The following is a 55,646-nucleotide window of genomic DNA, read 5'->3' as shown; positions in this document are numbered from 1 at the left end:
GGATGTTTGGTCTCGATGAAGATCTTCACCGGACGGTTCCAGTCCAGCACCAGCGTCACGAGGTCGTCCAACGTCAGCAGACCGGTATCGCCGCCCCGCCGTCCGCCTGCGTGCCACGAGCCGTAGTCCAGCTCCCGTAATTGGGCCAGCGACATGTCGCTGACCAGTCCCGACCCCGACGACGTCCGGTCCACCCGACGATCGTGGACGCACACCAAATGCCCATCGCGCGTCAGCCTGACATCGCATTCGACGCCGTCGGCGCCCTCTTCGAGCGCCAACTCGTACGCGGCCAGCGTGTGCTCAGGCCGGTCGGCCGATGCGCCCCGGTGCGCCACCACAAACGGGTGACCGCCGGACGTGCCGTCGTCCGTTGCCATGCACCTATGCTGCCGGGTTCTGGCCCTGGGGCTCAACTGGAATGGGATTTTCCCGCTCGGTCGCCGGTACGCGGACGGTCTCGTCGGCGTCCCGGCCCGGCGCGGGCGCGTCCACGGGCGCTTTCACGGACTCGGTGGGCTCGGTGGGCATGTCGCCGGCGATGATCACGTACCGCTTGGCGGTCCGCTGCAGCGGCGCGCGCTCGAACCCGAGAAATACGCTGGTCACCAGCGCCAGCGCGGCAAGGGCGAGCAGATACGCGAACGTCGTCGTCACCGTGTTGTCCGCAATACCCTGCGCGTCCGATGTGAAGCTGGTCGCAATCGAGAACACCGACACCACGGTGCTGATCACCCATGCGATCCACCACAGCACAATGGGGCGGCGCAGCGCGTCGAGCCGGCCTTCGACCGCGGCCAATTCGATGGCGAAGATCGGCGCCCAGAACAGGTTCAGGAACGGAACGAGGCAACCCACCCGCTGCATCCACACCGGACGGGGATCATCGATGCCGCGGCGGGCGAACGCCGCCGCGCGACGGGCGATGAGCCAGTTCGTCAACGTCACCGCGCTTGCCACCACGGTGAACATCGCCAGGACGCTGGCCGCGACTCCCAGCCAGGTCGCAATCCCGGCGATCAGCGGATGCAGCAGTACCGTCCGGTTGATCAGCAACAGCACGTACCGGACGACGTGGACGAGCGCAGCGAAGGCGAGCACCACCATCGTCGTGATGAGCGTGGCCCGCAGCACCGCGGCGGACGGTCCGGTGCGGGGCGGTGCGTGCTGCTCGACGGGATCGAACCGCTCGACCAACCCCCACCGGGGAATCTCGGTGTAGTGCGGAGTCGGACCAAGCGATCTGCGGCGCCTGGGAACCGACGGCGGCTGGCCGGGCCGCACCGCGATCCAGCGGTATCCGCGCGGCAGCCGCGGCCCTGCGTGCGGGGCCCGCGGAGCGACGGCCCCGCCGCTCCACTGGGGATCCGGCGCGGCCGCCGACGGGGCCAAGAGGGCGCCGTGGCATTTCGGGCACCAGACCCGCTGGCGATCGCGAACGTTCCACCGCGTACCGCACTGGCCGCACACCTGGATCATCCGACCAGCTTAGCGACGGTTTCCGACCGGTCGATCAGACGTGGCCCGCGGAACCGTCGTCGGTGACGGTCGGGCGCCCGGCACCCGCCCACGCCAGCATCCCGCCGGTGACGTTGATCGGGGCGTAGCCGTTACGCACCAGATACTGCGATACCCGTTGCGACCGGCCGCCGGCGTGGCACACCACGTAGAGCGTGGCATCGGGGTCGATCTCGCCGATTCGCGCGGGCACCTCCCCCATGGGGATGTGCTGGGCGCCTGCGACGTGACCGCGTTGCCATTCGTCGTCCTCACGCACGTCAAGCAGCACCACCGACTCGTCGAACGCCGCGGGCAGGCCTGCGATGTCCGTCTGGGCGACCTCATACTCGTCCATCACTCCATGCTGACATGTCCGTGCGGCCCGCGCACCGACCCGGTCACACTTGGACCGCGCCAGCAATCGGACGGCTATCCACAGTTTCCACAGGTTCATCCACAGGTCTTCAGCTGCCGCGATGCGGTGTGAGCCGGTGGATCTGTCAGCGGGCTGGAGATCACTGTGGATAACCTGGGGGCCGAATCGCACTCCGATCAACAGGCGCAGGCGGGCCGAGCGAAAAAATGGGTTGGCTCGCTGGGGGCTGCGCGCCGGCCCGTCCTCCGAATGGATGACCTCAGCGTCATCCCGCGGATCGTCTGTTCGCGCGCTGCCCGAAACGCGGCGCGCGCAGCAGTGTCTATCTCATGAACGAGCCACCTTCCACCGGCTACGGCCGGCCCACCGCATTCGTATTTCCCGGGCAGGGATCGCAGTGGCCGGGAATGGCAGCGGAACTCCTCGACACCAGCCCGGTGTTCGCCGCACGGCTGCGTGATTGTTCGGCCGCGATCGGCGCCCACGTCGACTGGTCCGTCGAGGACGTGCTGCGCCGACGCGCGGGCGCGCCCGCGCTCGATCGCGTCGAGGTGGTCCAGCCGGCGCTGTTCGCCGTACACGTCGCGCTCGCCGAGCTGTGGTTCGACAGTGGACAGCAGGCGGTCACCGTCGTCGGACAGTCACAGGGTGAGATCGCCGCCGCCTGCGTGGCGGGCGCGCTTACCCTTGCCGACGCCGCGCGGGTGATCGTCACGCGGTCGCGGCTGTTCGCCGAGGAACTCGCCGGCCGCGGCGGCATCGCGTCGATAGCACTACCCAGTGGACAGGTCCGTGCCCTGCTGACCGGCTACGGCGGGGCGCTCGAGCTGGCCGGGCTGATCGGGCCGAACGCCGTGACGGTGGCCGGCGAGTGCCGGGCGCTCACCGATCTGGTCGACCGGCTCAACGGGCAAAACGTCACGGCCAGGATCGTCCCGGCGTCGATCCCATCGCACTGCGCCTACGTGGAACCGCTTCGGGACCGGCTGATCGCACAGCTGCGCGGGCTGCGACCGCAGCGGTCGCGAATCCCGTTCCGTTCCACGGTGACCGGGGGCCGGATGGACGGCAGGGAACTCACCGCGGACTACTGGTACGCCAATGCCAGGCGCCCGGTGGTTTTCGCACCGGTGATCCGGCGGTTGCACACCGAGGGCTGCGACGTGTTCGTCGAATGCAGCGCGCACCCGGTGCTGACGGCGGCGATCACGGCGATCACGGCGACCGGGAGGCGCGGGTCCGACGTGGTGACCGGCACCCTCCGCAGGGGGATGGGTGGGCTGGAGCCGTTCCGGGCCGCGCTGGCGGAGGTGTCGGCCGGGCAACTCCGCCCTTCGGCGGCGTGACACCGGCGCGCTCCCCTGCTCGACTGGCACACCGTCATAAGCTGCACCTATACACTCCCGGGTGTGCGCCACGACGGCACCGCGGCGACCACGTCCTCGCCCACCGCATCACCGGGCAAACGTCTGCGCCGGCCGGAGCCCGCACTGCCTACGGTGGTGCAGCGGGCGGGTGCAAGCGAGGCGGTCCGGGAGATCTTCCTGCAGTTCGAGCGGCAGGCACAACGGCTGCGCGCCATCCTGAGAGTGGCCCTGGTCGCGGTGATGGTGCTCGCGGTGGTGAGCGGTACACCCCGCGAGCAGTGGCCGGCGCAGTTCGTCCTGGTCGGCGCCTACGGTGTGCTGGCGGCGGGGGCCGCGTGGCTGTGGATTCGCACGCCGACCAAGGCCCGCCGACTGCGGGAGGTGGCGCCCATGGCGCCCGTCGACATCGCCGCGATCTGTGCGCTGCAATTCCTTTCCACCGGTGGCTATCTCATGCTCGGCCTGCTGGCGTTCCTGCCGTTTTTCACCGCGACGCAGCGCGGAAGGCGCGCGGCGGTGATGGCGATGGCGGCCATCGCCGGCGGCGGCGTCGCGGTGGTGTCCGACCCGGTGTACCGCGAACAACTGTCCGCCCAGGCGATGGTGACAATCCTCACCATGCTCGCGCTGTTGTGCCTGTGCTCGTACGGGGTGTCGCGCACCCAGGAGCGCCGGTTGGTCAGCATCGCCGAACTGACACAGAGCCGGTCGCTGTTGTTGGCCGACGTGATGACGGCCGAGGAGCGCGCGCGCAGACGGATCGCCGAGGCGCTGCACGACGGGCCGCTGCAGACGGTCCTGGCGGCGCGCCAGGATCTACGGGATGCATTGCGGCACAACGAAATAGCTCCGCAGATGCGCGATGTGACGCGCGCAAGCGAGTTGCTGGGGACGGTCTCCAAAGAGTTGCGGCAGGTCACCCGCGAGCTGCACCCGTCGGTGCTCGACGAGGCGGGCCTGGCGGCCGCCGTCGAAACACTGGTCCACTCCTTCGCTGAACGCACCCACATCCGGGTGGACTGCGATATCGACTACCCGCGGCGCCATCCCGACGACGCGATCCTGTACGGACTGGCCCGCGAGCTGCTGAGCAACGTGGCCCGCCACGCCGAGGCAGGCACCGTGAGCCTGCGCCTCAGCGACGACGGCGACGACGTGACGATGGACCTGCGCGACGACGGTGTCGGCCTCGATCCCGAGCAGCTGTCGCGGCGCCTCCGCGAGGGGCACATCGGGCTGGCATCGCACCGGGCGCGGGTGGAGACGCTGCGCGGCGCCGTGGAGTTCCGGCCCGTCGAGCGCGGCACCTGGGTGCACGTCATGCTGCCGGTGCGCGCCTCAGACGGCGTGGTGGCGGCCGAACCACAGGAGGCATCGTGAGTAGGTCGGGGACGACGCCGGAGCGCCACGTGTCGGTGGTGGTCGGCGACGACCACCCCGTCTATCGCGACGGTGTCGTGCGCGCCCTCGCCAATAGCGGCCGGACCGAGGTGCTCGCTGCCGTCGGAGACGGGCGCGCGGCGCTGGACGCCATTCACGAGCATCACCCCGACGTGGCGCTGCTCGACTATCACATGCCCGGGATCGACGGCATCGCGATCGCCCATGCGGTGAACCGCGACCACCTCGCCACCCGAGTCCTGTTGCTCTCGGCGAGTACCGAGGGCTCGGTCGTGTACCGGGCCATCCGTGAAGGCGCTGCGGGATACCTGTCCAAGGAATCCGACCGCGACGAGATCGTCGCGGCGGTCGTGGCCTGCGCGCGCGGTGAGAAGGTGCTGCCGCCGGAGTTGGTCACCTCGCTGGCCACGCAGGTGCACCAGCACGCACGGTCACAGGTGCCGCTGCTCAGCGAACGGGAACAGCAGATCCTGCGTCTGATCGCCAAGGGCCGCACCGTCCCGGAGATGGCCGAGGAACTGTTCCTGGCGCCGACGACGGTCAAGACCCACATCCGCCGCCTCTACGAGAAACTCGGCGTCTCCGATCGAGGCGCCGCGGTTGCCGTGGCGATGCGCGGCCACCTCCTGGAGTGAGGCGACACCCGCCAACTCCGTTGGAGTGAGCCAGCTCCCGTCAATTTTTGTGGCCTCCGCATCCGGGTTATGATCGGCGCCACGCAATTGGTGGTGGGACTACACGGGGGTTGTGGGCATTGATGGTGCAGGTCAGGAGCGTGTGATGGCGTCGTATCCGATCGGTTCAGGGTCCGCCGTGCCACCCGAATGGCACCCCACCGCGCCCGCCGATCCCCGCAGTCAGCTGATGGCCTGCCTGCGGGCCAGCCTGATCGCACTGGCCCTGCTGGCAGGTCTTGCCCTGATCGTCTGGCTCTAAAACCCCGGCTCTAAAGCGGGAGGGCCTCAGGCGGGTGGGTAGACGCCCATCCCCTTGGCCTTCTCGGTCTGCCAGAAGATGTCGGCAATCTCATCGATCGTCGCGAGGAGCTTCTCGGCGACCGCCACGTCAGTCGACTTCTTCACATCGCCGGCGCCATGGACCCCGTCCCAGAACAGCTGGTGCAGGTTGGGGAACTGCTCGAAATGCTCCTTGGTGAAGAAGTCCGCCCACAGCACCATCAGGTGATGCTTGACCTCCTCGGCGCGCTGCTCCTTGATCAGGATCGCGCGGGTGCGGAAATGCTCGTCGTCGGAGTCGTTGTACTTCTGGAGCGTCTTGAGGCATGACAGCGCCTCGATCTTGGCCTGAGCGGGGTCGTACACGCCGCAATACAGGTCGCAGTGAGCGTGGGCGGAGGTGGCGTTGGCGAACAGTCGATGCAGCATGGTCCTAACTTACCCTTAGGCCGTGAACCGAAACCATCGGTGGCGGAGCTTTTCCCGCTGGCCACTGCGCCGGTTCAGCGTGGTCGAGGACTCGATGCGCCCGGCTCTGATCCCAGGGGACGGGCTGCTCGCGCTCCGCTGCGGTGCGCCGAGGAGCGGCCAGCTCCGGGTCTTCCCGGACCCGACGCTGCCCTCCCGCTGGCTGGTCAAACGCGTTGGGGAGGTGCGCGGCCCGATGTTCGAGGCCCGCTCGGACAACCCCCGCGCCGCTGGCGTCGTCGACTCGCGACAGTTCGGGTGGGTGCCCTCGACCGGCTCCTACCGGGTGGTGTTCACGGTCCGGGAACGGCGCCGACGGGCCGGCTGACGCGGCCGTTGGCACTCGTGTCCTCTTGCGTGCCAGCAGGGACCTGCCTCATGCTGGGCAAATCGACCCACCGAAGTGTCAGGCCATGGTTGATGCCGGCGCGGGCCGGTACGTCTGAACACCGATGTCCCGGAGGCGATATGGATACGGGGTCCGGCAGGGCGATCGAGATCGCCCCCTTCCACTCACGCGGCGCGCTCAAAGGTTTTGTGGTGTCGGGTCGCTGGCCCGACTCGACCAAGGAGTGGGCCCAACTTCTGATGGTCACGGTCCGCGTGGCGTCTCTGCCCGGATTGCTGGCCACCACAACCATTTTCGGCGTGCGTGAGGAACTGCCCGACGAGCCCGAGCCCGGGACCGTCGGGCTCGTGTTGGCCGAAGGCACCGTGGTCGGCGAATCAGCAGTTCCACCAGGATATTTCGCGGATCGCCAGCCACCTGCCCTGCTGATGCTGCACCCTCCGTCGGAGACGACGCCCTCGCTGCCGGAATGCTCGGGCGCCGCGTCCGGTTGCGTGCTGCTCCCCGGCCTGCCCCATCTCGGCCTCGAGCACCGCGCGGCGTGGGTCGAGGCAGAGTCGGACGGCACGGTCACGTCGATGGTCAGCCGTGTGGGCGTCGACCCGATCAGCCACCCCGACACCGCCATCTTGGCGATGCTGCTCGCCGCATAGACACCGCCGGCGTCTGCCGGCCACATCAGCGCAGTGCGGCGGCCACGCGGTGACGCACACCCTCGCGCGGCGGGTCGCGTCGAACCGTGAGCGTCCTGCCGGGGGAGACCTGCCGCGGTCGTGACGCCATCCCGTCGGCAGCCCATCGTGATCTCGCCGTGATCTCGCAAAAGTTTGCGACGGTGCGACAGCGGGGCGCACCCGGCCGCCGCGGAACCGCTCGACTCGTCGTGAGAATCGACGCGTATTCGCACGGCAACCGCGAAGAGGGTGACTGACGCGGTTTCGGCGCTCCCGAGGCTGACCCTCGCCACGAGGCAGGCTGTCGGACAGCCGGAAGCGATTTGGCCTAACTGCACCATCAGCCAGCAAACCCCGGAACCTGATGGCCCCCGCACAACGACCGTTGCCCGTAGTGAACATCGAGATTGCGATGCGGACCTGACGGCGGTCCACGCGGCGGCGATCGCGTGTCGCCCCGTGCATTTGCTTAGCACCATCGAGGAATGGCAGCCTCACCACACGAAATGCAGGCACTATCCACAGGCTCGGCTGGTAGAAGTGAACACGCGGGTTAACAATTCGGCGGTTTGCACTTGGTTGTGGAGACAACTCTCGCTACGATAGTCAGCAAATCCGCCGCCTACTTAGTCCGCTCGTTTCGCCCGTGGAGGTCCATCGATGAGTACGACATTCGCCGCCCGCCTAAACCGCCTGTTCGACACCGTTTATCCACCCGGTAGGGGCCCGCACACGTCCGCAGAAGTGATCGCCGCACTCAAGGCGGAGGGTGTCACCATGTCCGCTCCGTACCTGTCTCAGCTGCGATCAGGCAACCGTACGAACCCGTCGGCCACGACCATGGCGGCACTTGCCAACTTCTTCCGTATTAAGCCGGCTTACTTCACCGACGACGAGTACTACGAGAAGCTCGACAAGGAGCTGACGTGGCTTGCGAGCATGCGCGACGAGGGTGTTCGGCGTATTGCGGCGCGGACGGTCGGCCTGTCCCCTGAGGCCCAGCACGACCTCGCCCAGAAGGTTGACGAGCTGCGGCGCAGGGAGCGTCTGGACGTTTAGCCTGCCGGGGCACCCACGCTCACCTACTTGGGTTCCCGGCGAAGTGATACCGCTGTCGCTACACCTGAGCGGCGGCGATCAGTTTTGCTCCAGTGCGCGGTACTCGGTGGCGATGGCCAGTATCCATTCGCGGTCGGAGTACGAATCGGGTTTCCTCAGCCAGTTCAGTCCCGGGAATGCCGCACGTGTTTCGTCGCGGGGTAGCGCGCGCCCCGCGTAGATCCACTCCGCGATTGCTCGCGCTTGCTCTCGCGGCGCAACCGGCGGCGCCTCCAACGCATCGATCTCCACCTCCGCACCGAGGTTGGGTATCGGCAGGGACGACCCGGGATCGCGCTGAGTGGCTTCGACGCGTTCACGCCTGGTCACCTCGGTCGCCTCGAGGAACAACGCGTCGGAGATCAGCGACATGCGCTCGGCCACCCGGAATGCCAGCGGGCCGCGTGGCCGTATGCCGATGCCGATATCGGCGTGCCTGCGGCCGAGTTCAGCGAGCAGCGGCCGAACAACCCTGAGTTCGTAGCGGGCGCCGAACCAATCCTCGATGCTGGGCAGCAGGGATCCGGCGGCGACGACGACCATGGCCGAGCCGAGCAGGGTGGCTGCGGCGCCCACCCCGACGAACCGGGTCGTGCCGATCGCCTGCAGGAGGAAGAACGCGCTCGCGAGGACGATGAGCACGATTCCGATGGTGAAGACGAACAACGCCCGCCCGCGACGGGTGCGGTTGGAGTGCCGCATGCCTGCCCAGGAGACCAGGGTCATCGCCAGCATGATGTAGAGCAGCGGCAGCAGCCACGACCAGCCCAGGCTGTGTATGAGGTACTCCTGCGGTGCCATCTCGGACTGCTTGCCCTTGGCGAAGAAGCTCACCAGGCTGGCCGCCGCGATGACGGCGGCGATGGCGTACTGGGCGAATGCGATGCGGCGCGTGATGACCGGGCGGTGGTCGGAGGCAACCGTGGTGATCATCACGCAGCTGCCCGCGGCAGAGGCGATCAACGCGACCTGGCTGAGCCCCATCGCGATGTTGGGCCAGTGCAGGGCGGTGTCGATCAACAGGGTCAGCGGCTGCCAGTTGAGCGCCGCGACGAGTCCGAGACAGCCAAGCGCCAGGATCATTGCGGTGCTCACCAGCGATTGCTTGTTGACAAGTGCCCACCCGATGCGCAGTCCGGTCGCCAGACCGAGCAGCGCTGCGATCACCCAGACGATCAACCAAACGCCTCCCCGAGACGGACCTGGACGATCGACGAGCGGTCGGAGGGCAGCCGGCCAAGCCGGAAGATCAGCAGGGCGGCGAAATCCTCGGCCTCCTGCTCGATATCCTCCCCGCCGGGTCCCATACACCCGGTGCGCTGGTTGAGCATGTAGCGAATGAGGTCGGAGCTGGCCAGCTCGACGTTCTCGCGCGCGGCCTCGAGCACTGGGATCCCGTCGTGTCCAAGTACGAGATGGCCCAGCTCATGGGCCAACGTCCGGTCCCATGCCGGCAGGCCTTGTTGGATCAGGAACACGTCCCGGTCGGCGTATTGGCGCCATTGCCCGCACACGCCGGGTGGCAGATCGGCCATCTTGATCTCGATCGGCCGTCCGCGATCTTGGCTGACTGCCTGCACAAGGCGTGTGAGCGACACTTCGCCGTGCCTCGGTGCGAGGTCGAGCACCGCGCCGACCGCGCGTGTCACCTGACGACTCGCGGGCAACTGCATCCCCTCTCGACGTATCCACTATGGACCAGCCTCTCGGCCCCGGGCTGGACGTTGTCGTTAGTTCATGTATGTCGTTAGTTCATGTATGTCGCTAGTTCATGTACCTTGCCAGCTCGCTCATCCGCACCGCGCGGCCGGCCTTTGCCTGGCGGTATCCGAGGAGACCACCGAGACCGGTGAGCGCGAGGATTCCCGCCGCGCCGGGCAGGGCCAGCGCGGCCACCTGCGTCATGGTGGCGGTGCGCAGGTACTCGGCATAGCCCATCCGGAATGTGGGCGGCAGAAGAGGTCCGCCCATCGCCGCGGGTTCGTCCTGCCGACCGGCGCTGGGTTCGGAGAGGATCGACTTGGGCCCGGCCGACAGCGGCACCTGCGGCGGCGCTGCGGGGGCACCCCCTCCCGCACCCTCACCACCCGCCGATAGCCCGACCACGAGGGGCGGCGGGACAGGGGCGGCACCGATCGGCCCCACCGCGGCGGGCGGCTCGACGACGACAGGCGCTTCGTTGGGCTCGAACGGGGTCTGCCCGGCGGCGGTTGCGATCCGCGGCGGGACGGCACCGGGTTGTACCGGGAACTGCACGCCTGACAACGAGAACGGGATGCCGGGCGCTCCAGCGCCACTACCGCCGCCGCCACCACTACCACTGCCGCCCCCCGGAACCGTCACGGTCGTGGTGGTCGTCGGCCGGTCAGTTGTTGTGGTGGTTTTCGTCGTGGTGGTTGTGGTGGATGTGGTTGTCGTGGATGTGGGTGTCGTCGATGTGGTTGTCGATGTCGGTTCGGACGGCCCAGTGGTTTCCGGTGGCTTGGTGGTTTCCGGTGGCTTGGTGGTTTCCGGTGGCTTGGTGGTTTCCGGTGGCTTGGTGGTTTCCGGCGGCTTGGTGGTTTCCGGCGGCTTCGTGGTTCCCGACGGCTTGGTTTCCGAGGGTTTGGTTTCCGAGGGTTTGGTCGTCGGTTCAGTCCTGGTAGGCGTATCGGTCTTCGTATCGGTCGGATTGCTGCTGGGTCGAGTCGGGCCACCCGGGCCACCCGGGCCACCCGGCCATCCTGGACGACCCGGACCACCCGGACCGTGCCCGCCGCCGGGTTCCTGGCCTGGCCCAACGTCACCGGGACCGTTACCGCCGCCCACCTGCCCCTGAGACTGGCCGCGATCGTCCCCGGCACCGCCGTTCGGAGATTCTGCGAAGGCCAATGCGCCGCCGATACCACCGATGAACAGGCCGGAACCGACAAGGCACGCTGACGCAGCGACACGCACACGCGAACCCACTACGTCACCACCCCTCATGAGATGTTCCGCACAATTCACACGGACTTTTCGATTGTCGCACAACTTTGGCGTGGAATTTGCTAGTGCACCCATTCCGCAACCTCTCCACGGGCGCAGGCGCAGCGCGGACCGGCCGAGCGATACTGTTGGGTCTGCTGCAACGCAGCCGCGATCGTGTGTCGTCGACGACTTGACCTGGAGGCAGCCGGATGGGCCTGTTCAAGCGACGTAAAAGCCGCGCTACCCGCCGAGCTGAGGCCCGAGCCATCAAGGCGAAGGCAAAACTCGAGGCCAAGCTGGGCGCCAAGAACGAAGCGCGCCGCATCAAGGTCGAGCACAAAGCCGAGAACGCCAAACTGAGGGCCCAGATGAAGGCGCAGCGGGAAAGCGACAGGGCCGCGCTGAAGATTGCTGAGACCGAGTTGAAGGCCGCCCGTGAGGGCCGGCTGTTGTCCCCCACCAGAATTCGCCGGGTGCTGACCGTAACCAGGCTGCTCGCGCCCGTTCTGGTGCCGCTGGTCTATCGGGCCGCCATCGCCGCGCGTGGATTCGCCGACGAACGCCGGGCCGACCGGCTCGGCGTCCCGCTCAGCCAGATCGGGCAGTTCTCCGGCCACGGTGCCCGGCTGTCCGCCAGGATCTCCGGGGCCGAGCAGTCCCTGCGGATGGTGGTGGAGAAGAACCCGAAGGACGCCGAGACCCGCGAGTTCGCCACCGCGATCACCGAACGTCTCGATGATCTGTCCGCCGCGGTGACCGCTGCGGAGAACATGCCGTCGGCCCGGCGGCGCGCGGCGCACGCGGCGATCGCGTCACAGCTCGACGGCGTGGACGCGGACTTGCTGGCCCGGCTCGGAGTTGTCTGAGCCGATGATCCGACGGCACCTGCAACGCCTGGCGGCCGTGCTGCTGTCGTCGGTTGCGCTCGCTCTCACCGTGGCGCCGGCGGCGTCCGCGCACGCCACGCTGATCGCGTCGGATCCGGCCGAGAATGCCGCGCTGACGCAGTCACCCACGCAGGTATCGGCGACGTTCAACGAGCCGATGCAGGCGCAGTTCGCGGCCATGACCGTGGTCGGGCCCGACGGGCAATTGTGGTCCACCGGGGAACCGCAGGTGCACGACACCGTGATCAGCATTGCGGTGCGGCCGCTCGGTCCGGCGGGCGTCTACACCGCCAACTATCGAGCCACCTCGGCCGACGGGCACGTCGTGTCGGGATCGTGGCCGTTCCAGTTCACGCCGCCCAGCGCCGCGGGCGTCGGCACCTCAGTCCCTACCCCGGCACCTGAGACGGTCCCCGCGCCCTCGACGCCGTCATCGCAGACCGCCCCCACACCGGCGGGCTCCGCGGACGCCGTCCCCCTCTGGCCGTTCTGGATCGCCGCCATCGTGGCCGTCGGCGCGGCCGCCTGGTGGGCGGTTCGCAGGCGGACCTGACGGCACGCCGGGCCTTGGCGGCCACCTGGCATGATGGGACGCACTGCCGGCTACGCACTGGCCCACGACGCCGAGGACGAAACACTGCGAAGGAGCAGCCAGATGGCAGATCCGCAGGATCGACCCGACGAGAAGCCCGACGGCGCCCCCGGCGGATCGGCACCGGCCTCTCCGGGTGCCGACGCGGCTGCCACGCCTCCACCCCCGGCCAAGAAGGCGCCCGCCAAGGCCGCCAGGAAGGCGACGGCCAAGAAAGCTCCTGCCAAGAAGGCGCCGACGACGGCCGCCAAAGGCGCACCGCCCGCCAAGAAGGCTCCCGCGAAGAAAGCGGTGCGGCCTGTCGGGCCTCCAACCGTCGCGGCCCTCGCAGAGACGAACGGTGCCAGCGACATGATTTCGGCGGCCAAAGAGACCGCGGCCCAGGCGAAGTCCACCGTCGAGTCCGCTAGCAACCCCGTCACCGGACCATCGCCGGCACATCTGCCGGGATCGGCCCAATCCCGCGTGCCGGTGGTCGCGGCGCTGATCGCCGGCCTACTGGCGATCGTCGCGGTGATCGTCGCGCGGCGCCGCGTCGAGGACTGATTCGCCCATTGTCGGCAGGCACGCCTGCAGACGAAGGGCACTCCCTGCGTGCAGTGGCTAACAGCTAGCATCGACCGGTGACCATCCAACCGCGCCCCACCGCCGACCTCGTCGACGAGATCGGCCCCGACGTCCGAAGCTGCGACCTGCAATTCAAACAGTACGGCGGCCGGTCACAGTTCGCCGGGCCGATCACCACCGTTCACTGCTTCGAGGACAACGCGCTGCTGAAATCGGTGCTGTCCACGCCCGGCGACGGCAGGGTACTGGTCATCGATGGCGGCGGGTCGTTGCACACCGCCCTCGTCGGCGATCTGATCGCCGAGCTGGGCCGCTCCAACGGGTGGGCAGGGCTGATCGTCAATGGCGCGGTGCGCGATTCGACCATCTTGGTCACGCTCGACATCGGCATCAAGGCGCTGGGTACCAATCCCCGCAAGAGCTCCAAGACCGGCAAGGGGCTGCGCGATGCCGCCGTCACATTCGGCGGTGTGATGTTCGTGCCGGGCCACACAGTCTATAGCGACGAGGACGGCATCGTAGTGGTGGGCTCCGACTGACCAACCGATTCGGCGGCGGCCGGAATCAACTGTGCAGCATCCTTTTTCGTGAATTTGAGCGCTTCGTCGTCGACCCTTCCCCTGCGGATGAGCTGCAGGTCGAACAGGTAGTTCTGCCGGAGCCGCCACGGTGTGCGCGCACCGCCCTTGGGTAGCCGGTCCAGTGCGCGCAGCACGTACCCGGGGGTGAACTCCATCAACGGTCGCTCTTCGATCGATGCGTCGGGCTGCGCCTCCGCCACGGTGTATCCACGGGCGTCCATGAAATTGATGACACGGCAGATGAATTCGGATACCAGGTCCGCTTTGAGCGTCCACGATGCATTGGTGTAGCCGACCGTGAACGCCATGTTGGGCAGCCCCGTGAGCATCATGCCCTTGAACGCCATCTGCTCGGCCAGTGTCACCGGCTCGCCATTGCGGGAGATGTCCGCTCCGCCGAACAGCCGGAGATTCAAACCCGTTGCGGTGACGATGATGTCGGCGTCGAGTTCCGCACCGGAGGTGAGCAGGATGCCGTTTTCGGTGAACCGCTCGATCGTATCGGTGACGACATCGGCGGCCCCGTGGCGGATGACGCGATACAGGTCGCCGTTCGGGGCGAAGCACAGCCGCTGATCCCACGGCTCATACCTGGGCTTGAAGTGAGTATCGACGTCGTAGCCCTCGGGTAGGCGCCGGCGGGCCAGGCCGCGCAGCGCCTTGCGGAAGCCTCCGGGGAATCGGCGGGCGAACTGATACTGGATAGTGGCCAGCGCCACTGCTTTCCACCGGATGGCCGTGTAGGCGGCCTCGGCCGGGAGCAGTCGATACAACCGCGCAGCGAGCGGGTCCGTATCGGGCAGCGGCAGGATGTAGGTCGGTGACCGCTGCAGCATGGTCACGTGACCAGAGCCGCCGTCGATCAGCGCCGGGATCAGCGTCACCGCCGTCGCGCCACTGCCGATGACCACGATCTTCTTGTCCCGGTAGTCGAGATGCTCCGGCCAGTGCTGCGGGTGCACGATGGTGCCGCGAAAGTCTTCGCGACCGGCGAACTCCGGGGTATAGCCGCGGTCGTAGTCGTAGTAGCCGGTACAGGCGACGAGGAACGAGCAGTGGATCGTGATCTCCTCGCCGTTGCGGTTGACGGTGAGCTCCCACCGGCTGTCGGCGTCCGACCAGTTCGCCGCGACTACGGTGTGGCCGTAGCGGATGTGCCTGTCGATGCCGTTCTCGGACGCCGCCTCGTTGAGGTACTTCAGGATCGATGGTCCGTCGACGATGGCCTGATCAGATCTCCAGGGCTTGAACCGGAATCCCAGGGTGTACATGTCGGAATCCGACCGGATCCCGGGGTACTTGAACAGGTCCCACGTCCCGCCGAGGTTCGGCCGGGATTCGAGGACCACGAAACTCTTCGTCGGGCAGCGGTCCTGGACATGCCAAGCCGCGCTGATGCCCGAGATACCCGCCCCAACAATGACGACGTCGACATTCTCGGTCATGATGTCAAGCTATCAACACCATGTTGAGAGCGTCAACGGTCCGTCGAGAAGTTCGACACCGCGTAAAGTGAGGCCCGTGACGATCACCGGCACCACCCGCACGGCGCGCGGGCGTCGGGCCCAGCGGCCCTCCGGCGACGACCGTGAACTGGCCATTCTGACCACGGCCGAGCGGCTGCTCAACGATCGGCCGTTCGCCGATATCTCCGTCGACGACCTCGCCAGGGGTGCCGGGCTGTCGCGGCCCACCTTCTATTTCTACTTTCCGTCCAAGGACGCGGTGCTGCTCACGCTGCTGGACCGGCTGATGGCGGCCGCCGCGGAGGCTCACGATCGGCTGGCCGACCATCGCCCCGCGGACCGCTACGAAGGCTGGCGGGCGGGCATCAACGTCTTCTTCGAGGTGTTCGGCGCGCACCGTGGGATCACCAGGGCCGCATTCGCCGCGCGTGCGGGTATCCCCGACGCCAGGGATATGTGGGCGCGGTTCATGCGCAAGTGGATCGAGCACACCACGAAGGCGATCGAGGCCGAGCGGGTCCGCGGCGCCGCACCCGACACGCTGCCCGCCGTGGACCTGGCCACGGCGCTGCTCCTGCTCAATGAGCAGGCGTTGTCGTCCAGCTTCGCCGGGGCCGACCCCTCGATACCCGAGGACCGGGTGCTCGACACGTTGGCGCATTTCTGGATCAGCGCGATCTACGGCACCGGACACTGACCCGCTGTGTGCGCACGACGGGGACGAATGCTTTGACTGGTGTGGACGTCGTCATCGAGGCTCGTTACGCGTGGCCGAGCCGGTGACGATGGCGCCCTCCCTGCAGCAGAAGGTCCAAAGCGTCCTCGACGACCTCATCGACACCGGAGTCGAAACCGGCTTACAGGTTGCCGTTTACCACCGCGGTGCCCTTGTGGTCGACACCGTCGCCGGCATCGCCGACAGCCAGACCGGGCACAGGGTGACGCCGCAGACTCCGTTCTTCAGCTTCTCCGCTGCGAAGGTCATGACGTCCACGATCGCTCATCTGCTTGTCAGGACCGGTGTGCTCGGATACGACACACCACTGGTCGACCTGTGGCCGGAGTTCGGTGCCCACGGCAAGGCGACTGCAACCCTTCGACATGTGCTCACCCACTCGGTCGGCGTGCCGGCGATGCCTCGTGGCGTCGGTCCCGGCGAGTTGTCGGACTGGTCGCGAGTTTGCGCCGCGATCGCCGACGCCGAACCGCGGTGGCAACCCGGGACCAAGACGGGGTATCACTCGTTCACCTTCGGCTTCCTTGTCGGCGAGGTCGCACGCCGGGGCACGGGCAAACCGATGCGGCAACTCTTACACGAGTGGGTCACCGAGCCCCTGGGCATCCCCGCCGGCGACCTGTACTTCAGTGTGCCCCAAGCAGATTTGGCCCGGCTGGCGCGACTCGAAGACGCTGCACCGAGCCCAGTCGCCCCATCTGACGGCAATGCGATTCTTGCGCCATGGGAACTGCAACCGACCGCGGCGATGGGCAACAGCCACGAGATCCTGCAGTCCGACATTCCGTCGGTCGGCACTTTCACCGCAAGGGGGATCGGCGCCATGAACGCCGCGGTCCTCGACGGTCGGCTCATCGAACCAGACCAGCTGCAGGAGTTGACGGCGGTAGCCTTCGAGGGCACCGACCAGGTCTTCGGTAACCATGCGCGGCTGGCCCTGGGATATCCGCTCGGCCGCATCGGCACCCGGCCCGACGAGACACCGACCACGTTCGGCTGGGTCGGTGGTGGTGGCAGCTATGTCTATGCCGACACCGAAACCGAAACCTCCTTCGCCATGACCAAGACCCGTCTCACCCCCCACTTCGACACAGCACAACGCCTCGCAGACCTGATTGCAGCCGAAATCAACCCAGATGCATGAGCAGCGGTACCAGCAAGTGTCTCGGCCTCTTTAGATCGGCAAGGTCGCGGCGTCGCGGCGTCTCTCAAAGCGCGTTGTCGGTCGCCAGTGAGACAGTTCGGTGGAGGGATTGCCGCTGCGACTCAAGGAAACGCATGTTCGGATCAGGTGGGGCCAGCATCCTGCACGCTGATCTAGATTCGTTCTACGCGTCCGTCGAGCAGCGTGACGATCCGGCGCTGCGCGGACGGCCCGTCATCGTCGGCGCCGGAGTGGTCCTCGCGGCCAGCTACGAGGCGAAGGCTTTCGGGGTGCGCACCGCGATGGGTGGGCGCCAGGCCCTGCAGCTCTGCCCGCAGGCGGTCGTCGTCCGCCCCAGGATGGCCGCGTACTCTGCGGCCAGCGAGGCGGTGTTCGCCGAATTCCGGGACACCACACCGATCGTCGAGCCGCTCAGCGTCGACGAGGCCTTCCTCGACGTGTCGGGCCTGTACCGGGTGTCGGGGACACCGGTGCAGATTGCCGCCGACCTGCGGGCGCGCGTCCGGGACCGGGTAGGGCTGCCGATCACGGTGGGTATCGCGCGCACCAAGTTCCTGGCCAAGGTGGCCAGTCAGGAGGCCAAACCTGACGGTCTGCTGCTCGTGCCGCCCGATCGCGAGCTGGCGTTCCTGCATCCGCTACCGGTCCGACGGCTGTGGGGCGTCGGCGTCAAGACGGCCGAGAAGCTGCACGCGCACGGCATCGAGACGGTGGCCGACGTGGCCGAGCTGAACGAAGCGACGCTGGCCGCGATGGTCGGTGGCGCGATGGGCCGCCAGCTGTTCGCCCTGTCCCGCAACATCGACCGGCGCCGGGTGCGAACGGGCGTCCGCCGCCGATCGGTCGGCGCCCAGCGGGCGCTGGGCAGGGCGGGAAACACCATGTCCCCCAACGACGTCGATGCCGTCGTGGTCAATCTCGTCGACCGCATCACCCGCCGGATGCGCAAGGCGGAGCGGACGGGCCGTACCCTCGTGCTGCGGCTGCGGTTCGACGATTTCACTCGTGCCACCCGCTCGCACACGATGGCTCGCGCCACCGCATCCACCGACCCGATCCTCGATACCGCCCGCGCGCTGGTCGCCGCCGCGGCGCCGCTGATCGCCGAACGGGGTCTGACGCTCATCGGTTTCGCCGTATCCGGCATCGACAGGGACGGCGCCCAGCAGCTCGAGCTTCCGTTCGGGCAGGTGGCGGACACCGTCGCCCTGGACGCGGCGGTCGACCTGGTGCGCGGCCGCTACGGCAATGCTGCCCTGACCCGCGGTGTGCTCCTAGGGCGTGATCCCGGTCTGGAGATGCCGCACCTACCGGACTGAGTCGTCAGGCCTGCCCGGTCCACTCCAGCAGCTCCTCGACGGGCCAGGTGTTGACGATCCGGTCTTCTGGCACTCCGGCGTCGAGTGCCCGCTGCGCCCCGTACCCGAGAAACTCCAGCTGTCCGGGGGCGTGCGAATCGGTGTCGACGGAGAACAGGCAGCCGATCTCCAGCGCCAGGTTCAGCAGCCGGGTCGGCGGATCGCGCCGCTCGGGGCGGGAGTTGATCTCGACGGCGGTGCCGTAGTCGCGGCAGGCGGTGAACACCGTGGCGGCGTCGAATTTCGATTCCGGGCGCACACCGCGGTTTCCCGTCACCAGCCTGCCGGTGCAGTGGCCGAGCACGTCGGTATGCGGGTTGGTCACCGCCGTGACCATCCGCCGCGTCATCGACGGTGCGTCCATGGCCAGCTTGGAATGCACGCTGGCCACCACGACGTCGAGACGCTCGAGCAGCTCGGGCTCCTGATCCAACGATCCGTCGTCGAGGATGTCGACCTCGATGCCGGTGAGGATGCGCATCGGCGCGACGGTCTCGCGCAGTTCCTCGATCACGTCGAGCTGCCTGCGTAGCCGCTCGGGGGACAGTCCGTTGGCGACCGTGAGCCGGGGGGAATGGTCGGTCATCGCGCAGTATTCGTGGCCGAGGTCCCGCGCGGTCAGCATCATCTCCTCGATGGGCGCCGAACCGTCCGACCAGTCGGAGTGCACGTGCAGGTCGCCGCGCAGCGCAGCCCGCAGCTCTCCGCCACCGAAATCCTCTGCCGCGGAGCGCAATTCGACCAGGGTGTCGGGTTCCCGCCCGGCCCAGGCCTGCGCGATCACCTTCGCCGTCTTGGGCCCGATACCGGGCAGCGACTGCCAACTGCCCGCCGCGCCGTGCCGCTGACGATCGGCCTCGGTCAGCGCTTCGACGATGTCTGCCGCCTTCCGGTAGGCCATCACCCGTCGGGGGTCCTCGCGCGCCCGGTCCTTGTAGTAGGCGATCTCGCGCAGCGCGGCGACGGGGTCCATGGCCTCCAGTGTCACAGGTCGTTACCGGCGTAGGACAGATTGAAGCTCTTGTTGGTCAGGGGGAAGTCCGGCACGATCGTGTCGGCCATCGCCACCGGCAGGGCGGGCCAGTTGAACCACGACGGATCGACGATCTTCGCCCGGGTCAGCCTGCCGTCGTCGCCGACCTCGACGCGGTGGACGATCGTACCGCGCCAACCCTCGACGACGCCGATGCCCGAACCGCCGCCCGGCCTGACCTCCGCGCCGACGTCCAGCGCGCCGCCTCCGCCGACGCCGTGGTCCTCGACCAGCCGGCACACGCTGTCAACGGAGGCGGCGAACTCGTCGCGGCGCACGGTGTAGCGGGCCAGCACATCGCCCGCCGTCGACCCGACCTCGGTGACCGGGAGTTCGGCGAAGGGGTGCTCGACGCGGGCGTCGGTGCGCACCCCGCTGGCCCTTGCGACATATCCCAGACACCCGAGTGCGGTGGCGTCGTCAGCTGCCAGCACCGAGGTGCCCGCAAACCTGTCGTGCACGACGCCGTTGCCCAGCGTGAGGGCGGCGACCTCGGCGAGGTCGGCGGCGACGGCGCGCAACACACCCGGATCGGGTAGTGCGCGCACACCGACACCACCGGGCCGAATTGCGTTGCGCAGCAGGCGGTGCCCGGTGACTTCGGCGTTGATCCGCAGCAGCCGTTCCCTGATCCGCAGCGCGTGGGCGTTGGCCAGCGAGAACCCGACGTCGTTGGCCAGCGCCCCCAGATCAGCCGCATGGTTGTACAGGCGTTCGAGTTCGATGAGCATCGCGCGCAGCCGGTGCGCGGGCTCGGGCAGTTCGACCCCTAGCGCATCCTCCACGGCCAGGCAGTGCGCCAGCGCATGGCCGGCCGACGTGTCACCGCTGATCCGTTCGGCCAGCTGCACGCCCCCGCAGGCGGGCTTGCCCTCGAAGAGCTTCTCCACCCCGCGATGCACGTACCACAGCCTGGCCTTGAGCCGCAGCACCGTTTCCCCGGCGACCGAGAAGCGGAAGTGTCCCGGCTCGATCATCCCGGCATGCACCGGCCCGACCGGGATCTCGTAGACACCCGGGCCGTCGACCGTGACGAACGGGAATCGTCCCGCGGGTTCGAACGGGGGCGGCGCTCCGGCGTCGTGGCGCATCGGGTGCCAGCCCGCAGGCCAGTGCGCGTGTCGCACCAGCCGTCTCGGGCGGGGGTGGCCGACGAGCTCGACACCGAACAGGTCGGACATCTCGCGCTCGAAACGGCTCAGCGGAAAGGACAGGTAAGCAAGGGATTCCAGCCTCGGCGCGTCGGCGGGCAGCCTGCGGGTCAATTCGACGCGCCGGTCGGGACGGCCCGCCAGGAACAGGTAGACGATGCGCAGCCGGTCGCTCTCGTGGTGGGCCGCCACCAGCGCCGGACGGAAACCCGAAACCAGCAGCTTCTCCGCGGTCTCGGCGAGTTCGTCGTCGGACACCGTGCGGCGCGTCAGTTCCGGGATCACCGCAGCACCCCGAGTTGGCCGGCGGCGGTGAGCAGACCGGTCAGCGGGCCCGCGGTGATGCCGAGCACCGCACACGCCGTCACCCCGGCGGCCAGCACGGCGCCGACGCCGAGCGGCGGGCTGATCGCCGGCACCCCCACCGGGGCCGGCCCGAACAGTATCCTGCCCGCGTTGCGGGCCAGGCCGGCGAACGCGATCGCGATCAATGTCATCGCGGCCGCCAGCGCCCATGTCAGGTCGGCCGCCGACAGGGCGCGGGCGATGGCCAGTTCGGAGGCGAACATCGCGAACGGCGGCATGCCGAGCAGCACCACCACCCCGACCGCGAACGCGCCCCCGACCAGCCGGGACCGGGCCAGCACCCCGCTGATGTCGGAGATGGCGGTCGAACCGTAGGCGCTCTGCAGCGTCCCGCCGGTGACGAACAGGACGGTCTTGCCGACGCCGTGTGCCAGCACGTGCAGCAGCAGCGCCGTGACCGCGAAACGCGTCCCCGCGGCGGCCGCCACCGCGATCAGGCCGATGTTCTCCATCGACGAGTAGGCCAGCATCCGCTTGAGATCGCCTGTGACGGTGAGCATCATCGCTGCGATCAGCAGTGTGACCAGGCCGATGACCAGCAGGCCGGTGCGCAGGAACGCGGCTCCCGCACCGGCGTCGATGACGGGCTTCAGCCGGATCACCACCGACATCGCCACCGAGAGCAGCACCCCGCTCATCAACGCCGAGATCGGCGCGGGGGCCTGGCTGTGCGCGTCGGCCAGCCAGGTGTGGAAGGGGAACAGGCCCGCCTTGGCGCCGTAGCCGATCAGCAGCAGTCCGCCGGCCAGCCGAGTCACCGCCGGATCGAGCGAATGGGCATGAGCCAGAAGGACATCCAGGTTGAGCGCGTCCTCTGCCGACGCGCCTGCGTGGCGGGCCGCGAAATACAGCACGACGGTGCCGAGGAACGCCACGGCGATGCCGACCGAACAGACGATCACGTACTTCCAGGTGGCCTCCAGCGCAGTGCGCGTCTGACGGTGGCCCACCAGAAACGCGGTGACGATGGTGGTCGCTTCGACCGCCACCCAGATGACGCCGATGTTGTTGGCGCACACCGCGATCGCCATCGCCGCCAGGAAGGCGGGGGTGAGAACTCCGTACAGCCGTGCCCCGGTGGCGTCGGTGTGGCCGTGCTCCAGCTCGCCGTCGATGTAGCCGATTCCCGCTGCGACGGCGAGTGTTCCGACGACGCCGATGACGATGAGCATGGTCGCGCTGAGCGCGTCGGCGCGCAGCAGCCCAGCGCCAAACAGGTGGGTTCCGTCGCCCACGCGAGCGGCGACCACACCGCCTGCGACGAGCACGGTCCCGGCGGCCGCCACGGTCAGCAGCGCCGTCGAGCGCCGCCACCCGGCGACGAGCGTGACGAGGGCGGCCAGGATGGGTGCGGCGATGGCGGCGAATACGGCGGTGGACATCAGTCGCGCAACTCCCGCAGCTGGTCGAGGTCGGTGTCACCGAACGCGCGCCGCAGCCTGCCGGTCAGAACGCCGATCACCATCACCGCGAACAGCACGTCCAGGGATGCGCCGAGTTCGACGATCAGCGGAACCCCGGCGGTCAGTAGGAACGCCGCGGCGGCGATTCCGTTGTCCAGCATCAGGAAACCGACTGCCTGTGACACCGCCCGGGTCCGGGTTGCCATCACGAACAGTGCGATGAACACGACCGCGAACGCGGCGGGGGCCGCCGCGGTGGTGACGCCGGGCTGCAGGTCGACGACGGGGCGCGTCACCGCGAACGCGGCCAGCGTCAACCCCGCGGTGATCAGCAGCGACGTTGCGGTGTTGATCAGCGGGGTGGCCTCACGCCCGCCTTCGGGTTCGGCGGCGACGGCACGGCCGAGCAGCCAAGGCAGCCCGACGGCGCGCAAGGTGAGCACCGCAAGGCCGACAACGACGAGGGTGGCGTCGCCCTCGCGGGCGCCGCGGACCAGCGGGATCGCCGCCAGCGCGACGCCCTGCCACGCGACCAGCCGCACCATCGCGGACAGGTCGCGCCGCCACACGATCAGCACCGCCGTCAGCAGCAGCCCACCGGCGGCGAAGTCCACGGCCACCGCGAACATGTTCTCCGTCACCTCAGCCCCTCACCGTGAAGAAGTTGGCGGCGGTGACGGCGAGGAGACCCAGCAGGAAAGAACCGGCGAGCAGTTCGGGTACCCGAAACAACCGCAACTTGGCGACGAACACCTCGACCCCGGCGAGCAGCGCGGCCAGCAGGGCGACCTTGACGACGACGGCGAGCGCGCCGATGCCGATCTGCACCGGACCGGCGCCCGGATCCGCGATCCCCCACGGCAGGAACAGGTTGGCGAGCAGCGCCAGCAGGACGGCCAGCCGCATCCCCGACGCCCATTCAACGAGGGCCAGCCGCGGTCCGGCATACTCCAGCACCATCGCCTCGTGGACCATGGTCAGTTCCAGGTGGGTGGCGGGGTTGTCCACGGGCAGCCTGCCGGTCTCGGCGACGATGACCACCGTCAGCGCGACGAAAGCCAACACCCCGGTGACCGACGCGACCTGGCCCGGGTGTTGCAGCGTATTATTCACCAGCGCACCGAGATTGGCTGATCCGGCCGGGATGGACAACGCGAACACCGCCATCAGGATCGTCGGCTCGACCAGGGCGGCGATGGTGATTTCGCGACTGGAGCCCATGCCGCCGAACGACGTGCCGGTGTCGATGCCCGCGAGTGCGAGCGCGACGGTGCCGAGGAACAGCAGCCCGACGACCGCGAACAGGTCGGCGGCCCGGTCCAGCGGCGATCCGGTGGCCACGATCGGAATGGCCGCGGCGATCAGCAGCGTCGATCCCGCGAGTACGGCCGGTGCCGCCGCGAAGACGACGGTGGTGCCCTCCGGTGTGATCCGTTGCTTGCCAAGCTGTTTGCGGATATCGCGCCACGGCTGCAGCACACCGCCGCCCGCCCTGCCCTCCAGCCGGGCGCGCACCTGGCGCATCAGCCCGATCACCAGCGGTGCGCCGAGCACCACGGTCGTCAGTTGCACGGCGCCGGCGAGGTACGCGGTCACGGTCATCGGGCCAGCACCAGGACGACGAGCACCCCGAGTCCGCCGAGCGCGAGGTACCGGTGGACGCTTCCGGTGTGGGCGCGGCGGATCAGCGCCGCCAGCGCTTCGACCGCCGCGACGACGGGCCGGTAGAGCCGCCGTTCGATGACGTCGGCGATCCGACTGCGGTAGCTGATCGCCTCGACCATGTAGTGCGATTCGGCGTAGTGGCTGATCTCGATGTCGGTGTCGGGGGTCAGGACATCGTTGAACACCCGTTGCAGCGGTTCGGCGAACGAGGTGGCGGTGTATTGCATCCGCGGAGTGAGTTCGGCGGCGCCGCAGGCCCACAGCGGCAGGCGCACCGGTGCGGGCCGTCGCCGCGACCGCAGCGCCGTCGCGGCAACGGCACCGATCATTGCGACCACCAGCGCGGCGGCCAGCACCCCCGGCGCGATGGATCCGCCGAGCCCGGGGAGGGTGATCAGGGTGCCGAAGTCGACCAGGCCCGACGACCCGGCGCCGGTGATGTCCACGACCGCGGCCTGCACGGCGGGTGCGACTGCCACTGGGGCTACGGCCAGCACGAGGCAGGCCGCGGCGGCCAGCGCCATGCCGCCGAGCATGGACGCCGGCGCCTCCGCTGCGCGCGCGGCGTCGTCGCTGCGAGCCCGCGCCAGGAATCCGATGCCGAACGCCTTGACCATCGCGGCGACGCCGAGCCCGGTGGTCAGCGCGATCGCGCCGACGGCCAGGGGTGCGACGAGGGCCGTCGTGGTGTCGTGGCCGGACCCGCCGTGGATCAGCGCCTGCAGCAGCAGCCATTCGCTGACGAAACCCGCCCCCAGCGGCAGCCCCGACGCGCCGAGCGCCGCGATCCCGAACAGCGCGGTGGTGGCGGGCATCCGGCGGGCCAGCCCACCGAGGCGGTCGAGGTCGCGCAGTCCCGTCGCGGCCAGCACCGACCCGGCGGCCAGAAAGCCCAGGCATTTGAACGCCGCGTGCGCGACGAGATGAAGCACCGCTGCCGTCGTGGCGACCACTCCGGCCGCGTGCGCGCCCGCCGCGTCCAGCACGACCGCGGCGCCGAGCGCCGTCGTGACGAGGCCCATGTTCTCGGTGGTCGAATAGCCAAGCAGCCGTTTGAGATCCGCAGCGACGCTGGCTTGCAGGACCCCGTAGAGCGCAGAGGCGATGCCGACCGCCACCACCAGCAGGGCCCACCAGCGTGGGCCACCGTCAAGCAGCGGCATGGTGAACCGCAGGACGCCGTAGATCCCGAGGTTGACCATCGCGGCGCTCATCAGCGCCGACACCGGGCTCGGCGCTTCGGGATGCGCACGCGGCAGCCAGGCGTGCAACGGCACCAATCCGGCCTTCGACCCGAATCCGACGAATGTGAGCAGGAAGACGGCCAGCCGGGCACCGTCGGGCAGGCCCGACAATTCGGCACCGTCGGGCAGGCCCGACAATTCGGCACCGTCGGGCAGGCCCGACAATTCGGCACCGTCGGGCAGGCCCGACAATTCGGCACCGTCGGGCAGGCCCGACAATTCGGCAGTCATCACTGCGTAGAGCAGTGCGGCGGAACGGACTTGGGCGCGGCGGTGCTCGGTGAGCACCAGCACCAGGGAGGCCACCGCCATCAGTTCCCAACCCAGCAGGAACGTCGCGATCGACCCCGCGGCGGGCACGGTCAGCAGCGCCGCGACGAATGCGGGCAGCACCACCAGCGGTACGCCGCCGATGTGCTCCTTACGGGCATAACCAACGCTGTAGATCCCGACGGGAACGGTGACCGCGCCGGTGAGGACAAGGAAGAAGCCGCCGAGGGGATCGACGGCGAACCGCACTCCCGACAGCGGCAGCAGCCAGTCCACGGAGACCGGGCCCACGCCGCCGGACAGTCCGAGCACCCCGAGCCACACGCCGAGCGCTCCGATGGCCGAGGTGGCCACACCGGCGACGGCCGGCCCCACCGCCCGGCCGTGCGTCACGGGCACCGCGGGAGTGTCGACCTGCAGGGTGGCGCTCATCTGCCCGTCACCGACCGCAGTGCCGCGACGATGGCGGCGGGTTCGGGCGGGCAACCGGGAATCTCCACGTCCACGTCGACGATGTCGCCCACCGCGCCCGCGACCCCGTATCCGCCCGCGAAGACGCCCTTGTTCAAGGCGCAGTCTCCGCAGGCGATGACGAGCCGGGGCTGTGGGGTGGCCGTGAGGGTGTCACGCAGCGGATCGGCCATGTTGTGCGTGACGACGCCGGTGACCAGCAGGGCGTCGGCGTGCCGAGGTGAGGCGACCAGCCGCGCGCCGAACCGCTCAGCGTCGTACACCGGGCAGAACGCGCCGCCGATCTCGACTTCGCAGCCGTTGCACGAGCCCGCGTCGACGTGTCGGATCTGCAGCGAGCCCTTCATCAACGCCGCCGTAGCCAGTTTGGTCGGCTCCGCCTCCCGGCCTGGTCTGGTCGGCTCCGCCTCCCGGCCTGGTCTGGTCGGCTCCGCCTCCGTCACCCGGCCGACCCGCACTATCTTGCCTATCCAGCCCATCGGTCAGCGTTCGCCCGCACGCAGGTCCTCGAGCACCGCGACACGATCGGACAGCACCGTGGTGAGCACCTTGCGCGCGACTGCCATCAGCTCCGCGATGTCGGGCGAGGCGATCGAGTAAATGACGTTGTTGCCGACCTTGTGGGTGACCACGACGCCGGCCCGCCGCAGCACGCCGAGCTGCTGAGAGAGGTTCGACGATTCCAGCCCCACCTCGGGCTGGAGTTCCCCCACCGATCGGTCGGCCTCGACGAGCAGCTCAAGAATCCGGATGCGCGCGGGGTGGCCGAGAGTCTTGAAGAACTCGCCCTTGAGCTTGTACAGCGGTTCGGACCCCACGAGACCTCCCCCAAGCATTCACAACATTGACGATCGAACGATTGAAGAATTTATCAGTTAGTTTGATCGTCGCGCGTGCGCTCCCGGGAATCAGCGGGGAATCAGTCAGGGCTGTGCGGACCACCCCGGATCGCGGCCGCTGAGTCCCAGCGCGCGGTCGATCGCCGGGGCGTTGTCGGGCACCGCGACCGCCGGCCCGAACAGACCCTCGACGGGACCGTCGGCGGCGAACGACTCGAGGTGTGCCAGCACCGCGTCGGCCACGTCGGCGTCGACGCGGAAGTCCTGGCCGGTCGCCCGTGCGACGTCCCAGCCATGCAGCACGACCTCCGTCAGCGCGATGCTTCCGGTGACGTCGCCGGGTATGTCCATGCCTGCGATCCGGGTCATTCCTTCCCACGCCGGTTGGCCCTGCCAGGCCGCGGCCAGGTCCGTGAGCGCCGCCGGGTAGCGGGAGCGCCAGTCGTCGTCGATCCGGTAGCCGCTGCCGCCGGGAGGTGTGTCCGTGAGCGGGCCCGTCTCCTTGCGCGCCGCGGCCGCGAAGGCTTCGGCGAGGCCGCCGATGTGGGCGACGAGCTCAGCCAGCGTCAGCTTCTCGCACGGGGTTCTGGTGTCGAGTTGGTCGTCGCGGACGCCGTCGAGCAGCGTCGCCGTGTGTGCACAGGCGGTCGTCATATCGATCATGTCCATTACGACCCCGCGCCAGCGCGTAATTCATCGGCCAGTTGTCAGGAAACACTCCTAGAGTCGGTCAGGTGCGCTTCGCTTTCAAAACCTCACCGCAGAACACCACCTGGGCCGACATGCTCGCGGTCTGGCAGGCCGCCGACGACATCGACGTCTACGAATCGGGGTGGACATTCGACCACTTCTATCCGATTTTCTCGGACTCATCGGGGCCGTGCATGGAAGGGTGGGTCACCCTCACCGCGTTAGCCCAAGCCACGCGGCGGCTGCGGCTCGGCGCGTTGGTCACCGGCATCCACTACCGGCATCCGGCGGTGCTGGCCAATATGGCCTCCGCACTCGACATCGTGTCCGGCGGCCGGTTGGAGCTGGGCATCGGCGCCGGCTGGAACGAGGAGGAATCCGGTGCGTACGGCATCGAGCTGGGGTCGATCAAGGACCGCCTCGACCGGTTCGAGGAGGCCTGCCAGGTGCTCATCGGCCTGCTGTCGGAGGAGACGACGGACTTCGATGGCAGGTTCTATCAGCTGAAGGCGGCCCGCAACGAGCCCAAGGGACCGCAGAGACCCCATCCGCCCATCTGCATCGGCGGCAGCGGCGAGAAGCGCACCCTGCGCATCACGGCCAAGTACGCCGACCACTGGAACTTCGCAGGCGGGACGCCCGACGAGTTCTCCCGCAAGCGCGACGTGCTGGCGTCGCACTGCGCCGACGTGGGCCGTGACCCCAAGCAGATCCTGATGTCCGCCCATGTGCGACTGTCCCCGGACGGCGACTTCCAGGAGGTCATCGAGGGCGCCGCCGCACTGAGCGAGCGTGGGCTGGACCTTGCGATCATCTACCTGCCGCCGCCCCACGACCCCGCGGTGCTGGAGCCGTTAGCCGAGGCGATCCGGGATTCCGGCCTGGCGAAGGCATAGCGACAGCGAAATCCGTGCAATCTCACCCCCCGACCTTGTTGTCGGGCGGTATGTATCGATTGCTGAAATGGGCAGAGACCGTGGTGTCACGTGGGTGGGTGTTAGCGATCCGTCGGCTGGAATGGGTACGAAATCCGCACGAAATCCGTGCGCGCACCGACGGTCACAAATCTATAACAGTTAGGCAAACAAACGGTCACGCCCGCGAATCGAGCGCCGATGATGCTGGTGAGGGGCCTCAGACCCCGTAGCGCAGTAGCTCGTCTGCGGTGATCAACCGCTCGTGCTTCGCAGGAAATTCACGGCTCTTGACCGGATGGCGCAACCAGGACCAGGCAATTCGACCCACCCGGGTCCGGGATATCGGGTTGGCATACACGGTGATCACTCCTGCGGTTTGGAATAGCTGAACCGTGGGCCAACCTTACCGCACGACCCACTGTCCGTCATTAGATACCTGTGATCTGGCAAACAGCGGGAGCCACGCCGAGGAAAAATCCGATGTTTCTGGTGAGGCGGAAGTTTCCCGTGTGGCTACCCGTGCAGCCGGTGTGTGCGAATGCGCCCTAGCGCTGGGGCGCCGCCGTGGGCTTGATCGGCGCAGGAAGTGCGGTCTTGCCCATCAAGTAGCGGTCCACGCCGGCGGCCGCGGCCCGGCCCTCGGCGATGGCCCACACGATCAGGGACTGTCCGCGGCCCATGTCGCCGGCCACGAACACACCCGGCACCGAGGTCTCGAAGTCCGCATTGCGCGCCACGTTGCCGCGGTCGGTGAACTCGACACCCAGGTCGGTCAGCAGGCCCGGCTTCTCGGGGCCGACGAAGCCCATCGCCAACAGCACCAGGTCAGCCTCCAACTCGAAGTCGGTGCCCTCGACCTTGACGAACTTGCCTGCGTCCATGCGCACCTCATGCGCCCGCAGGCCGGTGACCTTCCCGTCGCTGCCGGTGAACTGCTCGGTGTTCACCGCGAACACCCGATCGCCGCCCTCCTCATGTGCGGAGGACACCCGGAACATCAGCGGGTACGTCGGCCACGGAGTGGAGTCGGCGCGCGCTGCGGGCGGCCGCGGCATGATCTCGAACTGGTGCACGCTGGCGGCGCCCTGACGGTGGGCGGTGCCCAGGCAGTCCGCACCCGTGTCGCCGCCGCCGATGATGATGACCTTCTTGCCCCTGGCGGTGATCGGCGGCTCACCGTCGACACCGAGAACCGGATCGCCGTTCTGCACCTTATTCGCCCACGGCAGGTACTCCATCGCCTGGTGGATGCCATCGAGCCCACGACCCGGGACGGGCAGGTCCCGCCACGCCGTCGCCCCGCCGGCCAGCACCACCGCGTCGAAATCGGCGAGCAGTCGATCCGCCGTGATTTCCACACCGACGTCCACCCCGGCCCGGAACTGGGTGCCCTCGGCGGACATCTGCTCCATGCGGCGGTCGATGTGGCGCTTCTCCATCTTGAACTCGGGGATCCCGTAGCGCAGCAGCCCGCCGATCCGGTCGGCACGCTCGAAGACCGTCACCGAATGACCCGCCCTGGTGAGCTGCTGGGCAGCGGCAAGGCCCGCCGGGCCGGAACCGATGACCGCGACCGTCTTACCGGTCAGCTCGCCCGGCGGAAGCGGCTTGACCCAGCCGTTGTCGAACGCGTTGTCGACGATCTCGACCTCGACCTGCTTGATGGTCACCGCGTCCTGGTTGATGCCGAGCACACACGATGCCTCGCACGGCGCGGGGCAGAGCCTGCCGGTGAACTCGGGAAAGTTGTTGGTGGCGTGCAGTCGCTCGATCGCCTCCTGCCACCTGCCCTTGAACACCAGATCGTTCCACTCCGGGATCAGGTTTCCCAGTGGACAGCCGTTGTGGCAGAAGGGGATACCGCAGTCCATACACCGCGACGCCTGCACCTGCAGGGTCTCGCGCTGGAACTCTTCGTACACCTCGTTCCAGTCACGCAGCCGCAGCGCAACGGGGCGCCGCGCGGGCAACTCACGGCGGGTGTGCTTCAGGAAGCCGTTCGGGTCACCCACGAGCGACCGCCATGATCGCGTCGTTGAGTTCCGTCTCGGTGGCCCCGGAGGCCTCCGCGTCCGCCATCGCCTTCAGCACCCGCTTGTAGTCGCGCGGCATCACCTTGACGAAGTTCGCCAGCTGCGCGTCCCAGTCAGACAGGATCTGTTGGCCGACAGCCGAATCGGTGGCATCCACGTGCGCGAGGATCATATCGTGCAGCCACTGGGCGTCGGCGTCGTCGAAGGCGTCAAGGTCGACCATCTCTCCGTTGATGTTGTCGGGAAGCGTCCCGTCCGGGTCGTATACATAGGCGACGCCTCCCGACATGCCCGCGGCGAAGTTGCGGCCGGTCTTTCCGAGGATGACGACCTTGCCGCCGGTCATGTACTCGCAGCCGTGGTCGCCGACGCCCTCGACGACGGCGTGGGCACCGGAGTTGCGCACGGCGAACCGCTCGCCGACCACACCGCGCAGGAACGCCTGGCCGTCGGTCGCACCGAACAGGATCACGTTGCCGCCGATGATGTTCTCCTCGGCCACGTAGTCGACCGGTGCGTTGTCGGAGGGGCGCACGACGATGCGCCCGCCGGAAAGGCCCTTACCGACATAGTCGTTGGCGTCCCCATAGACCCGCAGCGTGATGCCGCGGGGCAGGAAGGCGCCGAAGCTGTTGCCCGCCGAACCGTCGAACGTGATGTCGATCGTGCCGTCCGGGAGGCCCTGCCCGCCATAGGCTTTGGTGACCTCGTGGCCGAGCATCGTGCCCACCGTCCGGTTCACGTTGGTGATCGTCGTCGAAAAGCGCACGGGCGAGCCGGAATCCAGAGCTTCGCGGCACTGCGTGATCAACTGCTGATCCAGCGCCTTGTCCAGCCCGTGGTCCTGCCGCGAGCTGCAGTACAGGTCCTGGTTCATGAACGCCGACTCCGGTTCGTAGAGAATCGGCGACAGATCCAGCTTGCGCGACTTCCAGTGCTCGGCCGCACGCGTGGTGTCCAGCGCACCGACCTGGCCCACGGCCTCGTTGAGAGTCCGGAAGCCCAGCTGCGCCATGAGTTCGCGGACCTCTTCGGCGATGAACAGGAAGAAATTCTCCACGAACTCGGGCTTACCGTTGAACCGCTGCCGCAGCACCGGATTCTGGGTGGCCACACCCACCGGGCAGGTGTCCAGATGGCACACCCGCATCATGATGCAACCCGAGACCACCAACGGCGCGGTGGCAAACCCGAATTCCTCGGCGCCGAGCAGCGCGGCGATCATCACGTCGCGGCCGGTCTTGAGTTGGCCGTCCACCTGCACCACGATGCGGTCGCGAAGTCCGTTGAGCAGCAACGTCTGCTGGGTCTCGGCCAGGCCGAGCTCCCACGGCGCACCGGCATGCTTCATCGAGGTGAGCGGCGTCGCGCCGGTGCCCCCGTCGTGCCCGGAGATCAGCACCACGTCGGCGTGCGCCTTCGAGACGCCGGCAGCGACCGTTCCGACCCCGTTCTCACTGACCAGCTTGACGTGGATCCGCGCCGACGGGTTGGCGTTCTTGAGATCGTGGATGAGCTGCGCGAGATCCTCGATGGAGTAGATGTCATGGTGCGGCGGCGGCGAGATCAGGCCGACGCCGGGCGTCGAATGCCGCACCTCGGCCACCCACGGGTACACCTTGTGTCCCGGAAGCTGGCCGCCCTCACCGGGTTTGGCTCCCTGCGCCATCTTGATCTGGATGTCGGTGCAGTTGGTCAGGTAGTGGCTGGTGACCCCGAAGCGGGCCGAGGCGACCTGTTTGATGGCGCTGCGCCGCCAGTCGCCGTTGTCGTCGGGGTCGAAGCGGTCGGCGGACTCACCGCCCTCGCCGGAGTTCGACCGGCCGCCTAGGCGGTTCATCGCGATCGCCAGCGTCTCGTGCGCCTCGGCCGAGATCGAGCCGTAGCTCATCGCGCCGGTGGAGAACCGCTTGACGATCTCGCTGGCCTGCTCCACCTCTTCGATCGGAATAGGCCGGCGCCCGCTATCTTTGGGGTCTTTGAACTTCAGCAGGCCACGCAGCGAGGCCATCCGCTCGCTCTGGTCGTCAACCAGCCGGGTGTACTCCTTGAAGATCGGGTACTGCCCGGTCCGAGTTGAATGCTGGAGTTTGAAAACCGTGTCCGGGTTGAACAGGTGGTACTCACCCTCCCGGCGCCACTGGTACTCGCCACCCACCTCCAGTTCGCGGTGCGCCCACTCGTCCGGCCGGTCCAGATAGGCCAGGTTGTGCCGGGCGGCCACCTCGGCGGCGATGTCGTCGAGGTCGATGCCGCCGGTCGGACAGCGCAGACCGGTGAAGTACTCGTCGAGAACCCGCTGGGAGATGCCGACGGCCTGGAACAGCTGGGCGCCGGTGTAGGAGGCCAGGGTGGAAATCCCCATCTTGGACATCACCTTGAGCACACCCTTGCCCGCGGCCTTGATGTAGTTGGTGAGGACCTTCTCGCGGTCCAGCCCGTTGAGCAGACCCCGATCGAGCATGTCCTCGATCGATTCGAAGGCCATGTACGGGTTGATCGCCGCGGCGCCGAAGCCCACCAGCATCGCCATGTGGTGCACCTCGCGCGCGTCACCGGACTCGACGACGAGGCCGACCTGGGTGCGGGTGCGTTCCCGGACCAGGTGGTGGTGCACGGCGGCGACAGCCAGAAGAGACGGGATCGGCGCCAGCCATTCGTCGGACTCCCGATCGGAGAGCACGATGATGCGCGCACCGTTGCGGATCGCCTGGGAAACCTTCTTGCGGACGTCCTCCAACGCCCTGCGCAGGCCGACACCGCCCTCTTCGACGGGATAGAGGCACCGGATGACTGCTGCGCGCATGCCGTGCTTGCGGCCGCGGATCTCGTGGTCAGGATCGACGTTGACCAGCTTGGCCAGCTCGTGGTTTCGCAGGATCGGCTGCGGCAGCACAATCTGACGGCAGGAATTCTCGTCCGGGTTCAGCAGGTCGCCCTCCGGGCCGATGACGCCCTGCAGGCTGGTCACCACCTCCTCGCGGATGGCGTCCAGCGGCGGGTTGGTCACCTGCGCGAACAGCTGCTGGAAGTAGTCGTACAGCATCCGCGGGCGTTGTGAAAGCACCGCGATCGGGGTGTCGGTGCCCATCGATCCCAGCGCCTCGCCCCCTGTCCGCGCCATCGGCGCGACCAGCAGGTTCAGCTCTTCGTAGGTGTAGCCGAACGTCTGCTGGCGCAGCACCACCCGGTGGTGCGGCATCCGGACGTAGTTGCCCTGAGGCAGGTCGTCGAGGTGGAACTGGCCCGCATCGAGCCACTGCTGATACGGGTGCTGGGCGGCCAGCTCGGCCTTGATCTCCTCGTCGTCGACGATGCGGCCCTGCGCGGTGTCCACGAGGAACATGCGGCCGGGCTGCAATCGCATCCTGCGTACGACGGTGGCGGGATCGAGGTCGAGCACCCCGGCCTCCGACGCCATCACCACCAGGCCGTCGTCGGTCACCCAGATGCGCGACGGACGCAGGCCGTTGCGGTCGAGCACCGCACCGACGACGGTGCCGTCGGTGAAACAAACCGACGCGGGACCATCCCACGGCTCCATCAGCGACGAGTGGTAGCGGTAGAACGCCCTGCGCGCCGGATCCATCGATTCGTGGCGCTCCCAGGCTTCGGGAATCATCATCAACACCGCGTGCGCGATGCTGCGTCCGCCCAGGTAGAGCAGTTCGAGGACCTCATCGAAACGTGCGGTGTCCGAGGCGCCGGGCGTGCAGACCGGGAAGATCTTGTTCAGGTCGTTGTGATAGCCGAACACGTCGGTGTGGATCAGCGCCTCACGGGCCCGCATCCAGTTCTCGTTGCCGGTGACGGTGTTGATCTCGCCGTTGTGGGCGATCATCCGGAACGGGTGTGCCAGCGGCCACGACGGGAACGTGTTGGTGGAGAAGCGCGAGTGCACGATGCCCAGGGCGCTGGTCAGCCGCTCATCCTGCAGATCGAGATAGAACGCCCGCAGCTGCGGGGTCGTCAGCATCCCCTTGTAGACCAGCGTCTGACCCGAAAGACTTGGGAAATAGACGGTTTCGCGGCCGGGGCCGTCCTGCCCCGGGCCCTTGTTACCGAGCTCGTGCTCGGCGCGTTTGCGCACCACATAGGTGCGGCGCTCGAGTTCCATCCCGGAAGCGCCGCCGATGAACACCTGCCGCAGCGTTGGCATGGCGTCACGGGCCAGCGCCCCCAGCGACGACTCGTCGGTGGGGACGTCGCGCCAGCCCAGCACCCGCAGACCCTCGGCTTCGACGATCTTCTCGACCGCGACGCAGGCCAGCTTGGCGTCCTTGGACGACTGCGGCAGGAACGCGATGCCGGTGGCATAGGCGCCGGGTTCGGGCAGGTCGATGCCCTGGTCGCCGCAGACCGCGCGCAGGAATTCATCGGGGACCTGCAGCAGGATCCCGGCGCCGTCCCCGGTGTTGGGTTCGGCGCCCTGTGCACCGCGGTGTTCGAGGTTGAGCAGGGCGGTGATCGCCTTGTCGACGATGCCGCGGCTGCGGCGGCCGTGCATGTCGACGACCATCGCGACGCCGCACGCGTCGTGCTCGTACGCGGCGTCGTACAGCCCGCGGGTCATCTTGGGCGCCATTCCCACCTGACTCTCTGTCTCCATGCGCCGTTGCGCACCTTCAGGAAGCTCGTGTGCATGCCGAGCGTTCGTCGGCATTAGCCGGTCCACGGTGGGGCGCCTTCGTGCAGCACTGAACGACGGCTCTATTCCCACTCGCCATAAGTGTCCAAAACGATAGGACAAACACCGCCTGACATGCCAACTTAGCCCGACCTAACTCAATTGCCGACCGGATTGCACCCACCTACCACGCTGAAATACCATGAACGCCGGAACACGTTGCTGCTGTTGACTTTTCACGCAGCCAGCCGAACCCGGCAGACGCATGCGCAACGTACCCACCAAACGCCCGATCCTCGACCCCGTTCGCTACACAAGCTACTCATGAGTATTTTGCAGCGAAGACCTCGCGTACAGGCTTTGCGGGAAAGCCTAGCCAGATTCTTAGAGAACTGGTGAGCGGACCGATACGGCCCTGACCCCGGCCTCCGGGCTGAGATCCAGGCGGCGTAGCAGCTGCGCGTTGAGCGCCACCACCACCGTCGACGCCGACATCAGGATCGCCCCCACCGACATTGGCAATACGAAACCGGCGGGCGCCAGCACACCCGCCGCAAGCGGTACCGAGATCAGGTTGTATCCCGCTGCCCACCACAGATTTTGCTTCATCTTGCGATAGGACGCCCGGGACAGCTCGATGACCGAGAGCACCGAGCGCGGATCCGAGCTGGCCAGGATCACACCCGCCGACGCGATCGCCACATCCGTACCCGCGCCGATGGCGATGCCGACGCCGCCGTTGCCCGCCTGGGCGAGCGCCGGGGCGTCGTTCACACCGTCGCCGACCATCGCCACCGTGCGGCCCTCGGCCTGCAGCGACGCCACCGCCTCGGCCTTGTCCTCGGGACGCACGCCTGCGAACACCCGGTCGATGCCGAGTTCGTCGGCCACCGACTCGGCCACCTGCCGCGCATCCCCCGTGATCATCACCACTTGGATGCCGAGCCGGCGCAGTGCCTCGACAGCCTGTCGAGACTCGTCGCGCACCTCGTCTGCCAGCGCAAGCGCACCCGCCACCGCGCCGTCGACCAACACATGCAGGACGGTGGCTCCCTGGCGGTGCCACCCATCCGTGGCGGGCAGCTCCGCAGCGCCCAACTCCGCCAGCAGCCGCGGGCCGCCGACGCGCACCACCCGGCCCCCCACCGTCGCTGTCACACCCACCGCAGGCGACGACGAGAAGTCCGCCGACGACGGCACATCGAGCCCCTGCCTGCGGGCGGCGGCGACGATCGCACGGGCCAGGGGGTGCTCTGAGTCGGATTCGGCGGCCGCGGCCATCGCGAGCACGTCGGTGTCGGTGTATCCGCCAGCGGCGGCGATCGCGGCCACCGTCGGCTCCCCCTTGGTCAGGGTGCCGGTCTTGTCGAACAGCACGGTGTCGACGGTGCGCATGGCCTCCAGCGCATGCCGGTCCTTGACCAGCACTCCGCCACGCGCCGCCCGTTCGGTCGCGATGGCCACCACCAGCGGGATGGCCAGCCCGAGTGCGTGCGGGCAGGCGATCACGAGCACGGTGATGGCGCGCACGACGGCTTGGTCGGGCTGGCCGATCGTGGCCCAGATCGCCGCGGTCAGCACGGCCGCGCTGAGCGCGTACCAGAACAGCAGGGCGGCGGCCCGGTCGGCGAGCAGCTGCGCCCGCGAGGACGAGTTCTGCGCGTCGGCCACCAGGCGCCGGATGCCGGCCAGCGTGGTGTTGTCACCGACGGCGCTGACCCGGACTCGCAGCCCGGAGTCGGTGGCGACGGTGCCCGCCACGACCCGATCGCCGACGGTGCGGGACACGGCGCGCGACTCTCCGGTGACCATCGACTCGTCCATGTCGGCCGCGCCCTCGATGATGTCTCCGTCGGCGGGCACCCGGGCGCCGGGCCGCACGATCACGACGTCGCCGACCTGCAACTCGCCCGGCGGCACCCGGACGATGCTGTTGCCGGTGCCGTCACCTTCGACCCGCTCCGCCTCGTCGGGCAGCAGTGCCGCCAGCGAGTCCAGTGCCGAAGAAGTCTGCGCCAGCGACCGCATCTCGATCCAGTGGCCAAGCAGCATGATCACGATCAGCAGCGCCAGTTCCCACCAGAAGTCGAGCTCGTGATGCAGCACTCCCAGGCTGGCACCCCAGGACGACAGGAACGCGACCGTGATCGCCAAGCCGATCAGGAGCATCATCCCCGGTGTGCGGGAACGAATTTCGCCGATCGCGCCGGTCAGGAAGGGCCGCCCGCCCCACAGGTACATGACGGTGCCGAGCAGCGGTGACACCCAGGTCGATCCCGAGAAGGGCGGGATTCGGTAGCCGACGATCATGGCGAACATGCCCGACAGCGCGACCGTCGGCACCGCCAGCGCAAGCATGATCCAGAACAGGCGGCGGAACTGTGCCACGTGATGGGCATGACCCCCGTGTTCGCCGTGGTCGGTGTGTTCACCGTGGTCGGTGTGTTCGGCGTGGTCGGTGTGTTCGGCGTGGTCCATATGCTCGGCGTGGTCGATGTGGTCCATACCGACACCATACCCCTGGGGGGTATTAGCGTGCGGCGAACCTAACCCACGCGGGCCCGCTGCCCCGGCGCCGCCGTCGGATACCATCCGCACCATGCCTTCGGCCCCCGACTTCATCGGCGGGCTCGGCGCCTTCGTCCGGCGCTCCGGGTATCTGCGCAAATGGCTGATCCTCGGCATTGCGATCGGCGTCATCGCAGGTCTGGGCGCAGTGGTGTTCTTTCTGGCTCTGGAGTACGCGGGCCGGTTCCTGCTCGGTTACCTCGGCGGATACGACGTTCCGACGGCCGTCGGTGACGGCGGCCACCCCGGCTCGCCGGGCTACCAGCGGCCGTGGGCCATCCCGTTGATCACCTTCGGCGGCGCACTCGTGTCGGCCTGGATCGTGGCGAAGCTGGCTCCGGAGGCCGAGGGGCACGGCACCGACAGCGCCATCGAGGCGGTGCACACCGATCCGCGGGCGATCCGCGCGAGGGCGGTGCTGGTGAAGATGGTCTCCAGCGCGCTGACCATAGGCTCGGGCGGGTCCGCCGGACGGGAGGGCCCGACGGCGCAGATCTCGGCGGGCTTCGGATCGCTGCTGACCCGTCGACTGAACCTGTCCGACGAGGACGGGCGGGTCGCGGTGTCGATCGGCATCGGCTCGGGTATCGGGGCCATCTTCGGAGCGCCGCTGGGCGGGGCGGTGCTGGCGGCGTCGATCATCTACCGCGCGGATTTCGACTATCGCTCGCTGATCCCGGGATTCATCACCTCGGGCACCGCCTATATCGTCTACGGCTCGATTCTCGGCTTCGATCCGCTGTTCGGGTTCGTCGTCCCCGACTACGCATTCCGGCCCACCCAGGTGGCGTGGTTCGCGCTGATCGGGATCGTCGCCGCTGCGGTCGGGTACCTCTACGCGCGCACCTTCTACGCGACGATGCGGTTGACGCGCCGATTACCCGGCGGCCCGGTGATCAAGCCGGCCGCCGGCGGCCTGTTGGTCGGCCTACTCGCCCTGGCGATTCCGCAGATCCTGTCCAGCGGCTATGGCTGGGTGCAGGCCGCGGTCGCCGAAGACACGTTGCTGACGATCCCGCTGTGGATCGTGGTGATCCTGCCGTTCGCGAAGATCGTCGCCACCTCGCTGTCGATCGGAACCGGCGGCTCGGGTGGCATCTTCGGCCCCGGCATCGTGATCGGCGCCTTCGTCGGCGCCGCTATCTGGCGGCTCGCCGACCTGGTCGGTATGCCCGGATTACCAGACGGGCCAGGCGTTTTCGTCGTGGTAGCGATGATGGCCTGCTTCGGCAGCGTCGCCCACGCCCCGCTCGCGGTGATGATCATGGTCGCCGAGATGACCGGCTCGTTCTCGGTGTTGCCCGGCGCGATGATCACGGTCGGTATCGCCTATCTACTGATCAGCAGGACCAGCGTGTCGATCTACTCAGCGCAGCGGCTCGACCGGGACACCGTGGCCGAACGCAGCTCCCCGCGCGACGACTGACCGCACTACGGATCCGCTCACTGCCGCAAGACAATCGACGATAGAGGCACGCCCACGCACAGCGGATCATGGATGTTTCGACTTGAGAACATCTTCAGCAGAACACTTCCCACGACGCACCCGTTCTGGAACCGTCGGACGGGTCAACCCGGCTTCGACGGAAGGTCGCCATGCGTACGCCCACAATGGGACACCGGCTGGCAGCGGAATTCATCGGAACGTTCTGGCTGGTGTTCGGCGGCTGCGGCAGCGCAGTGTTCGCCGCGAAATTCGCAGGCGACGACGGGGTTTCGCTAGGGATCGGCTTTCTCGGGGTGGCCCTTGCCTTCGGCCTGACGGTGCTCACCGGCGTGTACGCGTTCGGCACCATCTCCGGTGGCCACTTCAACCCCGCTGTGACGCTCGGGGCGGCACTGGCCGGCCGCGTGGAATGGAAAGCCCTGCCCGGTTACTGGGTTACGCAGGTGATCGGCGGCCTGGTCGCCGGCCTGCTGATCTATGTGATCGCCGGCGGCCAGGAGGACTGGACCGCGACGGGGAACATGGCCGCCAACGGATTCGGTGAACATTCACCGGGGGGATTCTCGCTCGGGGCGGTGATCATCGCCGAGATCCTCCTGACCGCCATCTTCCTGCTGGTGATCCTCGGCTCGACCGACGATCGTGCGCCCAAGGGGTTCGCCGGTATCTCGATCGGGCTGACCCTGACGCTCATCCACCTGATCTCGATTCCGATCTCCAACACCTCGGTCAATCCCGCCCGGTCTACCGGCGTCGCGTTCTTCAACGGCGACGGCGCCCCGGCCCAGCTTTGGGTGTTCTGGCTGGCGCCGCTCGTCGGGGCGGCGATCGCCGGTGTTGCCTACCCGTACCTCTTCGGTCGCGCGGAGGCACTCGCCGACCGCCCGGTGCGCGACGACGAGCTGGAGAGCGGCTCCTGACTCGGCAACAGGACTAACGCGCGCTCTTGGCCGCCGCCTTCTCGGTGGACTTGCCAGCGTGGGCCAGCTTGCCGCCGGAGTTCTCCAGGTGGGCACGTACGAACCACTGGAACTTCTCCAGTTCAGCGGCGTGCGAGATGAGGATGTCCTGGGTCACCGGATCGAGGGATTCGGTCTTGTCGATGCCCTCCCGCGTGTCCTCGATCACGCCGGTGTACACCAGGTCGAGCGCGGCGAGGTGGGCCTGCACCGTGTCACGGCCCACCGAGTAGTCGTCCCAGGTGCGGTCCTTGACGATCGCCCCCGGCGTACCCTGCGGGGACTCTCCCAACGTGGCAATGCGTTCGGCCACCTCGTCGGCATAGCCCCGGACCAGATCGACCTGCGGGTCGATCATCTCGTGGACGCCGATGAAGTTCGGCCCGACGACATTCCAGTGCACGTGTTTGAGGGTGAGGTGCAGGTCGTTGTAGGTGCTCAGCTGCTTCTGCAGCAGCTCGGCGACTCGGCTTCCGGCCTTGCCGGACATGCCTGGAACGGTGAACTGTGTCGTCATCGATTTCTCCTTTGCGCGGATTTGCACGGATTTGCACGGATATAGGCTGTCTGCATCCGCGTACCCGTGTGTGCGCTCCGATAATCAGCTCACAGTGCATTGAGATCGGGAATCGCCTGGCGAGCGCCGAAGCGAGGTGTCCGCGCGAGGCCGCTCACCTCCAAGAGCCGCACCGCCCGGTGCCGGTGTGGCCGCAGGGGCTCGAGCAACTCGACCATGGCCGCGTCGTCGATCGGCCGGCCCAACAGGCTGCGGCCCACCATGGTGGCCAGGTGGTAGTCGCCGACCGACAGCGCGTCGGCATCGCCGAACGCCCGCTGAGCCGTCTCGGCCGCCGTCCATTCCCCCACGCCGGGCAACGACGTCAGCGCGGTGCGCGCGGATTCGGGAGCTCGGACCGCCAACCGCTCCAGGGCTTCGGCGCGCTGGGCGCATCCCACGATGGTGCGGGCCCGGCCCGGATCGACGTTGGCGCGCTGAAACTCCCACGACGGAACTCTCCGCCACACGTTCGGTGCGGGCGGCACGCGCATGTGCGCGGGTGCGGGACCGGGTGCAGGTGCGCCGTAGGCCGTCACCAGCCGCCGCCAGGCGCGGTGCGCATCCATTCCCGACACGCGTTGCTCGATGACCGCGGGCACCAGCGCCTCCAGCACCCGTCCGGTCCGGCCCAGCCGCAGGTGCGGCACCCGGCGGAATGCGGCCGCGATGGTCGGTTCCCGCGGCGCGAAACCCGATGCGTCGTCGGCGGCGCCGAGCAGCGCAGGCAGCCTCTCGTTGAATTCGCTTGCACCGCTCCCCCATGCCTCACAGTCGACGCGATCGGGCGCCGACCGGCTGATCCGCGCGGTGACCGGGCCGCTGGCCATCAGACTGGTCCGCCAGACGGCCCCGTCGGCGGCGTCGAAGTAGCAGGGGTCGCCGCGACCGCGGCGCAGCGGGGACAGCGACAACACGGGGCTCGCCGGGCCCGCGAAGAGCACGCTGGTGCAATGGGGCACCGCCGTAGGCTATGCCGGTTCGACGAGAATGTCCGCCTTGTGCGGATAGAAGGCGACGTGTCCCGCGATGGCCGAGACGGCGCAGTAGGGCTCGCGGTACTCCCAGATGACGTCGTCGACGACACCGTCCACAGTGGTGACGTGGTAATAGCCGGCGTCGCCCTTGAACGGACAGTACGTTGCAGTGTCGCTGCGCACGAGCCGGTCCCCCACGACGTCGCGCCTCGGGACGTACTGCACGGCCGGGTAGGTGGACTCGCGCAGGGTCAGCGCGTCACGGGTGTCGGCGATGACTTCGCCGTTGACCCGCACCGTGACTCGCCCGCCGGTGGGCTCGACGGTGATCGGATGCTCGGCGGTCGGTTGCAGGATCGGTCGATCGGTCATGGCGGCTCCTCACGAGGCTTCTCCCGGCCTCTTCTGACAACACGCCACGGCGGGGCTTTCTTCCGCCGCTAGGGCCTGCCGGTGATCCGGTCGGCGAGGCGGGCGATGGGTGACGTGGTGGCCCGTCCGCGCGCCTCGTGCAGGTCGGCCAGCTTGTAGGCGACGTAGAGGCCGCGCACGCCGAGCCAGCGCAGCGGCTCGGGCTCCCACGCCCTGGACCGGTGGCCCACCCAAGGCAGGTCGATCAGCACGGTCCCCCGGTCAAGTACGAGGTCGGCCAGCGTGCGACCGGCCAGATTGGTCGCGGTGACCCCGTGGCCGACGTACCCGCCGGCCCAGCCGAGGCCCGTCGCCCGGTCGAAGGTCACCGTCGACTCCCAGTCGCGCGGCACTGCCAGCACACCGCACCAGGCGTGGGCGACCGGCACGTCGCGCACCTGCGGGAGGATCGAATGCAGCACAGAGGTCAGCAGCGAGATCGTCCGTGCGGGCACCCGCCCGTCGGAGTCGGTGCGTGACCCGTAGCGGTAGGGCACGCTTCGTCCGCCGATCGCGACACGATTGTCGACGGTGCGCTGGGCGTAGAAGAACCCGTGCGCGGTGTCGCCGAGCGTCTCGCAGCCCTGCCAGCCGATCGACTCCCAGATGCGGTCCGGGATCGGTTCGGTGGCGATCATGGAACTGTTCATCGGCAGCCAGCGCCGGCGGTGCCCCGGTAGTGCGGCGGTGAACCCCTCGGTGGCGCGCAGTACGAATCCGGCGGTCACCGTTCCCCGGTGCGTCGTCGCACGGCCCGGCTCGATCGAGGTGACCGGGGTCTGCTCGTAGATCTCGACGCCGAGGCGTTCGACCGCGTCGGCCAGGCCGCGGGCCAACCGCGCGGGCTGGATGCGCGCACAGTGCGGTGTGTGATAGCCGGACACCACGCCGCTGAGCTGAATACGTTGCGCCGCTTGGTCCTTCGTCAACGGCTCGATTCCGTCGATCCCCCAGCTGAGTTCGTCCTCGAGCCGGGCGGCCAACCGTGAGGCCTGCGCCGGATTGCGGGCCACCTCCAGCGTCCCGCCCTTGGCGATCCCGGCGTCGATACCTTCGGCAGCCGCCACGTCGATCACCTCGTCGACGGCCAGGTTGAGTTCCCGCTGCCAGGCCAGCACGCGTTCGCGGCCGTACCGGTCGGCCATCCGGTGCCGGTCGCCGGGCACCAGTCCGGACAGCCAGCCCCCGTTGCGGCCGGAGGCGCCGAATCCCGCGAAGCGCGCCTCAAGCACCACGATGCGCAGCGACGGGTTGGCGCGCTTGAGGTAGTAGGCCGTCCACAGGCCGGTGTATCCGGCACCGACGACGCACACGTCGGCGGTGCGGTGGCCGGGAAGCGGCTCGCGGTAGGCGGGGAGCCGATCGAACCAGTGCGAGACGTGTCCGTTGACCGTTGGCACCCCATGAGGGTAACGATGGCGACGGGGCTCGCGGTCGAGGGTGTAGACGTGTCGGTGATGCGCTGACCGGTGCGCCGAGATCGACGCTTTGCAGCTCGGCTCCCGCGCGATGCCTGAAAAAAGTGGAGCTCGCGGTGCAGCGAATGTGATGTCGGACCCTGCGTGCAGGCTGGCCCCCAGGACAACAGGAAGGACGGCCACCATGTGCTGGAAGTGCGATCACCCCGACGCCACCGACGAGGACTACCTCCAGGAGTTGCGCGCCACGGTGCTCACCCACGGCTGGGCGGTGCAGTACGTCGAAAGCGACCGCTTCCCCTTCGCGTACACCGTCGGTCTGCACGAACTCGGCCTGCCCGAGATGCTCCTCGCCGGCGTCGGCCCGGATCGGTCGGTGCGGATTCTCAACGGTGCGGCCCATGATGCGCTGCACGGCGAGCCGTTCCCGCCCGGCCGTCGGATGGCGCTGCGCGCTGGCCCGCTGATCGAGGTCGTCGAGGTCGAGCACCCGGAGGTGCATCTGGTGTGGGCGACGGCGTTCGGGGGCCTGCAGGTGCGCGCGGTTCAACTGGTATGGGCGGACGACCGCGGCCGTTGGCCGTGGGCTCCCCGGTTCGGCAACGGCAACCAATGGCAGGCCGTCCTGGGAGTGCGGGCGCCGCGGCGCCCTCAGAATGCGTAGCGGTGAAACTGCGCGATCGTGCGCAGTACCGGCAGCCGGTTCATGATCCCGGCTATCGTGCGGTAGATCGCCGGTACTCCGGGCATCCCCGCGTAGGCTTCGGATTCGAAGAAGGGGACGAAGTCCAGCAGCCGGGTGCCGGGGATCGCACCCAGGATGTCGGATGGACCATTGATGGCCCAGCGCAAGGTTGACCCGGACCTCCTGACCACCGCGTTGGCCCACTGCAGCCGGATTCCGAGACTGTTGAACGCATCGAAGTGCAGTTCACCCGAGGGGCATCGATCGACCACCCGCCGCAGCAACCCGGTGCCGTCGCGCTCGGTCAGGTACATCGTCAGACCCTCGGCGACCATCACGGCGGGGCGGTCGCCGGGGATGTGGGCCAGCCACGCGGGATCGCTGACCGACGACGCGACGAGGTGGTAACGGTCGGCGTCGGGATAAAGCTGCTCCCGCAGGGCCATCACCTCGGGGTAGTCGACGTCGTACCACTGCACCTCGGGGCCGGGGTTGACGCGGAAGAACCGGCTGTCCAGGCCGCAGCCGAGGTGCAGCACGGTCGCGCGCGGATGAGCGGCGAGAAACCGCCGCAGCCAGGCATCGAAATGGGCGGAGCGCATGCTGACCGAGGGGGCGTTGCGAGGGGTGATCGTGGTCTTGGACCAGTCATAATCGATCTGCGCGACAGCCTCTTTCGCCCATCGGTCGTGCAGCATCGAATGCGGAAGGTCGGCGTCGAGCGCCTTGGCGTACAAGGTTGCGAGCATGGTCTGGGGCGGACCGCTGAGGTCGACGTGAATCTTTTCGGTCACTGAACCGAGGCTAGCTTCTCAGGGGCTGCGCCCGCCGTGGTGGATGGGATGCACCCGCGGTGCAACCGCTACCTCGAGAGGCGCCCTCGGAATCGCCGCAGTGTCGAGACGGCTGGTGGAGCGGACGCGGTATTGGGGTTTCGCCGGGCCCCGAAGCGCCGGATACGGCGTCGCCCACACCACGATGCGGGCGACGCCGTTGCAACGGATGAACGCGGGGATTCAGTCGCGTGGTCCGGCGGTGAGGGCGTCTTCCTCCGGGGCCTCCGCTGCTTGGCCGCTCATCGGGTCGGGTTCTTCCATGGGGGGCACCTCTTCACCGTTGAGGACTTTGCGCATGCGGTCCTTGTCGAGCTGGCCTTCCCAGTTGGCGACCACGAAGGTCGCCACGCAGTTACCGAGTAGGTTGACCGAGACCCGCATCGAGTCCATGATGCGGTCGGCGCCCAGCAGCAGCGCGACCGCGGCCACCGGGATGGCGCCGTGCCCGATCGCCGCGATTGTGGCCGACAACGCCAGGAACGACGATCCCGGCACCCCGGCCATGCCCTTGGACGTCAACATCAGGATCAGCACAGCGGTGATCTGCTCGCCCAGGCTCAGATCCACGCCCAACGCCTGGGCCAGGAACAGCACACAGATCGACAGATAAAGGGTGGCGCCGTCGAGGTTGAACGAGTACCCGGTCGGTACCACCAGACCGGTGGTGGTGCGCGAACACCCGGCGTGGGTCAGCTTGGTCATGATCCGAGGCAGAACGACTTCGGTGGAGGCGGTGCCCAGCGCCAGGAAGAATTCGTCCTTGATGTAGACCAGGAACTTCCAGAGGTTCACCCCCGCGAAAACCCACGCGACAGCGGCCAGAATCAGGATGAACAGAATCGCCGCCAGGTAACACGCCCCGATGAGTTTGCCATAGCTGGCCAGCGACCCGATGCCGTACTGGCCGATGATGTAGGCCATGGCACCGAAGGCGCCCAGCGGGGCCAGCCGCATGACCCAGCCGATGATGGTGAAGAAGATATGGCTGATGTGGTCGATGAACTCAAGGATGACCGGCGGCCCATGCTCGCCGAACTTGGCCAGCGCCAAGCCGAACAGCACCGCGAAGAACAACACCTGCAGCAGCGCGTTCTCGGCGAACGCCGATATCACCGAGTGGGGAATGATGTTCAGCAGGAACTCCACAGTGTGGGGCAGCTCGCTGTCGCCGGTCTTCTTCGCCAGCGCATCCGCGCCGGTCGCCAGGGTCTGCGGGTCGATGCTGAACCCGGCGCCGGGTTTGACGATATTGCCGACGACCAGCCCGAACAGCAGCGCGAAAGTGGTGACCGCTTCGAAGTAGATCAGTGCCTTGACCCCGATCCTGCCGACGGACTTGAGGTCACCCACATGCGCGATGCCCAGGACCACGGTGCAGAAGATGATCGGCGCGATCAGCATCTTGATCAGCTTGATGAAGCCATCGGCGAGTGGCTTGAAGCTGCCGCCGAGATCGGGCCACAGCCATCCGACCAAGATTCCCGCCACAATCGCGACGAACAGTTGGAAGAACAGCGAGGTGTACCACGGTGGCTTGTTCGCCAGCCGCACCATCTCACTCTTCGGTGGATCTATCGTGATTGCCATCGGGCGAAAGTAGGGTCAGCCCGTTTCGCGCATGTTAATTGAGCTATACAGGGCTGTATCGATAAAGATATATTTTCCCGCTGTGCTTGTTCGATTCTGATCCGGCGCTCGGCGGCGACCGCCCCCGTGCAAGGTTGCGCCCCAGTCGCCGACGCGGTAGCACACGTCACCAGCCACGTCCAAGGCCTGCCGCACACGCGCCGAGCTACTGGATGGCCGGCAGGCCGTCGATGCCGAGGGTGCGGACGTTGCGTGTTCGACCTAGCGGACGTCGGGCGTGCAATGCTCCACCCACGGGTCCCAGTCCCGGTTCGCCGCGGCGCGCGCCACGTCGCCTCGAAAGTCGCGTTTGTCGAGGTGCCTCCGCGTAACGGGGGATTATCCGACCCGCACAAACGGTTATACCTGTGCCTAAAAGGAAGGACCCATGGCCTACAACAAGAATCCCGCCGCGGTCAACGCGCTGACACCGGAGCAGTATCGCGTCACGCAGAAGAACGGCACCGAGCGTGCGTTCACGGGCGAGTACTGGGACAACCACGAACCCGGAATCTACGTCGACGTGGTGTCCGGCGAGCCGCTGTTCGCCTCGCTGGACAAGTTCGACAGCGGGTCGGGCTGGCCGAGTTTCACCAAGCCCATTCGCGAGCCGAACGGAGTCGACAACATCGTCGAGAAGCGCGACTTCAGCCACTTGATGATTCGCACGGAGGTGCGTTCCTCCCACGGCGACAGCCACCTCGGCCATGTCTTCACCGACGGGCCACGCGCCGAGGGCGGCTTGCGTTACTGCATCAACTCGGCTTCGCTGAGATTCATTCACCTCGACGACCTCGACGCGGAGGGGTACGGCGAGTACAGGAAGCTCTTCACTGGACGGATTGAGGAGGACGCGTGAGCGACTATCAGAAGGCCATCCTGGCCGGTGGCTGCTTCTGGGGGATGCAGGACCTGATCCGCAGGCAGCCGGGCGTGGTGTCCACCCGGGTGGGCTACACCGGCGGCCAGAACGACCAGCCGACCTACCGCAACCACCCGGGACACGCGGAAGCCATCGAGATCGTCTACGACACAGCCGAGACCGACTTTCGCACCCTGCTGGAGTTTTTCTTCCAGATCCACGACCCGTCGACGAAGAACCGGCAGGGCAACGACGTCGGCACCAGCTACCGCTCCGCCATCTTCTACCTCGACGAGGAGCAGAAGCGAATCGCGCTGGACACCATCGCCGACGTCGACGCGTCGGGCCTGTGGCCTGCGAAGGTGGTGACGGAGGTGACCCCGGCAAGCGCGTTCTGGCTGGCTGAGCCCGAGCATCAGGACTACCTGGAGCGCTACCCCACGGGGTACACCTGCCACTTCCCCCGGCCCGGGTGGAAGCTGCCGAAACGCGCGACCCAGGACGCCTAGGCAGCGCGCCTAGATTCGCGCACCACGGACGGAGTTCGCCCGCCCTTTCCTGCGCCGATTTCTGCCTGAAGGCTGCGACCCGCCAATTGCGACGACCAGACGGCAGAAATCGGTGCGGACGACCTCCAAGACACCGGATCGCTATCGCCGGTATACGACGATGCGCCCGCCGTCCTTGGGCGTGAACGCGACCCCGCGCGAGTGCACCTTCTCACCGGGCGCCGTCGTGGTGTTGATCGCGAAGTGCCGCAACACAGTTCGCAAGACAACGTCCATCTCGACATTGGCGAATACGGCGCCGATGCACCGCCGGGTGCCGCCGCCATAGGGAATCCACGACAGGGTCGGCGGACGGTTTCCGACGAAGCGCTGCGGGTCGAAGTGCCGCGGATTGGGGAAGTCCTCGGCGCGCCGGTGCAGCTGACCGATAGCGACCAGGATCGAGTACCCCCGCGGGATGACCCATTCGCCGAGTTCGAAGGTCGGCGAATACACATGGCGCCCGGCGAAGTCGATGACGGTGCGGTTGCGCTGCACCTCCAGAATGGTGGCCTGCCGGTACTCGTTGCCCTCCGTGTCGGCTTCGGCTGCCAGCCGCTCGAGGACGCCCGGATGCCTGCTGATCCGCTCGAACGCCCAGCCCAGCGTCGACGCGGTGGTTTCATGTCCCGCGGCGAGCAGCGTGAGCAGCTCATCGCCGATGTCTGTGCGCGACATGGCCGACCCGTCCTCATAGGTGCTGTGCAGCAGCAGGGACAGCACGTCGGTACGGGAGTGGGAGTTCGGGTCGGCGCGCACCGCGTCGATCATCCGGTCGATGACGGCGTCGTACTCACTGCGGTACTGAGCCAGCCTGCGCCACGGCCCACGCCGCGCGATGGCCGGTGGCGGACTCGGGAACGGGGTCAGTCGCGAGCCCAGCGTCACCCACGGCGGGATGATCCGGCGCAGGTCGTCCAGATGGGTGCCGCCGGCGCCGAACACCGCACGCAGGATCGCGTTGAGCGTGATCCGCATCATCGGTTGCAACGTCGGAAACGCTTGTCCGTATGGCCAGTTCGCCGCCTCGCGAAGCGTCTCCTCTTCGAAGATGGTCTCGTAGTTCCTGATGCTCTTGCCGTGGAACGGCGGGGTCAGGAGCTTACGCCTGCGACGGTGCTCGGTGCCGTCGAGCGCGAACACCGATCCCGGCCCCAGCAGCCGGCTGAGGTTGGGCTGGACATTGCCGATGTCGTCGGTGTTGGCGGTGAACACGACCTTGGCCAGCGCGGGGTCGGCGACCACGACCGACCGCCCGAACACCGGGACGTCCAACCGGAACACGTCGCCGTAGCGCATGCCCTGGCTCACGGTCGCGCGCCGCGATGTCACGAACATCGCGCCCTGGACGGCCCTGGGAAGGGGAAGAGCGGGCGGAAGACGCACCGCGCGTTGGGCCATCGTGTTGTCGCCGGCCCTATCGAACGACGTTCTGAGGGGCGGCCCGACGATCGATGCTTCGCTCATGACACTCCCGGTCCCCGGATCCTGGTACTAAGGTGTACCGTGCGATGAAGGCTACGGTACCGCTTGGTACCGAAACGGTGCAAGGGTGATTGGCAGATATGACGACAGCGCTCGACGAGGACGCCGGCGTTCCGGTCACCGACGATCCGTTCCGCAGCCGCCTTCTCGACGGACTGGCCGCGTCGATCGCGCAACGCGGCTATCGCGAGACGACGGTCGCCGACGTCGTGCGGTTGGCCCGAACGTCCAAGCGCACCTTCTACGGTCACTTTGCGACCAAGGAGGACTGCTTGATCGAATTGCTGCGCAGCAATAACGACGCCCTCATCGCACGGATCCAGACCACCGTCGACGGGGATGCGGACTGGCATGAACAGATCCGGCAGGCGGTGCGCGCCTACATCGACCACATCGAGTCCCGGCCCGCAATCACCCTGAGCTGGATCCGAGAACTGCCCGGCCTCGGCGCCGCGGCCTTTCCGCTGCACCGCGCCGCGATGACCGGCCTGACGGATATGCTCATCGACCTCACGAGCAGTCCCGGGTTCCGGCGCGCGGAGCTACCACCTGTCACGCCGCCGCTCGCGCTTATCCTGCTGGGCGGATTACGGGAACTGACAGCGCATTTCGTCGAGGACGGTAAGGATGTTCGCGGTATCTCCGGGCCGGCCATCGCCGCGGGGCTGGCCGTCCTGGGCCCGACGAGCTACTGACCGAGCATCAGCCGGGTCGACTTCTCCAGTCTGCGAGAGATGTCGGCGTAGGACTCATGGCCCATGCCGGCGCGCACCAGCGCACCTGAGTACAGCATTTCCAGCGAATCGATCAGGTCCGGATCCGTCGCCGGCCCCAGGGCGTTCCCAAGCCGGTCGCGGATCTCACCGCCGATCCGCCGCCGCAACACCTCCACATCGGGGTCCCTGCCGAGCAGCGCCGTCGTCACGGCGCCGGCGAACTCCGGTTCGTCGGCGAGCAGCAGCGCGATGTGCTGCAAGACCTCGACCACGCGGGTGGCCGGATCGCCCGACGCGCGCGTTGCGGGCGGCGAGCCGGCCAGCCTGCGCCAGAACACCTCGGCAACCAGATGCTCCTTGGAGGAGAAGTAGGTGTAGGCGGTGGCGGCGCCGACGCCCGCCTCGGCCGCCACCCGCCGCACGGTCAACCCGGCGAATCCCTCACGACTCAGCAAGTCCACGGCGGCCCGGCCCAGTCGCTCGACGGTGTCGGCCTGTTTGGCGGTCAGCCGGCGGCGCGTCGACTCCAACGCTGATTCGGACACATGTCCGGACACTACTGCAACGGATGGTGCCCGGCAGCGGTTACAGTGGTTGTCCCATGAGGGTTGTCCCATGAGCCCAACCGACACGGCGCTGCCAGCGCGTGCGGCGCAGCTCTTGGCGCAGGCCGACGCCGTCACCGGCTTCATGCCCGCCGACGAGGGCCGCGCCCTTTACGACGCCGCGGTACGCTACCTGCGCGGTGGGGTGGGTGTCGAAATCGGCACCTACTGCGGCAAATCCACGCTCATGTTGGGTGCGGCGGCGCGCGAGTCCGATGCGATCGTCTACACCGTCGACCACCACCACGGCTCCGAGGAACACCAACCGGGCTGGCAGTACCACGACGCCTCCCTGGTGGACCCTTCCACCGGCCGGTTCGACACGCTGCCGGCACTGCGACGAACGCTCGACGCCGCCGGGCTCGACGATCACGTGGTCGCCGTGGTCGGGAAGTCCGCCGTCGTCGCGCGCGGCTGGCGAACGCCGTTGCGGCTGTTGTTCATCGATGGCGGCCACACCGAGGCCGCGGCCCAGCAGGACTACGACGGCTGGGCGCAGTGGGTCGAGGCAGGCGGTGCGCTGATCATCCACGATGTCTTCCCCGACCCGGCCGACGGCGGCCAGGCCCCCTACCATATCTACTGTCGTGCACTGGATTCCGGACAGTTCACCGAGGTGGCCGCAACCGGTTCGATGCGGATTCTCGAGCGGGTCAGCGGCTAGCCGTCTCTGACCGCGCAGGTGCAGCCGAGGTCGCTCTCCAGCCCGCGGGGCAGCCCCGAGCCCCGGAAGATCCCGCTGCCCGGTGTCGTGCCCGACAACGCATCGGCGGCCAAGATCACCGCGGCACCGGTCCAGGTGGTGCGCTCCTCTGGCCAGCGCTTGCCGTCGTCGAACACCAGTCCGGTCCAGTAGGAACCGTCACCCTCACGCAGATGGTGCATGGCCGCGAACTGCTCCCTCGCGCGGGCCGGATCACCGATACCATCCAGTGCCAGCACCAGTTCACAGGTCTCGGCACCGGTTACCCACGGCCGATGATCCACACACCGCACGCCCAGGCCCGGCACCACGAAGTCGCGCCAGCGTTCGTCGATACGGGCCCGAGCCACTCGGCCCCGCAGCGCGCCGCCGAGCACCGGGTAGTACCAATCCATCGAGTGGGCGTCCTTGGCCAGGAACGACTCGGCGTGCTCGACGATCGCATGCCTGAGACGGCCGACCGCGACCTCCCACTCGGGCTGGGGATCGTCGAGGTGATTCGCCAACGCCAGCGCACAGCGGATGCTGTGGTACACGCTCGCGCACCCGGTGAGCAGGGCTTCCCGCACCGGCCCGGATTCTGTTCTGGCCCAGTAGACCTCGCCGCCGTCGCTCTGTAGGTCCAGCACGAAGTCGATGGCGCGGGTGACCACCGGCCACATGCGCTGGGCGAACCCGCGATCCCCGGTGATCAACACGTGATGCCACACCCCGGTGGCGATGTACGCGCAGAAGTTGCTGTCGCTGTTGGTGTCCTCCGCGCGACCGTCCCGAAGCCGGATCGGCCACGAACCGTCGGACCGCTGGGTAGCGAGGCACCATTCGAAGGCGGCCCGCGCCGGTTCGAGAAGGCCGGCCGCGCCCAACGCCATCGCGCATTCGACGTGATCCCACGGGTCGGTGTGACCGCCCTCGAACCACGGAATGGCACCCGACGGCTCCTGGGACGCCGCAATCGACAGTGCGGTACGGCGGCACTGCTCCGGAGTCAGCACTCCGGGAACGCCCGGCGCCTCAGCTCCCGGCACAGCCCACCACCGGCTTGTCGAAGTACAGCGCAACACTCTTGCCGATGAGCGGGTTGAGCAGCGATTCCGCCGTCGTGGTGACCCACGGCCGCTTCATCATGTCCCAGACCAGCATCCGGTGATAGGCCACTACCGCCGGATGGTCCGGCTTCGACACTCCGACAGCGCATTTCAGCCACCAGAACGGTGCATGCAGCGCATGTGCGTGATGGCGATACGTGTGGCGCATTCCCTGTGCCACGATCTTGTCCCGCAGCGCACTGGCGCGATAGATCCGCACGTGGCCGCCCTCGTTGCTGTGGTACTCCCGCGACAGCAGCCAGCAGATCCGCTCGGGTAGCCACCTCGGCACCGTAACGACCAGCGCGCCACCGGGTTTGAGCACACGCACCAACTCGGCTATCGCGCGGTCGTCGGTGGGCACATGCTCGAGGATTTCCGATGCGATGACACAGTCGAATGTTCCTTCACTGTAAGGAAGTTCGAGCGCATCACCCTTGGCCACCTCCGCGCGTCCGGTGTGCGGCACCTCGCCCTGTTCGCGCATGGCCGTCAACATCGCGTCGACGTTGTCGAGCTCCGCCCCGTCCTGATCGAACGCGATCACGTCGGCGCCGCGCCGGTAGGCCTCGTAGGTGTGCCTGCCCGCACCGCAGCCGACGTCGATGACCGTAGTTCCGGGTCCGACCCCGAGCCGGTCGAAGTCCACCGTCAGCATATCGCCCGTTCGTACACCGACACCGTCTGAGCCGCAACGGATTCCCAGCTGAACACGGATAGGGCACGCTGTCGTCCCGCTGCACCGAGGCTACGCCGCAGGGTGGGCGAATCGAGCAGTTCGCCCAGCACCGCGGTCAATTCATCGGCGTCGCCAGGTGTCACCAGCCGGGCGCAGTCACCGTCGAGGCCCACCACCTCGGGCAGCGCGCCCGCCCGGCTGGCCACGATGGGCGTGCCGCTGGCCATCGCCTCGACGGCGGGCAGCGAAAAGCCCTCGTACAGCGAGGGAATGCACGCGACCTCGGCCGACGCCAGCAGGTCGGCGAGGTCGGTGTCGGACAGACCGCTGGAGATGTGCACGATATCGGAGATGCCCAGCTCGGCGATGAGCTTTGCGGTCGGCCCGTTGGGCCCGACTTTGGATACCAATTGCACGTCAAGATCGCGGAGATTTCGGGGATGACAGCGATCCCGTTGCGCCCGCAGCCTGGCGACGGCGTGCAACAGATGACTGAGGCCCTTCAGCGGCACGTCGGCACTGGCGATGGCGATGATCCGGCCGACGACACGTCGGTCCGACGGTGTGAACAACTCGGTGTCGACGCCCAACGGCACCACATGCAGCTGAGTCCGCGAGACCCCGAAGTCCTCGGCGATGTCGGACGCCGACGACGTCGACACGGTGATCAGATCGGGGATGCCGCGAGCCACTCGCTTCTGCATCTCACTGAACCCGTACCATCGGCGTACCAACGGCTTTCGCCACCAGCGCGCCGCGGCCATGTCGAGCATCCGGTCGCGGGTGATCGGGTGGTGGACGGTGGCCACCACCGGCAGGCCGGCCTTGGCGATCGTGCGCAGCCCGGCTCCGAGGCACTGGTTGTCGTGCACGACGTCGAACTCGTGGCGCCGACGGGCCAGCAGCCGGGCGGCGCGCATGCTGAACGTGCGCGGCTCGGGAAAGCCGGCCGTCCACATCGTCGCCAGCTCGATCAGGTCGATGTGGTCGCGGATCTCGCCGGGCCGCGGGGTCCGGAACGGATCGGGCTCGCGGTACAGGTCCAGGCTGGGGACCTCGGTGAGCCGCACCCGCGGATCGAGCATCTCGGGGTAGGGCTGGCCGGAGAACACCTCGACGGTGTGGCCTAATTCGGCCAACCCGCGGGTCAGATGCCTGACATAGACGCCCTGGCCGCCGCAGTGAGCCTTGCTTCGATAGGACAGCAGCGCGACGCGCATCCTCAGCGGGCTCCGAGATCCGAACGTGTCACGCGGCGACTCCGAGCCTTCTGGACATGTGTCCAGACTATAGTTTGACGTGCTACCCGACGCAATGCGGTCGTCGCTCACCCCGGGCCCAGCGGCCCCGCCCGAATGATCGCGGCCAGCTCTTCGCGCGAGTTCGCCCCCACCCGTTGACAGGCCCGATAGAGATGGCCCTCCACGCTGCGCACCGACATGTACAGCCGATCCGCGATCTGGCGATTCGACATCCCGGCGATCACGAACTCGACGATCTCGCGCTGGCGTTTCGTCAGCGGCTCGCCCGCAGGATTCCGCAGCGCTGGCGTGCACAGCCCACCGCATTCCCTGGCCAGCTCCTGGGCCATCGCCGCCGCATACATACCGCGCCTGCGCTGCCCACCCCGCGAGAAGGCGACCGCGGCCTGGGCGGCGGCGTCGGCGGCGGTCACCCGATCCCCGAGCGCCTGGTAATCCGTCGCCGCGGCCAGCAGTCCGGGTCCGTCGTCGGTGAGCAACGATTTCGCGTGCCGCGCAACGATATCGGCCAACGGCAGGGCCAGCTCGTCGGCCAGCTCGCGCACCCGCCCGGTCACCGCGGTGTCACCCCACTGGGTCAGCGCCTGCAGGCACGCCAGCTCATGCGTAGGCTGCCTACGGCTACGGGCGTCCCCGGCGGCGCGGCGTACCACCGCCATCGCGTCGGTCAGCTCTCCGCCGGCAGCCAGTGTCCATCCGGTTGCCAGCGAGAGGTTCGTCTGCATGAAGACATAGTCCGCGGGCACACACGCCTGCGCCTCGGCCAAGGCGCTGCGGGCCGCCTCGTGCTGGCCGAGTTTGGCGTGCGCTTCGGCCAGAGAGAAACAGCAAGCGGGATGTAAACCCGTTCTCACCCTGTGGTTTTCCACACCGGCGAGGGCCTCGTGCAGCAGTCGCGTCGCCTCAGTCACGGCGCCGCGCGCGAGTTCGGCCTGCCCCAGCAGGTACGCCAGGTTGGCGTAGGCGAGCCCAGGCAGGTCTCGTTCCGAATCGGCCAGCGCCCTGGCGGAATTGGT

The 55,646-nt window shown here is 68.0% G+C and carries 55 protein-coding genes (2 of these 55 running past the window's edge); 23 read left to right on the top strand and 32 right to left on the bottom strand.

All coding sequences use genetic code 11. The features are described 5' to 3' along the window. The 3 genes in view from ADBZ6K_RS03860 to ADBZ6K_RS03850 are tightly spaced (at most 34 nt apart) and all read right to left on the bottom strand, a layout consistent with a single transcriptional unit that may run on beyond the window. Positions 1–380, bottom strand: the start of a protein-coding gene (locus ADBZ6K_RS03860) for a glycerophosphodiester phosphodiesterase (RefSeq protein ID WP_526344542.1). The gene continues 436 nt to the left of window position 1, outside the view; the window shows 380 of its 816 coding nt (coding positions 1–380); it begins with the start codon at positions 378–380; the stop codon falls past the left edge of the window. A gap of 4 nt (positions 381–384) precedes the next feature. Beyond that, complete coding sequence (locus tag ADBZ6K_RS03855; RefSeq protein ID WP_526344541.1) at positions 385–1,479, bottom strand: DUF4328 domain-containing protein; 1,095 nt, start codon at positions 1,477–1,479, stop codon at positions 385–387. Between the two features lie 34 nt (positions 1,480–1,513). Further along, entirely contained in the window at positions 1,514–1,855 is a 342-nt protein-coding gene (locus ADBZ6K_RS03850; protein WP_526344540.1) for a rhodanese-like domain-containing protein, read from the bottom strand. Positions 1,856–2,205: 350 nt separating this feature from the next. Between ADBZ6K_RS03850 and ADBZ6K_RS03845 the strand changes: the two genes are divergently transcribed. The 4 genes from ADBZ6K_RS03845 to ADBZ6K_RS03830 all read left to right on the top strand — a co-directional run bounded on the left by ADBZ6K_RS03845 (position 2,206) and on the right by ADBZ6K_RS03830 (position 5,580). After that, positions 2,206–3,222 carry an acyltransferase domain-containing protein gene (locus tag ADBZ6K_RS03845; RefSeq protein ID WP_526344539.1) on the top strand — a complete coding sequence of 339 codons (1,017 nt, stop codon included), beginning with the start codon at positions 2,206–2,208 and terminating at the stop codon, positions 3,220–3,222. 63 nt (positions 3,223–3,285) lie between these two features. Then, positions 3,286–4,623 carry a sensor histidine kinase gene (locus ADBZ6K_RS03840; protein WP_526344538.1) on the top strand — a complete coding sequence of 446 codons (1,338 nt, stop codon included), beginning with the start codon at positions 3,286–3,288 and terminating at the stop codon, positions 4,621–4,623. Continuing rightward, the gene (locus ADBZ6K_RS03835; protein ID WP_526344537.1) at positions 4,620–5,279 is read left to right on the top strand and encodes a response regulator transcription factor; all 660 of its coding nucleotides are present in this window, start codon (positions 4,620–4,622) and stop codon (positions 5,277–5,279) included. The genes ADBZ6K_RS03840 and ADBZ6K_RS03835 overlap by 4 nt, the downstream gene beginning before the upstream one ends. Before the next feature lie 145 nt (positions 5,280–5,424). Further along, a complete protein-coding gene (locus ADBZ6K_RS03830; protein ID WP_526344536.1) occupies positions 5,425–5,580 on the top strand; it encodes a hypothetical protein in 156 nt (51 codons plus the stop codon). 26 nt (positions 5,581–5,606) lie between these two features. On the opposite strand, the gene sodN is transcribed toward ADBZ6K_RS03830, so the two are convergent. Next, entirely contained in the window at positions 5,607–6,029 is a 423-nt protein-coding gene (gene sodN, locus ADBZ6K_RS03825; RefSeq protein WP_526344535.1) for a superoxide dismutase, Ni, read from the bottom strand. Positions 6,030–6,093: 64 nt separating this feature from the next. Between sodN and ADBZ6K_RS03820 the strand changes: the two genes are divergently transcribed. The 3 genes from ADBZ6K_RS03820 to ADBZ6K_RS03810 all read left to right on the top strand — a co-directional run bounded on the left by ADBZ6K_RS03820 (position 6,094) and on the right by ADBZ6K_RS03810 (position 8,150). Then, positions 6,094–6,396 (top strand): S24/S26 family peptidase, encoded by a 303-nt coding sequence (locus ADBZ6K_RS03820; RefSeq protein WP_526344867.1) that lies wholly within the window; start codon positions 6,094–6,096, stop codon positions 6,394–6,396. Between the two features lie 140 nt (positions 6,397–6,536). Then, positions 6,537–7,070 (top strand): peptidase, encoded by a 534-nt coding sequence (locus tag ADBZ6K_RS03815; protein WP_526344534.1) that lies wholly within the window; start codon positions 6,537–6,539, stop codon positions 7,068–7,070. A gap of 681 nt (positions 7,071–7,751) precedes the next feature. After that, entirely contained in the window at positions 7,752–8,150 is a 399-nt protein-coding gene (locus ADBZ6K_RS03810; protein ID WP_526344533.1) for a transcriptional regulator, read from the top strand. A 78-nt stretch (positions 8,151–8,228) separates the two neighbouring features. Here ADBZ6K_RS03810 and ADBZ6K_RS03805 read toward each other — a convergent pair whose 3' ends face one another. From ADBZ6K_RS03805 to ADBZ6K_RS03795, 3 genes are all read right to left on the bottom strand, one after another. After that, positions 8,229–9,368 (bottom strand): hypothetical protein, encoded by a 1,140-nt coding sequence (locus tag ADBZ6K_RS03805; RefSeq protein WP_526344532.1) that lies wholly within the window; start codon positions 9,366–9,368, stop codon positions 8,229–8,231. Further along, positions 9,365–9,856 (bottom strand): ImmA/IrrE family metallo-endopeptidase, encoded by a 492-nt coding sequence (locus ADBZ6K_RS03800; RefSeq protein ID WP_526344866.1) that lies wholly within the window; start codon positions 9,854–9,856, stop codon positions 9,365–9,367. Before ADBZ6K_RS03800 ends, ADBZ6K_RS03805 begins: the two co-directional genes overlap by 4 nt. 97 nt (positions 9,857–9,953) lie before the next feature. Continuing rightward, a complete protein-coding gene (locus ADBZ6K_RS03795; protein ID WP_526344531.1) occupies positions 9,954–10,445 on the bottom strand; it encodes a hypothetical protein in 492 nt (163 codons plus the stop codon). 492 nt (positions 10,446–10,937) lie between these two features. Between ADBZ6K_RS03795 and ADBZ6K_RS03790 the strand changes: the two genes are divergently transcribed. The 5 genes from ADBZ6K_RS03790 (at position 10,938) to rraA (ending at position 13,723) form a co-directional block, all read left to right on the top strand. Next, on the top strand, positions 10,938–11,111 hold the full coding sequence (locus tag ADBZ6K_RS03790; protein ID WP_526344530.1) for a hypothetical protein: 174 nt from the start codon (positions 10,938–10,940) through the stop codon (positions 11,109–11,111). 236 nt (positions 11,112–11,347) lie between these two features. Then, the gene (locus ADBZ6K_RS03785; protein WP_526344529.1) at positions 11,348–12,004 is read left to right on the top strand and encodes a DUF6474 family protein; all 657 of its coding nucleotides are present in this window, start codon (positions 11,348–11,350) and stop codon (positions 12,002–12,004) included. A 4-nt stretch (positions 12,005–12,008) separates the two neighbouring features. Further along, positions 12,009–12,578, top strand: a complete 570-nt coding sequence (locus ADBZ6K_RS03780) for a copper resistance CopC family protein (protein ID WP_526344528.1) — start codon at positions 12,009–12,011, stop codon at positions 12,576–12,578. A 102-nt stretch (positions 12,579–12,680) separates the two neighbouring features. After that, positions 12,681–13,163, top strand: a complete 483-nt coding sequence (locus ADBZ6K_RS03775) for a hypothetical protein (RefSeq protein ID WP_526344527.1) — start codon at positions 12,681–12,683, stop codon at positions 13,161–13,163. Positions 13,164–13,240: 77 nt separating this feature from the next. Then, positions 13,241–13,723: a ribonuclease E activity regulator RraA gene (gene rraA / locus ADBZ6K_RS03770; protein WP_526344526.1), complete on the top strand. Its 483-nt coding sequence runs from the start codon at positions 13,241–13,243 to the stop codon at positions 13,721–13,723. On the opposite strand, the gene ADBZ6K_RS03765 is transcribed toward rraA, so the two are convergent. Then, positions 13,681–15,210 (bottom strand): flavin-containing monooxygenase, encoded by a 1,530-nt coding sequence (locus ADBZ6K_RS03765; RefSeq protein ID WP_526344525.1) that lies wholly within the window; start codon positions 15,208–15,210, stop codon positions 13,681–13,683. The genes rraA and ADBZ6K_RS03765 overlap by 43 nt on opposite strands. A gap of 76 nt (positions 15,211–15,286) precedes the next feature. Between ADBZ6K_RS03765 and ADBZ6K_RS03760 the strand changes: the two genes are divergently transcribed. The 3 genes from ADBZ6K_RS03760 (at position 15,287) to dinB (ending at position 18,451) form a co-directional block, all read left to right on the top strand. After that, positions 15,287–15,928, top strand: a complete 642-nt coding sequence (locus ADBZ6K_RS03760) for a TetR/AcrR family transcriptional regulator (RefSeq protein WP_526344524.1) — start codon at positions 15,287–15,289, stop codon at positions 15,926–15,928. Positions 15,929–15,998: 70 nt separating this feature from the next. Next, positions 15,999–17,111, top strand: coding sequence for a serine hydrolase domain-containing protein (locus ADBZ6K_RS03755; RefSeq protein ID WP_526344523.1), 1,113 nt, complete (start codon positions 15,999–16,001; stop codon positions 17,109–17,111). A gap of 134 nt (positions 17,112–17,245) precedes the next feature. After that, positions 17,246–18,451, top strand: a complete 1,206-nt coding sequence (dinB, locus tag ADBZ6K_RS03750; RefSeq protein WP_526344522.1) for a DNA polymerase IV — start codon at positions 17,246–17,248, stop codon at positions 18,449–18,451. A gap of 4 nt (positions 18,452–18,455) precedes the next feature. Here the strand turns inward: dinB and ADBZ6K_RS03745 are convergent, their stop codons facing one another. The 9 genes from ADBZ6K_RS03745 to ADBZ6K_RS03705 form a co-directional block, all read right to left on the bottom strand. Next, a complete protein-coding gene (locus ADBZ6K_RS03745) occupies positions 18,456–19,463 on the bottom strand; it encodes a PHP domain-containing protein (protein ID WP_526344521.1) in 1,008 nt (335 codons plus the stop codon). Between the two features lie 11 nt (positions 19,464–19,474). Further along, positions 19,475–20,959 carry a hydrogenase large subunit gene (locus ADBZ6K_RS03740; RefSeq protein WP_526344520.1) on the bottom strand — a complete coding sequence of 495 codons (1,485 nt, stop codon included), beginning with the start codon at positions 20,957–20,959 and terminating at the stop codon, positions 19,475–19,477. Then, positions 20,956–22,422, bottom strand: a complete 1,467-nt coding sequence (locus ADBZ6K_RS03735) for a complex I subunit 5 family protein (RefSeq protein ID WP_526344519.1) — start codon at positions 22,420–22,422, stop codon at positions 20,956–20,958. The genes ADBZ6K_RS03740 and ADBZ6K_RS03735 overlap by 4 nt, the downstream gene beginning before the upstream one ends. Continuing rightward, positions 22,422–23,072, bottom strand: coding sequence for a hypothetical protein (locus tag ADBZ6K_RS03730; protein ID WP_526344865.1), 651 nt, complete (start codon positions 23,070–23,072; stop codon positions 22,422–22,424). Before ADBZ6K_RS03730 ends, ADBZ6K_RS03735 begins: the two co-directional genes overlap by 1 nt. A gap of 13 nt (positions 23,073–23,085) precedes the next feature. Then, on the bottom strand, positions 23,086–24,045 hold the full coding sequence (locus tag ADBZ6K_RS03725; RefSeq protein ID WP_526344518.1) for a respiratory chain complex I subunit 1 family protein: 960 nt from the start codon (positions 24,043–24,045) through the stop codon (positions 23,086–23,088). Further along, on the bottom strand, positions 24,042–26,054 hold the full coding sequence (locus ADBZ6K_RS03720; RefSeq protein WP_526344517.1) for a complex I subunit 5 family protein: 2,013 nt from the start codon (positions 26,052–26,054) through the stop codon (positions 24,042–24,044). The genes ADBZ6K_RS03725 and ADBZ6K_RS03720 overlap by 4 nt, the downstream gene beginning before the upstream one ends. Then, on the bottom strand, positions 26,051–26,572 hold the full coding sequence (locus ADBZ6K_RS03715; RefSeq protein ID WP_526344516.1) for an NADH-quinone oxidoreductase subunit B family protein: 522 nt from the start codon (positions 26,570–26,572) through the stop codon (positions 26,051–26,053). Before ADBZ6K_RS03715 ends, ADBZ6K_RS03720 begins: the two co-directional genes overlap by 4 nt. A gap of 3 nt (positions 26,573–26,575) precedes the next feature. Next, positions 26,576–26,911: a lsr2/espR transcriptional regulator gene (locus tag ADBZ6K_RS03710; RefSeq protein ID WP_526344515.1), complete on the bottom strand. Its 336-nt coding sequence runs from the start codon at positions 26,909–26,911 to the stop codon at positions 26,576–26,578. A gap of 105 nt (positions 26,912–27,016) precedes the next feature. Further along, positions 27,017–27,595: a TIGR03086 family metal-binding protein gene (locus tag ADBZ6K_RS03705; RefSeq protein WP_526344513.1), complete on the bottom strand. Its 579-nt coding sequence runs from the start codon at positions 27,593–27,595 to the stop codon at positions 27,017–27,019. Positions 27,596–27,666: 71 nt separating this feature from the next. On the opposite strand from ADBZ6K_RS03705, the gene ADBZ6K_RS03700 reads away from it, so the two are divergent. Continuing rightward, a complete protein-coding gene (locus ADBZ6K_RS03700; protein WP_526344512.1) occupies positions 27,667–28,518 on the top strand; it encodes an LLM class F420-dependent oxidoreductase in 852 nt (283 codons plus the stop codon). Positions 28,519–29,084: 566 nt separating this feature from the next. Here the strand turns inward: ADBZ6K_RS03700 and gltD are convergent. The 3 genes from gltD to ADBZ6K_RS03685 all read right to left on the bottom strand — a co-directional run bounded on the left by gltD (position 29,085) and on the right by ADBZ6K_RS03685 (position 37,704). Continuing rightward, complete coding sequence (gltD, locus tag ADBZ6K_RS03695; RefSeq protein ID WP_526344511.1) at positions 29,085–30,551, bottom strand: glutamate synthase small subunit; 1,467 nt, start codon at positions 30,549–30,551, stop codon at positions 29,085–29,087. Further along, positions 30,544–35,157 (bottom strand): glutamate synthase large subunit, encoded by a 4,614-nt coding sequence (gene gltB, locus ADBZ6K_RS03690; RefSeq protein WP_526344864.1) that lies wholly within the window; start codon positions 35,155–35,157, stop codon positions 30,544–30,546. The genes gltD and gltB overlap by 8 nt, the downstream gene beginning before the upstream one ends. A 426-nt stretch (positions 35,158–35,583) precedes the next feature. Further along, positions 35,584–37,704, bottom strand: coding sequence for a heavy metal translocating P-type ATPase (locus ADBZ6K_RS03685; protein WP_526344510.1), 2,121 nt, complete (start codon positions 37,702–37,704; stop codon positions 35,584–35,586). 94 nt (positions 37,705–37,798) lie between these two features. Between ADBZ6K_RS03685 and ADBZ6K_RS03680 the strand changes: the two genes are divergently transcribed. Both ADBZ6K_RS03680 and aqpZ read left to right on the top strand, forming a co-directional pair. Continuing rightward, positions 37,799–39,193, top strand: coding sequence for a chloride channel protein (locus ADBZ6K_RS03680; RefSeq protein ID WP_526344509.1), 1,395 nt, complete (start codon positions 37,799–37,801; stop codon positions 39,191–39,193). Between the two features lie 170 nt (positions 39,194–39,363). After that, positions 39,364–40,134 (top strand): aquaporin Z, encoded by a 771-nt coding sequence (gene aqpZ / locus ADBZ6K_RS03675; protein WP_526344508.1) that lies wholly within the window; start codon positions 39,364–39,366, stop codon positions 40,132–40,134. A gap of 13 nt (positions 40,135–40,147) precedes the next feature. Here the strand turns inward: aqpZ and ADBZ6K_RS03670 are convergent, their stop codons facing one another. The 4 genes from ADBZ6K_RS03670 to ADBZ6K_RS03655 all read right to left on the bottom strand — a co-directional run bounded on the left by ADBZ6K_RS03670 (position 40,148) and on the right by ADBZ6K_RS03655 (position 43,517). Further along, a complete protein-coding gene (locus ADBZ6K_RS03670) occupies positions 40,148–40,690 on the bottom strand; it encodes a Dps family protein (protein WP_526344507.1) in 543 nt (180 codons plus the stop codon). 89 nt (positions 40,691–40,779) lie between these two features. Continuing rightward, entirely contained in the window at positions 40,780–41,691 is a 912-nt protein-coding gene (locus ADBZ6K_RS03665) for a DNA-3-methyladenine glycosylase family protein (protein WP_526344505.1), read from the bottom strand. Positions 41,692–41,700: 9 nt separating this feature from the next. Then, positions 41,701–42,078, bottom strand: a complete 378-nt coding sequence (locus ADBZ6K_RS03660) for a DUF427 domain-containing protein (RefSeq protein WP_526344503.1) — start codon at positions 42,076–42,078, stop codon at positions 41,701–41,703. A gap of 68 nt (positions 42,079–42,146) precedes the next feature. Further along, positions 42,147–43,517: an NAD(P)/FAD-dependent oxidoreductase gene (locus tag ADBZ6K_RS03655; protein ID WP_526344502.1), complete on the bottom strand. Its 1,371-nt coding sequence runs from the start codon at positions 43,515–43,517 to the stop codon at positions 42,147–42,149. 202 nt (positions 43,518–43,719) lie between these two features. Here ADBZ6K_RS03655 and ADBZ6K_RS03650 point away from each other — a divergent pair, with 202 nt between their 5' ends. Then, positions 43,720–44,199, top strand: a complete 480-nt coding sequence (locus tag ADBZ6K_RS03650) for a DUF4262 domain-containing protein (RefSeq protein WP_526344501.1) — start codon at positions 43,720–43,722, stop codon at positions 44,197–44,199. On the opposite strand, the gene ADBZ6K_RS03645 is transcribed toward ADBZ6K_RS03650, so the two are convergent. Both ADBZ6K_RS03645 and ADBZ6K_RS03640 read right to left on the bottom strand, forming a co-directional pair. After that, positions 44,187–45,002, bottom strand: a complete 816-nt coding sequence (locus ADBZ6K_RS03645) for a class I SAM-dependent methyltransferase (RefSeq protein WP_526344863.1) — start codon at positions 45,000–45,002, stop codon at positions 44,187–44,189. The two genes, ADBZ6K_RS03650 and ADBZ6K_RS03645, sit on opposite strands and share 13 nt — an antisense overlap. Positions 45,003–45,236: 234 nt before the next feature. Further along, entirely contained in the window at positions 45,237–46,643 is a 1,407-nt protein-coding gene (locus ADBZ6K_RS03640) for a dicarboxylate/amino acid:cation symporter (protein ID WP_526344500.1), read from the bottom strand. Positions 46,644–47,070: 427 nt separating this feature from the next. On the opposite strand from ADBZ6K_RS03640, the gene msrB reads away from it, so the two are divergent. Both msrB and msrA read left to right on the top strand, forming a co-directional pair. Beyond that, a complete protein-coding gene (gene msrB / locus ADBZ6K_RS03635) occupies positions 47,071–47,541 on the top strand; it encodes a peptide-methionine (R)-S-oxide reductase MsrB (RefSeq protein WP_526344499.1) in 471 nt (156 codons plus the stop codon). Beyond that, a complete protein-coding gene (gene msrA / locus ADBZ6K_RS03630; RefSeq protein WP_526344498.1) occupies positions 47,538–48,053 on the top strand; it encodes a peptide-methionine (S)-S-oxide reductase MsrA in 516 nt (171 codons plus the stop codon). The genes msrB and msrA overlap by 4 nt, the downstream gene beginning before the upstream one ends. Positions 48,054–48,194: 141 nt before the next feature. On the opposite strand, the gene ADBZ6K_RS03625 is transcribed toward msrA, so the two are convergent. Beyond that, positions 48,195–49,559 carry a cytochrome P450 gene (locus ADBZ6K_RS03625; RefSeq protein WP_526344496.1) on the bottom strand — a complete coding sequence of 455 codons (1,365 nt, stop codon included), beginning with the start codon at positions 49,557–49,559 and terminating at the stop codon, positions 48,195–48,197. Between the two features lie 98 nt (positions 49,560–49,657). Here ADBZ6K_RS03625 and ADBZ6K_RS03620 point away from each other — a divergent pair, with 98 nt between their 5' ends. Continuing rightward, the gene (locus ADBZ6K_RS03620) at positions 49,658–50,272 is read left to right on the top strand and encodes a TetR/AcrR family transcriptional regulator (RefSeq protein ID WP_526344494.1); all 615 of its coding nucleotides are present in this window, start codon (positions 49,658–49,660) and stop codon (positions 50,270–50,272) included. Here the strand turns inward: ADBZ6K_RS03620 and ADBZ6K_RS03615 are convergent. Further along, the gene (locus ADBZ6K_RS03615; protein ID WP_526344493.1) at positions 50,266–50,838 is read right to left on the bottom strand and encodes a TetR/AcrR family transcriptional regulator; all 573 of its coding nucleotides are present in this window, start codon (positions 50,836–50,838) and stop codon (positions 50,266–50,268) included. The genes ADBZ6K_RS03620 and ADBZ6K_RS03615 overlap by 7 nt on opposite strands. A gap of 70 nt (positions 50,839–50,908) precedes the next feature. Here ADBZ6K_RS03615 and ADBZ6K_RS03610 point away from each other — a divergent pair, with 70 nt between their 5' ends. Next, positions 50,909–51,562 (top strand): class I SAM-dependent methyltransferase, encoded by a 654-nt coding sequence (locus tag ADBZ6K_RS03610; RefSeq protein ID WP_526344492.1) that lies wholly within the window; start codon positions 50,909–50,911, stop codon positions 51,560–51,562. Here the strand turns inward: ADBZ6K_RS03610 and mmpH are convergent. From mmpH to ADBZ6K_RS03590, 4 genes are all read right to left on the bottom strand, one after another. Continuing rightward, complete coding sequence (mmpH, locus tag ADBZ6K_RS03605) at positions 51,559–52,629, bottom strand: MMP endo-(1,4)-3-O-methyl-alpha-D-mannosidase (RefSeq protein ID WP_526344491.1); 1,071 nt, start codon at positions 52,627–52,629, stop codon at positions 51,559–51,561. The genes ADBZ6K_RS03610 and mmpH overlap by 4 nt on opposite strands. Further along, on the bottom strand, positions 52,616–53,347 hold the full coding sequence (locus ADBZ6K_RS03600) for a class I SAM-dependent methyltransferase (protein WP_526344490.1): 732 nt from the start codon (positions 53,345–53,347) through the stop codon (positions 52,616–52,618). Before ADBZ6K_RS03600 ends, mmpH begins: the two co-directional genes overlap by 14 nt. Next, positions 53,341–54,588 (bottom strand): MMP alpha-(1->4)-mannosyltransferase, encoded by a 1,248-nt coding sequence (gene manT / locus ADBZ6K_RS03595; RefSeq protein WP_526344488.1) that lies wholly within the window; start codon positions 54,586–54,588, stop codon positions 53,341–53,343. The genes ADBZ6K_RS03600 and manT overlap by 7 nt, the downstream gene beginning before the upstream one ends. Before the next feature lie 107 nt (positions 54,589–54,695). Next, a protein-coding gene (locus ADBZ6K_RS03590; protein WP_526344486.1) for a LuxR C-terminal-related transcriptional regulator crosses the window boundary here: on the bottom strand, positions 54,696–55,646 show its 3' end. Its footprint extends 1,683 nt past the window's final position; 951 of the gene's 2,634 nt are visible here — the last part of the coding sequence; its start codon lies off the right edge, out of view; it ends in the stop codon at positions 54,696–54,698.

It is taken from the genome of Mycobacterium sp., from assembly GCF_044223235.1.
Classification (GTDB): domain Bacteria; phylum Actinomycetota; class Actinomycetes; order Mycobacteriales; family Mycobacteriaceae; genus Mycobacterium.
This window is presented reverse-complemented; position numbering and strand designations above follow the sequence as displayed.

What these genes read in the sequence shown, in the direction of transcription:
- ADBZ6K_RS03725 (WP_526344518.1), bottom strand. Translation starts at nt 24,045, where the DNA reads ATGACCGTGACCGCGTACCTCGCCGGCGCCGTGCAACTGACGACCGTG.
- ADBZ6K_RS03810 (WP_526344533.1), top strand. Translation starts at nt 7,752, where the DNA reads ATGAGTACGACATTCGCCGCCCGCCTAAACCGCCTGTTCGACACCGTT.
- ADBZ6K_RS03745 (WP_526344521.1), bottom strand. Translation starts at nt 19,463, where the DNA reads ATGGACCCCGTCGCCGCGCTGCGCGAGATCGCCTACTACAAGGACCGG.
- ADBZ6K_RS03845 (WP_526344539.1), top strand. Translation starts at nt 2,206, where the DNA reads ATGAACGAGCCACCTTCCACCGGCTACGGCCGGCCCACCGCATTCGTA.
- ADBZ6K_RS03785 (WP_526344529.1), top strand. Translation starts at nt 11,348, where the DNA reads ATGGGCCTGTTCAAGCGACGTAAAAGCCGCGCTACCCGCCGAGCTGAG.
- ADBZ6K_RS03670 (WP_526344507.1), bottom strand. Translation starts at nt 40,690, where the DNA reads ATGACGACACAGTTCACCGTTCCAGGCATGTCCGGCAAGGCCGGAAGC.
- ADBZ6K_RS03705 (WP_526344513.1), bottom strand. Translation starts at nt 27,595, where the DNA reads ATGATCGATATGACGACCGCCTGTGCACACACGGCGACGCTGCTCGAC.
- ADBZ6K_RS03625 (WP_526344496.1), bottom strand. Translation starts at nt 49,559, where the DNA reads ATGAGCGAAGCATCGATCGTCGGGCCGCCCCTCAGAACGTCGTTCGAT.
- ADBZ6K_RS03815 (WP_526344534.1), top strand. Translation starts at nt 6,537, where the DNA reads ATGGATACGGGGTCCGGCAGGGCGATCGAGATCGCCCCCTTCCACTCA.
- ADBZ6K_RS03680 (WP_526344509.1), top strand. Translation starts at nt 37,799, where the DNA reads ATGCCTTCGGCCCCCGACTTCATCGGCGGGCTCGGCGCCTTCGTCCGG.
- ADBZ6K_RS03715 (WP_526344516.1), bottom strand. Translation starts at nt 26,572, where the DNA reads ATGGGCTGGATAGGCAAGATAGTGCGGGTCGGCCGGGTGACGGAGGCG.
- ADBZ6K_RS03735 (WP_526344519.1), bottom strand. Translation starts at nt 22,422, where the DNA reads ATGTCCACCGCCGTATTCGCCGCCATCGCCGCACCCATCCTGGCCGCC.
- ADBZ6K_RS03600 (WP_526344490.1), bottom strand. Translation starts at nt 53,347, where the DNA reads ATGCTGACGGTGGACTTCGACCGGCTCGGGGTCGGACCCGGAACTACG.
- ADBZ6K_RS03650 (WP_526344501.1), top strand. Translation starts at nt 43,720, where the DNA reads ATGTGCTGGAAGTGCGATCACCCCGACGCCACCGACGAGGACTACCTC.
- msrB (WP_526344499.1), top strand. Translation starts at nt 47,071, where the DNA reads ATGGCCTACAACAAGAATCCCGCCGCGGTCAACGCGCTGACACCGGAG.
- sodN (WP_526344535.1), bottom strand. Translation starts at nt 6,029, where the DNA reads ATGCTGCATCGACTGTTCGCCAACGCCACCTCCGCCCACGCTCACTGC.
- ADBZ6K_RS03610 (WP_526344492.1), top strand. Translation starts at nt 50,909, where the DNA reads ATGAGCCCAACCGACACGGCGCTGCCAGCGCGTGCGGCGCAGCTCTTG.
- ADBZ6K_RS03685 (WP_526344510.1), bottom strand. Translation starts at nt 37,704, where the DNA reads ATGGACCACATCGACCACGCCGAGCATATGGACCACGCCGAACACACC.
- ADBZ6K_RS03850 (WP_526344540.1), bottom strand. Translation starts at nt 1,855, where the DNA reads ATGGACGAGTATGAGGTCGCCCAGACGGACATCGCAGGCCTGCCCGCG.
- manT (WP_526344488.1), bottom strand. Translation starts at nt 54,588, where the DNA reads ATGCGCGTCGCGCTGCTGTCCTATCGAAGCAAGGCTCACTGCGGCGGC.
- ADBZ6K_RS03620 (WP_526344494.1), top strand. Translation starts at nt 49,658, where the DNA reads ATGACGACAGCGCTCGACGAGGACGCCGGCGTTCCGGTCACCGACGAT.
- ADBZ6K_RS03780 (WP_526344528.1), top strand. Translation starts at nt 12,009, where the DNA reads ATGATCCGACGGCACCTGCAACGCCTGGCGGCCGTGCTGCTGTCGTCG.
- gltB (WP_526344864.1), bottom strand. Translation starts at nt 35,157, where the DNA reads ATGGCGCCCAAGATGACCCGCGGGCTGTACGACGCCGCGTACGAGCAC.
- dinB (WP_526344522.1), top strand. Translation starts at nt 17,246, where the DNA reads ATGTTCGGATCAGGTGGGGCCAGCATCCTGCACGCTGATCTAGATTCG.
- ADBZ6K_RS03830 (WP_526344536.1), top strand. Translation starts at nt 5,425, where the DNA reads ATGGCGTCGTATCCGATCGGTTCAGGGTCCGCCGTGCCACCCGAATGG.
- ADBZ6K_RS03775 (WP_526344527.1), top strand. Translation starts at nt 12,681, where the DNA reads ATGGCAGATCCGCAGGATCGACCCGACGAGAAGCCCGACGGCGCCCCC.
- ADBZ6K_RS03855 (WP_526344541.1), bottom strand. Translation starts at nt 1,479, where the DNA reads ATGATCCAGGTGTGCGGCCAGTGCGGTACGCGGTGGAACGTTCGCGAT.
- ADBZ6K_RS03640 (WP_526344500.1), bottom strand. Translation starts at nt 46,643, where the DNA reads ATGGCAATCACGATAGATCCACCGAAGAGTGAGATGGTGCGGCTGGCG.
- aqpZ (WP_526344508.1), top strand. Translation starts at nt 39,364, where the DNA reads ATGCGTACGCCCACAATGGGACACCGGCTGGCAGCGGAATTCATCGGA.
- ADBZ6K_RS03720 (WP_526344517.1), bottom strand. Translation starts at nt 26,054, where the DNA reads ATGAGCGCCACCCTGCAGGTCGACACTCCCGCGGTGCCCGTGACGCAC.
- ADBZ6K_RS03660 (WP_526344503.1), bottom strand. Translation starts at nt 42,078, where the DNA reads ATGACCGATCGACCGATCCTGCAACCGACCGCCGAGCATCCGATCACC.
- ADBZ6K_RS03730 (WP_526344865.1), bottom strand. Translation starts at nt 23,072, where the DNA reads ATGTTCGCGGTGGCCGTGGACTTCGCCGCCGGTGGGCTGCTGCTGACG.
- ADBZ6K_RS03765 (WP_526344525.1), bottom strand. Translation starts at nt 15,210, where the DNA reads ATGACCGAGAATGTCGACGTCGTCATTGTTGGGGCGGGTATCTCGGGC.